We start from the raw sequence: 54,895 nt of genomic DNA on the forward strand, positions 1-54,895 counted from the left end.
GCCGGCGTTCCCGACTCCCAGCGGCCGGTCTGCTCCGGACCCATGGTGTGCTCCCCTCCCTCTCGCCCCCGTGGTCGTGCGTGCCGGTGGTGCCGTGTGCTGCCGCGCGTTCGTGGCGGTGCGGTTCCGGTTCCCGGCGGTGCGGCGGCGCTCGTCGGCCGGGCGGGTGCGGCTCGCGGTGCTCGCCGCGCCCGCCGGTGGCCGCTCGTGCGCCGGCGCCGCGCGCCGCGGCCGGCCCGCCGTGTGCCGTGCGGACCGGTGGTGCCGCCGGTGCGCGGCGGCCGCGCCCGGCCGGTGCGCGGCGTGTGCCGCGCGCCCTTGCCCTGTGCGCGTTCGGTCCCAGCACATCACATAACGCACGCGCTCCGTCACCGTTCGTTTCGAATTGACCGAAAGCGGAAGCAGATACTCCGGACGGTGTGCTGGTCCGGGGCCCCGGGCGGGTCTCAGCCGACTCGTCCGGGCGGCTCCGACCGGCTCATACGAGACGCACCGGCTTCTCGGGGCGTATCCCCAGCCGGGCCAGCCAGCCCTTCAGGGCGGTCGGGTCGCCGTCCTCGATCAGGGTCAGGACGCCGGTGCCCAGGCCGGTGGCGCGTTCGCCGTCGACGAGGAGGGAGGGGCCGTCGAGCCAGTCGAGGCCGGGTGCCGCGCCCGCGGTGTCCATGGCCGCGCAGCAGACCATCGCCGTGACGTGGTCGGCGAGGAGCTCGCGGGCGGTGCGCAGGGGCTGGAGGGGGAAGAGCGGGAGGGTGTGGTCGTCCCACACGGCGCTGTCGGCGGCGGTGGTGGGGTAGCCCGTGGCGCCGGGGACGGGCGGGGTGCCCGCCGCGGCGGTGGGGGCGGTGGCCGAGGCGTCGGCGGCGCCGGTGGCGGCCGCCTCCTCCCTGGCCAGTTCGGCGCTGAGCCGGGCGGCGAGGGCGGCGCCGCGGGCGGTGGTGCGGGAGAGGTCCTCGTCGTCGTCCGGCGGCGGCTCCCCGATCCGGGCGGCGCCCTCGGGCGGGGCCGGTTCGGTCAGGTGGTCGAGGACGCGGGCCAGGGTGGGGGCCTCGGCGCGCCCGGCCGGGTCCGCGGGGGCGGGGCGTACGCCCATCGCGTCCAGGACGCGGTGCAGCCGGGCCGCGTCCGTGCGCCACTTGCGGTCCACGACCTCCTCCGGGTACGCGCTCCAGTCGACCGGGGACCAGTCGGGGCCGGGCTCGGCGGGCCCGCCGTGGAAGAGGCGGGCGGCGAGGAGGGACGCCGCCTCGTCCACCGCCCCGGGCTCTTCGAGCAGGTCGCAGGCGGGGCGCTCGCCCAGCCGGGAGGCGAAGCCCTCGGCCAGGCGGTCGCGGCGGGAGAGTTCGGTGAGGGCGGCCACCACGCCGGCGTCCAGCCGGGAGGGCCAGCGGCCCATCCGCCAGGCGGGCAGCGCGACCCGGGTGAGGAGGCGGTCCCAGCCGGCGTACGCCAGGCCGACCTGCTCCTGGGCGACGATCCGCAGGCCGTAGTCCACCGCCTGCGCCCGCTCGGCGGCCGCGGCCGCGACACCGCGCTCCATCTCGGCGGCGTGGCCGCGGCAACCGCGCAGCAGCAGCCGGGCGACCCAGCCGACGCCCGCCAGCGCCGCGCGGGGCACGGGCCCGCGGCGGGGTACCGCGGTCACGGCCACCGCGGCGTCCAGCCCCCGGACGAAGCGCCGGGCGGCGGCTATGTCCGGGTGGGCCGACGGTCCCGTGCCGGCGACGACCGGGGCGAGGACCGCCCGCAGCTCGCCGACCCGCATCCACCACAGGAACGGGGAGCCGATGACGAGCACGGGGGCGGCGGGGGCGCGGCGGTGCGCGTGGCTCTCCGGGCCCCGCGGGACGCCGTCCCCCCCGGACCCGGCCGGGCGGGACCGGGAGTCCGGCGGCGGGCCGTGGGCCCGGTGGGTGCGGTCCTCCAGCCAGCTGTCGCAGTCCGGGGTCAGCGCTATCGCGGACGGGGCCGGGACGTCGAGGCGGTCGGCGAGGTCGCGCACCATCCGGTAGAGGTCGGGGGCCGCCTCCTCGGCGATCGGGACCGTGGGGCTCATGGCGGGGCGGGCGCGGGCCACCACCAGGGCGACGGCGCCGGCGGCGAGCAGCACGAGGAGCGCGAGCGGCGTCACGATCCGGCGCGCGGCGCCCCAGCCCGGCCCGGCGAGATGGCCGGTGGACGCGCCGGCGAGCAGGACGACGGCGACGGCGGCCGGCAGCAGGGCGACGGCCAGTGCCCTGCCGCGGATCCGCAGCACGGCCAGCGCGCGGGAGCGCGCCGCCCGCACGCCCGCTTCTCCACCCGTTCCGATCACGGCCCGACCTCACCCCCTCCCGGCTGACCCGACGTCGTCCTGGTGTTGCTCACTCCCCCACTGTGGCACCCGTCACTGACATCGCAATGCCGATGGGCCATGTGCCGGAAACCTTGCGCCGCACCCTAGTTGCGGCCCCCGCCCCCGTCAGCCGGATGGGGCATCGGTCACTCGATGGAATGGCTTTGGGGAAAGGTGGATGACGCACAGCACACTCAAGGCCCCGGATTCTCAGACGAATCCGGGGCCTTGGAGGTTCATCGGGGGGGGCCGGCCGTTCAGTGGCCCCGCGCCGCCTTCGCCGCGATGTCCGTGCGGTGCTGGGAGCCGTCGAGGCGGATGCGGGAGACCGCCCGGTAGGCCCGCTCGCGGGCCTCGGTGAGGTCCTCGCCGGTGGCCGTGACGGACAGCACGCGGCCGCCCGCGCTGACGACGGCGTCGCCGTCCTGCCGGGTCCCGGCGTGCAGGACGTACGCGTGCGGCGCGTCCTGCGCGGCGACCTCGTCGAGGCCGGTGATCGGGTCGCCGGTGCGCGGGGTGCCGGGGTAGTTGTGCGAGGCGACGACGACGGTGACCGCCGCGTCGTCGCTCCAGCGCAGCGGCTCCAGGTGGGCGAGGTTCCCGGTGGCGGCGGCCATCAGGACGCCGGCCAGCGGGGTCTGCAGACGGGCCAGGACGACCTGGGTCTCGGGGTCGCCGAACCGGGCGTTGAACTCGATGACCCGCACGCCCCGGCTCGTGATGGCCAGACCGGCGTAGAGGAGACCGGAGAACGGGGTGCCGCGGCGGCGCATCTCGTCGACGGTCGGCTGGAGGACGGTCTGCAGGACCTCGTCCACCAGCTTCGGGTCGGCCCAGGGCAGCGGGGAGTAGGCGCCCATGCCGCCGGTGTTCGGGCCCTCGTCGCCGTCCAGGGCGCGCTTGAAGTCCTGCGCGGGCTGGAGCGGCAGGACGGTCTCGCCGTCGGTGACGGCGAAGAGGGAGACCTCGGGGCCGTCGAGGTACTCCTCGATGACCACGCGCTCGCAGCCTGCGGCGTGCGCCCTGGCCTCCTCCAGGTCATCGGTGACCACGACGCCCTTGCCCGCGGCGAGGCCGTCGTCCTTGACGACGTACGGCGCGCCGAAGGCGTCCAGGGCGGTGGCGACCTCCTCCGCCGTGGTGCAGACGTACGAGCGGGCCGTGGGCACCCCCGCCGCCGCCATGACGTCCTTGGCGAAGGCCTTGGAGCCCTCGATCTGCGCGGCCTCCCCGGAGGGGCCGAAGACCGGGATGCCCGCCTCGCGCACGGCGTCGGCGACCCCGGCGACCAGCGGGGCCTCCGGGCCGACCACCACGAGGTCCGCGCCGAGGCGCGTGGCCAGCGCGGACACCGCCGCGCCGTCCAGGGCGTCGACCTGGTGCAGCTCGGCGACCTCGGCGATGCCGGCGTTGCCGGGGGCGCAGTGCAGCGCGGTGACGTCGGGATCGAGGGACAGGGAGCGGCACAGGGCGTGTTCGCGGGCGCCGCTGCCGATGACGAGGACCTTCACGGGGTCAGCCTAACGGGAGAAGGGCCCGGCGCTTTGTGCGGGCCGCCGAGGGAGTGGAGGGATGGGGCTTGTGGGTTCCTCCAACGGGCGTGGTCCGGGGCCCTTCCGCCGGGCGCCCCGTGAGCGTCCGGCCGAGTCCGCCCTGGCTACCTGCGACCGCCTCGGCTGTCGCCGCCCGGAGCCGGACCGAGCCGGACCGGACCGAGCAGGACCGAGCCGGACCGGACCGGACCGAGCCGGACCGGGCGGCGGCTCGGCTGCCCGCGGGCTACTCGTTCGTGAACTCCTCGACCACCGTCGCGCCCAGCTCCCGGACGATCAGCTCCTGGCCGGAGAGGGCGGACTCGTCGAGGTCGGGGTCGTCCTCCTCGGGGATGTCGTCCTCGGGGGAGACCGGTGGCGGTGGCTCTGGGGCCGGGGGCCGGGGCGCGGGGGCGGACGCGGGGACCGGTGCGCCGGCCGCCCGGGCGGAGGCGGGCTGGGCGGGGGCCGGGCGCTGGGCGGTCGTGGTGCCGCCGTGGCCGCCGGTGGCGCCCGCGCCGCCGTGGCCACCGCCGCCCGGCGCGCCGGCGCCGTAGCCGCCGGGGGCGCCCCCTCGGGCACCCGGGAAGCCGGGGGGACCCGCGGCGGCCGGGGAGGCCCCGCCGCCGGAGGGATCGGTGATCGCCTCGATCTTCCACTGGACGTTGAACTGCTCGGCCAGCGCCTGCCGCAGGACGTCCTCGCTGCCGCTGCTCACGAAGTTGTCGCGGGCGCCCGCGTTGACGAAGCCGAGCTGGAGGGTCGTGCCGTCGAAGCCGGTCACCTGCGCGTTCTGGCTGAGCAGGATCCAGGTGAACCGGCGGCGGTTCTTGACGGCCTCCAGGATGTTCGGCCAGAGCACGCGCGGGTCGAGGCCGCCGGCCGAAGGTGCGGCCGCGGCGGGCGCGGCAGGCGGGTGCGGGGCGGCGGCCGGGGAGGGCGCCGCGGGGGTGGCGGGCCCAGGGGCCGCGCCGGGCACGGGCCCGCCCGGGCCGGGCGCGCCCTGCGCGGATCCGCCCGCCGCGGGCCCGCCGGGGGCGGCCGTGGGCCAGCCGCCGGGCCGGCGGCCGCTGCCCGCGGAGGCGGGGGTGGGCCAGGCGCCCGGGGCGGGCGCGGCGGCGGCCGGCGCCGGTCCGGCGGCCGACGGGGCGGCGGGGGCCGGGGCGCGGGGCGGCTGCGGGGCGGGCTGCTCGCCGGCGGCGGGGCCGGGAGGCACCGGGGCGGCGGGCGCGGCGGCGGCCGGCGCCGGTCCGGCGGGGACACCCGGCGCCGGCGGGGCCGCGGCGGGGGCCGCCCCCGGCGCCGCACCGCCGTCGTGGCCCGCTCCGGGACCGCGGACGGCCGCGCGGGCGGCGGCGGGGCCGCCGCCCGGCGGAATCGGTGCGGGGGCCGCTCCCGCGTGCGCCTCCGGCCCGGGCACGTACCCCAGGGCGGGCATCCCGGCCGCCGGCGCCGCGAACCCGGCCGCGGGCGCCGCGAAGCTCACGCCGCGCTCCAGACGGTCCAGGCGGGCCATGACCGCCCGCTCGTCGCCGTACGTGGCGGGCAGCAGCACGCGCGCGCAGATCAGCTCGAGCTGGAGGCGCGGCGAGGTGGCGCCGCGCATCTCGGTCAGTCCCTCGTTGACCAGGTCGGCGGCCCGGCTCAGCTCGGCCGCGCCGAAGGTGCCGGCCTGGGCCTGCATCCGCTCGATGACGTCGGCCGGGGCGTCGATCAGCCCCTTCTCGGCGGCGTCGGGCACCGCGGCGAGGATGACCAGGTCGCGCAGCCGCTCCAGCAGGTCGGCGACGAACCGCCGCGGGTCGTTGCCGCCCTCGATCACGCGGTCGACGACCTCGAAGGCCGCGGCCCCGTCCCCGGTCGCGAAGGCCTCGACGACGGAGTCCAGGAGCGACCCGTCGGTGTACCCGAGCAGGGAGGTGGCCATGGCGTACGTCACACCGTCCGCGCCGGCGCCGGCGAGCAGCTGGTCCATGACGGACATCGAGTCACGCACGGATCCGCCGCCGGCCCGCACGACGAGCGGCAGCACCCCGTCCTCGACGGGGATCTTCTCCTTCTGGCACACCTCGCCGAGGTATTCCCGGAGGGTCCCCGGCGGCACGAGCCGGAACGGGTAGTGGTGGGTGCGCGACCGGATGGTCCCGATGACCTTCTCGGGCTCGGTGGTCGCGAAGATGAACTTGAGGTGCTCCGGGGGCTCCTCGACGACCTTCAGCAGCGCGTTGAAACCGGCCGACGTGACCATGTGGGCCTCGTCGATGATGTAGATCTTGTACCGGCTGCGCGCGGGTCCGAAGAACGCCTTCTCCCGCAGGTCACGGGCGTCGTCCACACCACCGTGCGAGGCCGCGTCGATCTCGATGACGTCGATCGAACCGGGTCCGGTGCGGGCCAGGTCCTGGCAGGACTGGCAGGTGCCGCACGGGGTCGGTGTGGGTCCCTCCTCGCAGTTCAGGCACCGGGCGAGGATCCGCGCGCTGGTCGTCTTGCCGCAGCCGCGCGGACCGCTGAACAGGTACGCGTGATTGACCCGGTTGTTCCGCAGCGCCTGCTGCAGCGGGTCGGTGACATGCTCCTGCCCGATGACCTCGGCGAACGACTCCGGGCGATAGCGGCGGTACAGCGCGAGAGACGACACGCTTACGAGGTTATAGGCGCGGACTGACATCGGGTCCCGCCCGCGGAGGCGGGGGCGGACGGCCGCACCGGGGGCCCGCGCGCGAAAGACAACCGGAGCCGGACGGTCACCGGCGAACGTCGGCCGATGCACGCAAGCGCCCCCCACGCACCCGCCAGAGCCGACCTACCCTTGCTGCCTTCCGGCCCTGGGGGAGTTCAGTCAGATAGCGCCGCGTGAGGGGCTTCGCACAGGTTACCTGATGTCGGGGGTGAGGAACGAGTTCGCGAGCACTGCTCTCGGTCATGTAATGTTTCCGACGGAGGATTCGCCTAGAGGCCTAGGGCGCACGCTTGGAAAGCGTGTTGGGGGCAACCCCTCACGAGTTCGAATCTCGTATCCTCCGCCAGTGCCTCACCGGGCACGATGTCGAAGGGCCCCCTGGAAACAGGGGGCCCTTCGACGTTGTCTCTACGCCTCGTTGTCCTGGTCTTTGTCCACAGCGAGGTTTTCTGGGGCTCCCCAGATGGCGCGCTCGATCTTCCGGGCCGCCTCCTTGAGCATGGGATCGGTCACGTGCAGGTACCGCGCCCGCATCCGGGCTGCGCCGCCCGGCTCCCAACCCATGATCTGGTCAATGACTCGGTCCGGGACCCCGAGCAGCATCAGCACGGTGCCCGCAGTGTGCCGCGCATCGTGTAGGCGCCCGTCCCGGACGCCGGCGTCTTCCAGCAGCCGCTTCCAGTCGTGGTAGTCCGTGTTCGGGCTGAGCGGTCCGCCCAACGGCTTGGTGAACACGTACTCGGACTCGGTCCACAGATTCCCGGCCGCCGCGCGCTCCCGGGCCTGCGCCTCCCTGTGAGAGCGGAGCATCACGACCAGCGGGCCCGGGAGGGGCACGGCGCGGCGTCCGGCCCGTGATTTCGTGTTCTTCGTCTCGCGTCGCACCTGCACCCGGGCCGGGCAGTAGCCGGCCTTCCGCCCGCAGGGCGCTGCCTCGCCGCACCCATGCTCGTACTTCGGTCGCAGCCGGTTCCTGCGCAGCTTCAGGTACTCGTTGTCCAGGTCTACGTCAGACCACCGCAGACCGAGCGTCTCGCCCTGTCGCAGTCCGAGGGCCAGGGCCAGCATCCAGCGGGCACTGTTGCGGCGCTTGTTCACCTCAAGCAAGAGGCTCTGCACCTCGTCCACGGAGTAGGGCTCTACCTCCGTCTCGTCCTCTTCCATCCGGGGAGGCTTCGCCAGCGCGGCGGCGTTCTTCGCTGCGTGGCCGCGCCGGACCGCTTCCCCTAATGCCGTACGTGCCGTCCGGTGAGCCTGGTGCGCGGTGCCTGCCTTGCTGCCGGCGCTCTGCATCCGGCGGTACAGACTCTCCAGGTGTTCGGGCTCCAGGCGGTCGATGCGATGCCGACCGATTCCCGGCACCAGGTGCACCCGGACTGCCACCTCGTAGCCGGCGTACGTGTTCTCGCTCACTACGGGCCGGGCAATGTTCTCGACCCAGTGCTCAAGCCACTTCGCCACCGTCCACGGCTTGCCGGGCTGGCGCGCGGAACCTTCGTCCCGCTGCTTCTCCAGGCGCCGGACTTCGTCCACCAGCTCTTTGCGCGTGGGGCGCGTCAGGTGGCGGCGGTAGGGCGTTCCGTCGTCCTTGTAGCCCATGGGTACACGGGCGTGCCAGCGTCCGTCCTTGCCCAGGTAGATGGCCGATTCGCCGTTGGCTCGGCGTGTGCGCTTTTTCTCCTCTGCCATTGGCAGTTCCTCCGGTCGGTGCAAGGTAGACAGACCGGAGCGCCGCCCGTATATCGGGCGGCGCTCCGAGGGGGGCGAGATCAGGCGGCGCGCTGCTCGGCGCGGCGGCGGGCGAGGTAGGCGGCCGGGGCGTCGGCGGGGACGCGTCGGAGTCCGCCGATGGTCAGGGACTCCAGCTCTCCGGCGCGGATGAGGGCGTAGCAGGTGGTGCGGCCGATGCGGAGGCAGCGGGCCGCCTCTTCGACGGTCAGGAGAACGGGGGCCGGGTCGCCAGCCTCGGCCAGCGGGGCGATGTCCACGGTGGTGATGCTCACGGGAAGCTCCTTTGGGACTCTCCGTCGGGGGTGGCGGGTGTCTGTAGCGGGAGTTCGTGTCTGTCCGAGGTGCGGATTTCTGCGTCACCTGCGTCACCTGCGTCATTCACCGCTCTGACCTGCGATTTCGCGGTGACGCAGCACGATGGGGGTGCGTCACCGGTGACACAGACCTGCGTCATCGGGTGACGCAGGTGACGCGGGGTGACGCAGAGACCGGCTGTCTGCGTCACCGGCCTTTGGGCAGGTCACCGGCCGTTTTCGAGGTGCGGGTGACGCAGGTGACGCAGCGTCTTCCTACTTCGGACAAAGAGGGGTGGTGTCTGTTGTGGTGCGCGTCTCAGGACGTGAAGAAGGAGCCGCTTCGCGGCGCGTCCTTCGAGGGCGGCGCCGCCGCCGAACAGCAAGAGGAGCACGCGGTGCGGCGCCGGGTGCTCCTCTTGCTTGTCCGGGCCGGGTGTGGTGCCGGGGCGGTCAGAAGGCCGCTTCCTGCTCCGGCGAGGGCGGCGCGGCGGGGGGCCGGGCGATCTCGATATAGCGGGACGCGTTGGTGCGTCCCCAGTCGATGAGGACGCCCCGGGCCGCGAGGGTGGGCTGGAGGCGCTTAAGTCGGTCGGAGAGCACCTTGCCGGTGGTCGGCCACCCTTTGGGCAGGGGGCGGAAGTCCTCGCCCGTGTAGAGGCCCGTGAGGGCGTGCAGCCATTCGGCCGAGGTCATCCGCTGCTCGGTGCCCGGGTCGATGCCGGCGGCGTGCTTGAGCACGGTCTGTGCCAGCAGGTCGCCCTCGATGACGTCGTCGTTGAGGTCGTCCAGGCTGGCCCGGTAGGCGGCGAGCGCCCCCAGACCGGTGGCCGCGTCGAGCTGCGCGCACAGGTGCGCGAAGTCGGCCATGCGCAGGTCGGTCGGAATGTCCGCCTGCGCCGCCCGCACCTGCACCGTGAGGTCCAGCAGCGAGCCGAGGATGACGGGCAGCACCTCGGCGAAGTCGGACCACAGTTCCGCCTCGGTGCGCCGCACCCGGGGGCGTTCCAGGCGGAGCGGCAGCAGCCGTTCGGCGAGGTCGGGCCGGATCACTCCCACGTCGATGCCGGTCAGCAGCAGGGGGCGGCGGTAGCCGATGCGGAACACGTCCCCGTCGGTGAACAGCGCGCGCTTGACGTTCTCCGCCCCCGTGACGATGCAGCACATGGCGTCGGACAGTTCCGGGGTCATGTGGGAGAGGTTGTCCAGGGCGGTGACCCAGCCGGCCGCCACCGCCGTGATCAGGTTCTCCTCGTCCTTCGGGGCCCGGCGCAGGTCCCCGGTCATGCCCTCGATGATCCGCACGAGCATCCGCCCGCCGGTGGACTTGCCGGCGCCCTGCGGGCCGGTGAGGAACGGGGCCGGGACGGGCACGTCCGGCCCGAGACAGCCGATGAGCCAGGCGATGGCCAGGCACTCGGTCTCGGCGGTGGCGAAGTTGCACAACCGCATCAGCAGGTCGATGCCCTTGCCGTCGGTGTCCTTGACCGGCAGGGGCAGCTCCCCGGTGAGCTGGGTGCGCCGCCAGCAGACCTCCCGCGGGTCCGGGGTGCGGATGTCCCAGCCGGTGGGGTGGATGCGCACGGACTGTCCGTCGCTGCGTCCCAGGTCCAGCCAGGTGGCCCCGTCGAATCCGGGGGCGACGCGGATGTGCACGGGCTGCACGTCCTCGGTCAGCGCCAACGCTTCGATCAGGTCGAGCGCCTCCTTCATGGCAGTGCCGTTGAACACGCCGATGCCGTCCTTGAACAGCCCGACCATGAGTTCCTGCCGGTGGCTGCCGGTCGTGCCCTGGGAGCGGATCGGGCGGGCCACGGGGTGGCCGTTGCGCTGCGCGTACACGGTGCCGTCGGCGGTGCGGAAGTACCGGAAGTGGGATTGCGCGTAGTCGGTGATGATCTCGCGGGCGGGTGTCTTCTCGTCCTTGGACATGGTCACAGTCCCAACGTGGTGCGGGCGTTGGTCCACGCGTCCGTGCAGTGCCGGGCCGTCTCGCCCTTGCGCTGCGCGGCGGTGAACAGCCGGTTGACGTGGGTGTCGGTGAGGCAGCCGCACCGGCCGTGCCGGGACAGCACGGCCAGGAAGGTGCGGTACACGGTCGCGTGGACTCCGCTGGACGCCTCGGTGATGCACTGCTCGGCCATGGCGATGCCACGAGCGAGGTAGGCAGGCGTGCGGTGCGGGCACTCCCCGCCCCCGGCCCCCGTGGGCACGGCCACGGGGGCCGGCCGGACCGGGGAGGGCGCCTTGACGGCCAGCGCCCGCACGGCGTCCGGCAGGTCGGCCATCGCGCCGGTGCCGGGCCCGAGGTAACGGGCTTAGGCCATCGTGGACTTGATGTCCACGCCGGGCCGCACCGCGTTGCGGGAGGCCATGGCGCCCCGGTAGATCCAGTGCTCACCGCGCGTCGTCGACACCGTGCGCGTGGCGGGCAGGACGGTGCGGGCCCAGGCGATGGCGTCCGCGTCGTCCAGGTCCACCACGGTCAGCCCGACGCCGCCGGGGTGGTAGCCGACACACACCGCCCGCCGCCACGCCGCCGCCCACGCGGGCGAGGCGATGACGGCCGGGTCGGTGGTGGCGGCGGCCCAGGCGTGGCAGACCCCGGGGCACCGGCAGGGCCCGGCGGTCTTCATGTTCGGCCGGCCGCCGCACGCGTTGCCCGCGCACGCCGTGCAGTTGCCGAACGGCACCTTGCCCCGACGCAGGGGCAGCACCGGCACACCAGACGCAGCGAGGCTCAGCGCGGTGCGCTGGATGGAGGGCGTCTCGCTCACGCCGCCACCCCCAGCCCGATCGTGGCGAGGAACACGGCGCCGATGTGCTCGGTGTAGGCCGGGGGGATGGCCTCGGTCAGTTCCTCGCGCACGTCGGTCCAGTCGATGCCCATAGCCGCCTGCAGCTCGGGGATGCTGGGCTTGCCGCCGCCGTTGCCGTAGGCGGCCACGTACGGGCCGTCGAAGTACTGGCCGTGCCGGTAGCCGCGCACCCGGCCCCGGTGCCGGACGTGCGCCGGCTGCTCGATGCTCCAGCCGCCCACCTCGAAGTTGCGGTGTCGGATGACTCCGAGGCCGAACATCTCGCCGCACAGGGTGAGGTCTTTGCGAATCTTCGCGCGGCCGTTGGGCTGCTCGATCACGTACGGCAGGCCCGACGCGTCCAGCAGCTCACGGGTGGGCGCGACGAGGTCGACGTGCGCGCGGCCCCAGCCCTGCGAGGCGTTCGTGCCCACCGTGAGCGCGCAGCCGTGCTGGCAGGGCGGGGAGGCGTGCACGAACGCGTACCGGCGGATCTCACCCGTCTCGATCAGGTGGGCGAGGTAGGCCAGCGCGTCGTCCCGGTGGTAGGCGAAGGGGTAGTTGGGTCGGTCGGCGATGTCGCAGCCGTCGACGGCGAAACCGGCGCGGGCGTAGCCCACGGCGGCGCCGCCGGCGCAGCAGAACAGATCCAGCAGGCGCGGCCGAGTCTCGCGCACTCGCCGGATGGTGGTGGGTTGCGTCATGCTGGGAGACCTCCAACAGGTCTGTAGTGGGCTGGTTGGGCAAGGGCGGCCCCGGTGTTCTTGGCGGAATCGGGGGCCGCCCTTGGCGTAGCGGTGAGCGGGTAATTGCTGAACCATGACGGGGCGTCAGCGGGCGAGTGGTGAGGCTTCTACCGTGCTGGGGCACCGACACCGGTTCGTGCGGTGGCTTGTGGTGCTGGCCTACGTGGGTGCCGTGTTCGGGCTCGGTGCGGTGGTGTGGCACTGGGTGAGGGGCAAGTCGTGGGACGACTCGTTCTCGTTCGCGCTGACGGTGACCGTGAGCGTGGTGGTCGGCCAGTGGTTGGCCGCTCTCATCCGGCGGAGAGCCGGACGTGGCGACGGCTGAGCCTCAGCCGTGGAAGTGGTTGCGCTTGAAGACGGCCCGGCGGATGTTCACCGTGGTGCCGCCCTTGTGACCGCTCGCACTGAGCACCTGGACGGCGATCCAGCCGCCGAAGATGACGGCGGCGAGGGTGATGAGCTGGGTGATGAACGCGGTCAGGGCGGCGATGAACGAGGTGAGCAGCAGCAGCCCGCCGCACACCGCGAGGAAGCCGACGCCTCTGAGGGCGATGTTCACCGCCGTCCGCGAGACGGCCGGCTTGGCGGTGACCGGCTCGGGGCGGGCGTGGTCGATGGCGTAGCCGGTGACGACGCGGCCGTCGGGCAGGACGATGCTCGCCACCGTCGGGACCGTACCCGGCTGGACGGGGACGATTGGCGCTGGCACCACGGCGGCGGGCGGGAGCGGGGTGGGCTGGTGGACTTCCACGGCCCGTTCGGTGGGCGGTCGGTGGATGTGGCCGGGGTACATGCGGAATCCCTTCCGAACGTGGGTCAGGGAGGCAGGGGCACCCCCTGCCGGGGGCGCTGTGGAGGGGTGTTTCGGGGGTCTGACCTGCGTGCCTCCCTGCCTCCCTGGACGATCATTTGCGCAGGTCAGAGCGAGGGAGGCGGGGCAGGGAGGCGGTCAGGGAGTTCTCCCTGCCTCCCTGGCCCGCCGGGGGTGCGCTCCCTGCCCTCATTCGGCGGAAGCGGAACCCTCCGCGTCGCGTTCGGCGAGGGCGCGGGCGACGCGGTCGCGGCCGACGACCATGCGGCCGTCGGACTTGTACGGCTCCGCGCCGGCGGCGTCCAGCACCCGCTTGAGGTCGATGAACGACCACCCGGCGTAGGCGTCCGTGTTCAGTGCGGCGAGCCGAGTGATGACCTCCTGCGTGCGCACCCGGGGCGCGTCGCCGATGACGGCGGCGATGTCGGCGAGCGGGTCGCGTTCCTCGCCGCGGTCGATGCTGTGCAGGGTGGTGACGCCGTCGCGCAGGGCCTTGGCCCGCTCGGTGATGGCCACGGCGGCTTCGTCGTCGATGTAGTGCGTGCGCACTGTGAGGGACGCCTGCCCGGCCGGGATCTCGATCCCGTCCGAGGCGACGACCAGCGTGCCCTTGTCCAGGCCCTGCCGCAGCAGGTGCGGGGCGGCGCCGCCGTCCACGGCCTTGTCCCCGAGGGCCATGCGGGCCTGCGACTCGGTGCCCAGCGCGAGCGAGGCGCGGGTGTGGGCGCCCTCGCGCACGAGCTTGGGGAGGTTCTGGTCGGTGGGGTCCTGCGTGCCCTCCCACAGCAGCACGTCGACCACCCGGCCCTGGTTGTGGACCTTGCGCACCGCCATGAAGTACCGGGATACGGCCTTGGAGCCGCCGTAAGGGCGGCCGTCCTCGTCCTTGACCGGGCACATGAACGCCACCTGAGCCTCGTCCACGATCCCGATCAGCGGCGGGAACACCGCGCCGGGGTCGCGGCGGCGGACCTCGATGCGCCGGTTCATCTCCTCGACCAGGCCCTCGACCATCTCGGTGGCCTCGATCACCTGCTCATCGGCCGGGCCCTGGATCAGGACGGTGGCGAGGCCGTCGAACATGGCCCAGTCGCCGGCGCCCTTGAGGTCGGCGATCCGGAACTCCACCCGGCGGTCCAGGCAGGCCCACAGGGCCAGCGCCCGCAGCGCGGCCGTCTTGCCCTGGTTCGACAGACCCGTGATCAACAGATGGCGCTGGTACAGGCTGAGTGCGGCGGCGTCCCCGCGCAGATCCTGCCCCCACGGCGCCTTGCCCTTGGCGTAGTCGGCGGTCAGCGTCTCGTCGGTGACCAGCGGGGACGGGCCGATCGGCTCGTCCAGCGCCCCCGAGTCGGCGATCCACAGCCGCACCGTCCGCGCGGCCTGCGGGATGGTGATGAACACTTCGTGCTCGTGCCGGGTCAGGTTCTCGGCGAGCTTGCGCCGCCGGTTCTGCACCTCGACCGTCGACACCCCGGACGGGAGGGTCACGTCGACCTCGACGCCGCATCCGGCGATCCGGATCGGTCCGAGCATGCTCGCGCCGGCGTCGCCCATCTCCTTGATGGCTCGCGCCAGGGCGGGCACCCCGAGGTCGCGCAGGGCCTTGACCACGATGGACGGCGTGATCGGCTCCCCCTCGCCCGACCGCACGTTGGCGGGCAGGGCCCAGTTCGGTGCGGCCTGCTGGTTGCGGCCGACCGCCCACAGGGCCAGCAGCGCCAGGAACGGGCCGATCGAGATCAGCGGCCCCCAGACGATCTGCACGATGCGGATGAGCAGGGCGATGAAGTCGATCGTCGCCGACAGCGGCGTGATCACGTCCCCGGCCTGGCCCGAGTTGATGGCCATGACGATGCCGAGGGCGACCAGGACGCCGATGCTCATGCCGGCGCCGACGGCGACGCCCTTGGCGGCCTCCACGGGCGAGTGGAGCAGGTCCATGCGGCGGTGGTGGCGGGCGGCGCGGAAGCGCGTCAGCCGCTCCTCCCACTCCTCGGCCGCCTCCAGGTTCCCCGCCGCCTCGGCGGCGCGGATCATCCGCTCGTACCGGGCGCCGGTGCGGCCGTCCCACGTGCGGCGGGCCACGATCCGGCCGCCGTTGACGGTGTAGAGGCCGTGCCGGGCCGTCGCCCGGACGACCGTCTTCGCCCGCTCGTGCGTGGCGACGCTCTTCACGGCGCGACCGGAGCGCACCCACAGTGGCACCGGCCGCGTGGGCGGCGCGTCGGGCACGACGGTGAGGACGGTGGGGGCCGTGTCGGGGGTCGGGGGGTCGGTGGGCTTGTGGAGGTGGACGACGTTCTCAGACATGCTGGGGGTTCTCCTGAACTGCCCCGACAGGGGCGGGAGTAGGGAGAGAGCCGGGGTGGCCGGGGCCGTGGAAAGCGCGGCCACCCCGGTGCGAGGGTTGGCTGGTCAGAACCAGCCGGACGACTTCTTGGCGGCCTTGGCGCGGGCGGCCTCGGTCAGCAGCCGCTGCCGCTCGGCGTGCAGGGCGGTCAGTTCCGCGTTCAGGCGCATCTCCGCGCTGTTGCCGGTGGCGTCCATGCGCTGCTCTTCACGGCCGGCGCTGCGGCCCCGGGCGACCTTGTAGGCGCCGCCGGCCAGGGCGCGGGCCATCGCCCGGCGCTCGCTGCCGTTCAGCGGCCACCACTCGCCCCGGCGGACCGCTTCCAGCTTCTTCGTGGTCGCCTGGATCTCGCGGTCCAGGCGGCGTATGTCGGCGTTACGCATGCTCAGGCACTCCTCGGAGAGTCGGAAGGTTCGGGGAAGGCGCAGGTCACGCAGGTGCCGAGCGAGGCGGGGATGACGTATCCGGCATCCCGCTGGCAGGTGGGGCAGGTGCGGCGGGCCCGGTTCGCGGCGGCGAGCGCCGTCCACCGGGCCGGGGTCATCGGCCGGACCGGTTTGGCCAGGTCGACGCGGTAGAGGTAGGCAACCAGCGGCGGGCGCCGGCGGCGGGGTCGTTCGAGCTGTGCGGCCACGTCCTGGCCGCCGGGCCGCAGACCGCGCGCCCTCAGCTGGCGGCGGGTGGCGTAGCCGTCGGGGGCCAGGTGCCAGCGGTAGGTGGGCAGGGTGGTCATGCGGCGCCCCGGCGTCCGGGGCGCCGTCCGGCGACGCCGGCGAGCAGGCGACCGAGACCGGCACGGCGGACGCGGCCGGGGCCGCGCTTGGCCGCGTACATGGCCTCGTCCGCCCTGCGCAGCAGCCCCGACAGGTCCTCTGCCGGATGGTCACCGCGCCGCACCCAGCCCAGCGACACCGTGGTGTGCACCTCGGGTGCCGCGTCGACGGGACGGGCCAGGACGCGGGCGAGGACGGCGAACCGGTCGGCGGCACTGCCCTCGCGGTCGATGAGGACGGCGGCGAACTCGTCACCCCCGAGCCTGCCGACCACACCGGCGCGGCCCACGGCATGGGAGAGCCGGGCCGCCGTGGCGGCGAGCAGAGCGTCACCGGCAGCGTGCCCGTGGGTGTCGTTGACCTGCTTGAAGCGGTCCACGTCCGCCAGCACCACCACCGCGTGCGGGTTGCGCAGCAGACGGCGGGCCCGGCGGGTGAACGCCTCCCGCGTCCACAGCCCGGTCAACGGGTCACGGCGAGCAATCCGCAGCCGCCGGGACATCCACCACCCGTGGACACCCCACACCAGCGCCACACCGACCGCGATCAGGACGAACACCGGTGTGCTCACCCGGCCACCCCCGCCCCGGCACGCTCGGCGAGCAACGTGTCCCGCAGCATCCGGGCGTTCGCCGGCGACGTACGCACCACCCGGCGGATGCCCTCCGCGGTCACCCTCGCGTCCGGCCAATCGGCCGTCACCTCGCGCGCCTCGGCCAGCAGCTCGGCCGGGGTGCGCTTGGGCCGGGGCGACTTCGCCACCTCCGGGACACGGCCGGTGGCGCGGCGCGGCCTACTCGACTCGGCCGCCACCGCGCGCCGCTCGATCGGCTTGACCGGGGCCGGGGCGATCGAAGGGAGCGGCTTGGTGGGGAGAGTCGACTTGCCCAGGTCGACGGCGACCGGATCGGGCAGGGGCAGCCGGGTCAGGGTCACCACCGGGTCCGGGGTCGATACCGCGAGGTCAGCCATAGACCGTTTCGCGGGTTTCTCGGTGGATTCCTCCGCATACGTGTCCGGAGCGGGGTCGAGGGTGGTGGCGCCGAACATCGAGGCAAGGGCGGCGTCCGCGCCGGCGGTGACGCGGTCGCGCTGCACGTCCAGCAGCCTCGATCCGAGCGCGACATCCCCGACCCCGACCCTGCGGGCCAGCCGCCACGACGCCCTATCCGACCGCTTGCGCACCCGGTCGCTGGGGTGCTGGGTGGCGCGGGCCCGGTGGTAGGCCAGGGCCTGCACCAGATCGGCGGTGCGGCGCTCGTTCTCCGCGTCGCGGCCGTCGGTGTGCACCACGATCCGCCGGGCCAGGAACGCCATGCCCTCGGCCGAGACGGACATCCCCATCGGGGTCAGCGCGTAGATCACCGTGCGACCCGGGTCGGGGGCGGCCATCGCGCCCATGACGGCGGCGGCGGCCGGCAGCGCCCACAGCCCGAGCCGGACGATGCGCGGGGAGGACTGGCCCAGCATGGTCAGCCCGAGCAGGACCAGGGCGAGCACGGCCGTGGCGCCCTCACCGGCGGCGAGCGCACCGAGCGCGGTGCCCTTGCCGTAGGCGTGGCCGATGTTGCTGTACGTGCCGATACCACCGAACACGCCGGTGGCCAGCATCGGCACGAACGCGGCCGTCAGCACCCCGACTTGTACGCGGGTCAGCTTCGCGCCGGTCATCGGGCACCCCCGGCGGTGAGCAGGGCGGCGAGGATGAGCAGGGCGCCGCCGGTCATGGTCAGGTCGACCGCGCGTCGCAGGCAGGTGAACTTCTTGACCGCGAGCCGGGAGAGTCCGGCGATGTCGGCGGCCAGGTCCGAGGTGACGGCGGCGCCGATCTGTTCGGCGGTGAGGGTGGCCCACAGGGGGAAGCCGTGCCGGCCGCTCAGGTTCGGGCGGACCGAGCGCAGCAGCAGCCCGGCCGCACCGACCAGCAGTGCCAGACCGATGCCGCCCGCGATGTAGGCGGGGAGGTTCAGGGGCAGGTCGCGGGCGACCGACCACGTGCCGGCGAGGACCGCGCCGACGAACGCCAGCAGCAGCGCCGTCTTCGTGTCCGTCCGCGCGATCTCCGCCTTGACCTCGGCGTGCGCGGCGGTCAGATTCCGGTTGGTGGCGCTCACGCGGCACCCCCGGGAAGGCTCACGCCGGCCGCGCGATTGAGGAGCGTGACGCGGGCGGCGAGCGCGCGGCGGCGGGCCCGGCGGATGCGGCGGGCGTCCAGCTCGGTCGGCGTGCGGTCCAGCGTGACGATGTGCGCGTCCAGCAGGTCGATGTCCGCCAGGATGACGGGCATCTCCCGCTCGATCGCGTCCAGCTCCGCGTCCGTCGGCTCCATGAAGTCCGCGAACGCCGTAACAGCGTCCTGAACAGTGACGATGTGGTCCATTGGGTCGTGGTCCTCTCACAGGGTGGAACGGCCCGAACAGCGCCCCCGGAGCTGCAACTCCGGGGGCGCGCGCCGTTGAAGTCGGAACATCCGGCTCCCCTCAGCGCTGCACGTACGAGACGTGCAGCGGAGGCAACCGGCCGCAGCGGCGAGCGCTGCGGAGGGGTTGAACGTGTCGCTGTCTCCTCCGGGAACACGAGCTCCCGTTTCAGGCGTATGGAGACGTGACCTTTCGGTCTAAGCCCTCCCGAATGCCCAGGGTCGGGTGCGCCCTCGGCCCGCTCTGTCCCGGGCCCCTTGAGGCCGCGTCCGGTGGACGTGGCCCCCATTGGTCGTGCTTCGGTGCCACACACCCGCCATGCGTGGTGTGTATTACCTACCACTCACGTTGGCAGAAGGATTCCGCGCCGTCAACCCGTGGCTTTCGACTCGGTTCCGCCGGCCTGTTCCGTGCGGTGGTGATTCAACTGTCCTCACCCGGCGGGCAGTTCGGGAGCGAGTACTTGGGGGTGCACTCGTGCACTCCTAGGTGCGAACCCTCTGCACACCCGGCCTGACCTGCGTAGAGTGACGATGAGTCAAGCTGGTACTACGGCCGCACTCTGGGGGTCCCATGGCAGACCGGAACGCCAGACTGGCCGCGCTCATGCAGGACGGCGACTTCTCGCACAAGTCCCTTGCTCGCGCGGTGGTCGCCGCTGCCGCTCGGTCAGGTGAAGACATCACCTGCGATCACACGTACGTCTCACGGTGGCTCAAGGGGGCAGTCCCACGCGGCAACATGCCGCAGTTCATCGCGGATGCCATCGGCCAGAAGGTAGGGCGCCGGCTCACCCTGGACGACATCGGCATGGGTGACGCGGCCGTGTCTTCCGTACAGCCTGACCTCGGGCTTGAGTTCGCAGACAGGCCCGAGACGACGGCCAAGACCGTCGCAGACCTCTGGCGTGCCGACCTTGCTGAGGCTGAGGTACTGGTCAAGGCGCAGCCGGACTCGGCCGCCTGGAACGCGGCGTCCCTGCGCTGGATCGTCGCCCCGCCGGACGGGGAGCTGACGCGCGCGGGCAACCGCGCGATCGGCGCGGTGGACGTGGAGATGATCCGTTCCACTGCCGACGCGTTCAGCATGCTCGATGGCAAGTTCGGCGGTGGCCACGCCCGACGCGCGCTGATCCAGTACCTGCATACGGACGTCCGGCCGATGCTGGACGGCAAGTACTCCGACGACGTGGGCAAACAGCTCTACTCGGCCGTGGCGGAAGCGCTCTTGCTCGCCGGGTGGATGTCGTACGACAGCGGGCTTCATGGCATCGCTCAGCGGTACTTCATTCAGGCCCTGCGCATGACACAAGCGGCAGGGGACCGGCTTCTTGGCGGCAGCATCCTTTCCGCGATGAGCCACCAGGCCACGTTCCTCGGGCGCTACCAGGACGCTGCCACCCTTGCTCGGGCGGCCTACACGGGACCGGCCGGAGTGCTGGGCCCCACGATGTCCGCGCAGTTCCGCGCGATGGAGGCGCGGGCCCTGGCCCGCCTCGGCGACGAACGGGGATGCGACCTCGCTTTGGTAGAGGCAGAGCGCAAGCTCAGTCAGCGGACCCCGGACAGCGATCCGCCGTACATCGCGTATTTCGATGAAGTGGAACTTGCAGCCGAGATCGGCCACTGCTTCCGAGATTTGGGCCGGTCCGCAGAAGCGGCAGAACGAGGCGCGGGGTCAATCTTCGGCGACGGTCTGAACAATCGAAGCGACTTCTTCGCGACGATGGTGCAGGCCGAAGCACATATAAACCAGGGTGAAATTGGGCGCGGCTGCGAAATCGCCAAGACTGCACTACAACTCGGTGAGGGGTTAAAGTCGGCGCGCTGCGTCCAGTACGTTCGAGAATTCCGCGAACGCGTTTCCCCTGGGATGCGTGACGCTGTGGAATTCCGCGCCTTCATGGAAGAAGCGCGGACCTACCGCCTGTGGCAGAAATGCGGCTTGACTCCTTAAAAGGGCGCCCAATCTCGGCGTGATCCTCCGGACCGGAGAGTTGCCACCCGCTTCTCGACCTCGTCAGCGGCCCGGGGGTTCGCGCCCGCGTTCTGCGAGAGCCACGTGACCATCAGCAGTTCTCGCACGCTCCGGAGAACGGCGTATCCGGACCATCCGCGCACGTCGAAACCGTAGCCCGCCACGAAATCCGCATATTCCGCTTCCGTATGCCATCCAAAGCTGTCGTAATACATGGCTGTTTGCATCAGGTCCCACTCGCGGGGGCCTGCAGCAAACCCATCCAGGTCAATTACGCGCGGATGGCCAGACGCATCGTGCAGGACGTTACCCACGTTGAAGTCACCGTGCAGATGTCCCGAGGGGAGCGAGAATTCAAGGCGCTCATACTCGACCTCCAAATCCCTCGCCATAGAGCGCAGGAATGATCGGGTACTCGCCGGAATTGAGGCACGCTCCAAGCGGCTCGCGACCTTTTCGAACGGCTGGAGTCGCGGCAGCGAAAAGGGCGGCAGCTCCAGTTCATGGAGCCGCCGCAATAGCACGCCCATTTCCGCCGTACTCGCGTACGTGTCGCCGTCTGCGAGCCCTTCCCAGAAGGTGACCGGGTGGTCCTCAATCACGATCGGCTGTTCGGCGTCCGTGACGAGACGAGCAGCCGGGTATCCCTGGTCAGCGAGCCACCGGGCCACCGCTACCTCTCGCCGCACCGAGGCAAGCCGGTCAGCTCCCCGCCCCACCCGCGAGATGATCCGGCCGCCGTCGACACGGAACACGGCATGGTCGCCTAGCCGAAGGATCTCGATGCCGTCCGGCTCCAGGTCGGCGACCGCGCATGCCCGGCGCAGGATGGCCTCTGCCGCGTCCGCGTCGAACTCCGTGCTTTCCGCCGTCGTCATGCCGTCTGCGTCTCCCGTCCGGTCGGCAGCGTGAGGACTTCCCGCCCTCGCCCTGCCCCCTTGCCGATCAACCCTTGACCCTCCATCTGCGCGATGGCGGAGCGCACGGCAGTCCGGGACGCTCCGAACCGCTCGCACAGCTCCCTCTCGGTAGGGAAGCGGTCACCCACCTTCACCTCCCCGCCGCGCAACAGGTCGGTCACCCGCTCGACCAACGGCCGGCGGTCGCCGGTCCCCACCACGAACCATCCCGCGCCCTGTACCGACTCGATCACACCATCGGCCTTGAGCGCGGCAAGCGCCCGCTCGATGGTGCTGCGGCTCACGCCGTACTCGCTCACGAGCGCCGACTGAGACGGCAGCGCTTCTGTGATCTCGCCGTCCCTGATCTTCTCGCGGAGGGATTCCGAGACCTCCAGGTACGTACCTCGCGGACTGCCCTGCGGCACGTGGGCTCCCCTCCCTAGTTTTCGCCGGCGATCTGACAGCACCTCATCGTCCCCAGCTTCCCATGTCCCGTACCCCGGATCACCGGTGTCCGGCACGGTCCCCAACTGCGGGCTTTCACGCACCCCTTCCAATGTCAGTGTTTGCCGCTATCGTGAGTTCACTCTGATCACCTGTAGTGACGCTCGTGTCACACGGAACAGTGGGGGGCATCGTGGGACAGTCGGCTATGACATGGCTGGACGATTTGACCAGTCTCTACACGCCAACTGCAACGCAGTTCGATGCAGCACGGCGCCACCGCGGCTCTATCGAAACGCGCCTTGACGCTTATTTGGGTCTGCGCGAGATGTTCGAAATTGGTTCCCTCCGGCACGGAACTGGCGTATGGCAGTACAGTGACGCAGATTTTTTGGCATCACTCAAGGGAATTCAGCCAGGCTCCCCTTGGACGATGCTAAACAGAGTGAAGGACACTCTTCAGGACCGCTTCCCGTCAACGACTATTGTAATTCGTCGCCCAGCGGTGGTATGCAGATTTTCAGACGGGCACGTGGAAGTCGTACCTGCTTACCCGGACACCTCCGGCTACTGGATCGCCAATCCTTCGGATGGATGGATGAAAACATACCCGAAGGATCACAACCAGTACGTAAACGACATCAACAAGAAGCACAATGGGGCTGCTAAACGGCTCGCCCGTCAGCTCAAAATTTGGAAGTATCTGCGTAACGTACCAGTGTCCTCTTGCTATCTGGAGATGCGTTCGGCCAAGCATCTCGATGGCGAGACAACATATTCCGCGCTCTGGGACCTATATCTCACGCTCAGCAAGATGCATGATGCTGGTCTTGCAGCGATGAACGACCCGACAGGACTGGGGTCACGATTCGGCTCATGCTCTTCGGAATCGAATCGTCAAGACGCGCTGTCGAAACTTAACACCGCCGTCACTCGCGCACGAAAGGCCAAAGACTTCTACCACAGCGGCGACAACGAGAAGGCTATCGAACAGCTCAAGTTGCTTTTCAACCGATAGATCAATCCGCACAGACGCAACGAGAGACGGTTGCCCACATGAGCCCAGCCCCTCAGGCAGACTACGAACCGCCGTCTAGCACACATATGGCTGCTCGCCAAAACGAAACCGATGCGCTGCGGCTACTCATTGCGCAACGCCGACTTTATTCTCAAGCAAAGAGGTGGCTGGCACTTCGCTGGTTCGGCATGCTGGTTATCGGACTCGGCGCGCCCGTCGTTTCCGTGGTATTGCCGGACCTTGCCGTTGTCTCCGGGGCGATTGCAGGACTGTGGCTCTTTTTGGGGCAGAGCGTCCTGATCAATGCTCAGTCCACTACGGTCGCCAGGGCCGCAGCAGTCCAAGAGCAGTTTGACTTTTACGTTTTCGGGATGCCGGGCAGCGTCGAAAGGTCAACCCTGCCAGCGATGGAGGAGATCGCTGTCGTCGCTGGTCCCGATTCGGAACTCAGGCGTATCGCTGATGATGAAAAGCTCCTGGACTGGTATCCGATCGATGCGAGCACCCCAGGGGTCATCACAGTGGCTATCTCGCAGCGGGCCAACGCGGCGTATTCGGATAGGCTCTTGCGTTCCACGGCGATCACCTGGACGACGGTAACCGTATTTTGGGTATTGGCGCTAATCACAGCAAGCGTTTGGGTGAGGCTATCACTCACTACGTTCCTAGTCGGTGTCCTACTTCCGGTCTTGCCATCATTCCTTGATGTCCTTCGATATATCTTCGGGATTCGACGTGCGGCACGCGATCGAGGCGATCTGACTCGTTCAATCGAGAGTCGAATGCGCGCCACCGGCGAATCGATCGATGGGAACGATCTGCTCGTCTGGCAAGAGAGTTTGTACGATCTCCGCCGCTCAACACCCCTTGTCCCGGACGCTATTTACAAGTTGCGGCGTGCCGTTAATGAGCGCGCGATGAAGACAGCCGCGTCACAGCTCCGTCAACAGGCAAGAAGATCCGAGAACGACACCTGAGGGTAGGAAACACAGTCCGGGCACGCGATGCCCACGTCGTCGGCGTCGTCCCCCACACGTGAGGTGCGACCTCGGCAACAGCGCTGTTTGTCCTGGTCTTCGTCCAGTGCGCCGACGGCCGCCACCGTTCGCCGACGTGCGTGCACCCCACCTGACCTGCCACGTGAACCCCCACGGACGTCCCGGCAGGGTCACGCGGACAGTTGGCCGGCGTGCCTGCCGAGGTATGTGACATCCGCGGGTTGGTCTGATGACCCCCGTCGGGGTGCTGCACCCCGGCAGCATGGGTGCAGCAATGGCCGCGCGGGCCCGGCTCGGCGGCGCTGAAGTCGTGTGGTGCCCTGCGGGTCGCAGCGCTGCGACTCACGACCGAGCCACGCGGTACGGGCTCGCCGCAACAAGTGGGATGCGCCACCGAACACCACTGAAGCGCTCGCCCTGCTGCTCCCGGTACCGGACGACGAACCGGTCTAGCCCAGCATCGATCTCCCAAAATGCCCCTTCACAACTCAAGCGCTCCTATGATCGGTTCGCGCGATCAATGCGGAGTCGTAGTGGGGGGCCATGACACAGCCAGCAGCCGAAAGGGCGATCGAGAGACTCCTCGACCACGACAGGAAGATCCTCGATCTTCGGCATGAGATCCGTAAAGCCCGCCTTAAGCGGTTCTTGTTGGTTTCGACCTATTCCTCCGCACCCGCACTGCTGTTACTCCTCTTCATCGGGAACATCGCGGCATGGGGCCGCGTCGACCTCGCCCGCGTCAATCTGGCCTGCATCCCGCTTCTCGTCGCCCTCTTGGTCCTGTGTGTGATCGTCCGCGAGAGCAGCACCGAGCGTGTCGGCATACGTACAGTCCTCTCGGACACGTGGGCGTCGGGGTACGCGGCGACGAAGAAGATCGACCTTGAGCTGGCCATAGAGCGAAGGCGCCTTTCCGCCGTATCTACCAACCTGCCAACAGAGACCCGCCGCCACATCTACCGAGAGACCGTGCCAGGAGCCATCGAGCAGTACCGCTCCGACGGACTTCGCTACAGGCGGGTTCACAACCTCTTCCAAAGTGTCATCATCATCGGCTCGCTGGCGACGTCGACGGCAGCGAGCCTCGCGGAAACCCCACCGCCCTACAAGTGGATCACCGTTGGCACGAGCTTCTCAGTTGGTCTCGCGGCAGGCTTCACCGGCTACTTCAAGTTCCGCGAGCGCAGCTTCTACCTCCAGCAGACGGCCGACGCCATCGAGGAGGAGTACGACGCCGTCAACCTGAAGGTGGGCCGGTACAAGGGCAGCACAGACGACGCAGCGGCTCTGCTGGAGTTCACCGAACGCGTTGAGACCCTCAAGAACGACCAGCGCAAGCGCCAACAGCAACTCGACCAGCCGACAGAGACGCCCGAGGGCTGACGTCATTGTCCTGATCATTGTCCAGTTCGCTGACGGACGTCACGGTCCACTGTCGTACGCGCACCCCCTCCGACCAGCAGCGCGAACGCCCATGAACGGCCCCGGACGATCACGCGCACAGTTGGAAAGCGTGTTGGGGGCAACCCCTCACGAGTTCGAATCTCGTATCCTCCGCCAGTGCCTCACCGGGCACGTTGTCGAAGGGCCCCACCGCTTGCGGTGGGGCCCTTCGACGTTGCCGGTCGCGGCCCGCGCCCCCGATGCCCGTCGGTCTGGTCCCCGGCGCGCGCGGGTAGCCGCTTCCCATGGGCGACATCCTCGTGGGCACGTGTTCGTGGACGGACCGGGCACTGGTGGCCAGCGGCTGGTACCCGGTGGGGCGGCGGGACGCCGAGGGGCGGCTGCGGCACTACGCCGAGCGGTTCCCGGTCGTGGAGGTGGACGCGACGTACTACGCGCTGCCCGGTGAGCGGAACAGCCGGCTGTGGGCGGAGCGGACCCCCGACGGGTTCGTGTTCGACGTGAAGGCCTTCTCGCTGCTCACCGGGCACCCGACGCGGGACTCGGCGCTGCCGGCCGGGCTGCGGGCCGGGGACCCGGGGGTGCTGGACGAGGTGTGGGCGCGGTTCGCCGCGGGGATCGCGCCGTTGCGGCGGGCCGGGCGGCTGGGCAGTGTGCTGTTCCAGTTCCCGCCGTGGTTCCGGCCCGGGGAGCGGGCCGAGCGGTTCCTCGCCGACTGCGCGCGGCGGACGGACGGGTGGCCGGTCTCCGTGGAGTTCCGGCACCCCGCGTGGTGGGAGCCGGGGCGGGCCGAGGAGACGCGCGCGGTGCTCGCGCGGTACGGCATGGCCGCCGTCGCCGTCGACATGGTGCAGACGCTGCCCGCCTCCATCCCGCCGGTCACGCCCGTGACCTCGGCCCGGCTGTCCGTCGTGCGGTTCCACGGGCGCAGCACCGCGTGGGGCACCGGCAGCAAGGAGGACCGGTTCCGGTACGGCTACCGCGACGACGAACTCGCCGAGTGGGTGCCCCGGCTGCGGCGGCTGGCCGAGCGGACCGAGCAGGTCCACGTCCTGTTCAACAACTGCTGCGGCGACGCGGCCGTGCGCGCCGCCGAGTCCATGGCCCGGCTGCTCGGGCAGCCCGCCGGGGCCGCTACGCGATCCGCACCCGCCGCGTCACACTCACCTGGTCCAGCTCGGACACCCTGACCGTCGCCTTCATCGTCCAGGTGCCCGGCATCGGCAGGGTGAGGTCGTTCGTGGCCCAGTAGCCGCCCCGGTCGGTGAGCCGCGCGTCGATCGGGCCGATCTCGCGGGCGGGCAGCGTGAAGGACAGGCGCAGCTCGGGGACGGTGGTCAGTCCGCCGTCGGGGCCGAGCAGCACGGCCTGGACGCCGTTGTCGCCGGTGCGCCCCGGGTCCAGGGTGATCTGCACCGTGCCCCGGCCGCCCGGGGTGCCGACGTCGAAGGGGACCGTGGCGACGACGGCCCCGGGCAGCCCGGACGGCGCGGCGGCCCGGGCCGCCTCGGCCTCCGCGCGGCCCGGCGGGGTGCCGGTCAGCGCGGTCGTGGCCACCAGCACCACCGCGCCGACGGCCGCCTCGGCGAGCACGGAGCGGCGCAGGGAGCGGCGCAGGGAGTGGCGTGCATCGTGGTCCGGGGGGTTCCGGGGGTCCTTCGGGACCTCCGCGTCCTTCGGGTTCTCCGCGTCCTTCGGGTCCTGCGGGTCCTCCGGTTTCCGCGGGTCCGGCGTTCGGGGGGCTTCCGCCGGCTGTCCGTGCGCCCCCGCCCGCGCGCCGTCCACAGGCTGTGGACCCCGGCCCCCCACCGGCTCCGGCACCCGGGCCCGTGCGACCGCGGCCTCCACGTCCGACGTCTCCGCGACCGCCGTCTCCGCGACCGCCGTCTCCGCGACCGCCGTCTCCGCGACCGCGGGCGCCGCCGCCTCCCGCACCGCCCGGCCCGTCCACCGCCGCGAGGCGCTCGCCGCCAGCAGCAGGGCGACCACCGCCGCCAGTTTCAGGAGCAGGATCCTGCCGTACGGCGTTGCGGTGAGGGCCGGCCAGGAGCCGAGGCCGCGCCAGGACTGGTAGACGCCGGTGACGACCAGGACGGTCACCGCGGCGGCGGCGACACGGGAGAAGCGGGCGACCGTGGCCGGGGGCGGGGCGGAGCGGCGCAGGAGGGCCAGCAGGGCGACCAAGCCGCCGAGCCACACCGCCATCGCCAGCAGGTGCAGCACCGACGACGCGATCGCCGGCGGCACCTGGATGCCGGCGGAGGCGTGTTCGGCGGTGGCCCAGGTCAGGGCCAGGCCGACGGCCAGGGCGCCGCCCGTCGCGAGGGCGGCCCGGGGCGGCGCGGCCGGGTCGGTCCGCCTGCGGGCCAGGCACAGGAGGAAGCCCGCCGTCACCAGCAGCAGGACGAGCCGGGCCAGGAGGGCGAGGCCGGGGCGGCCGGTCAGGGTGCGGCCCAGGGCCGCGGGGTCCAGGGCGGCGGCCGGGCCGGTGCCGGCCTCGTACGGGGCGCGCAGGAGCACCAGGGCCGCCGTGGTCGCCAGCAGCGTCCACCAGCCGGTCAGCAGCGGCAGCCGCAGCGGGGCCGGGTCCGGGGGGCGGCACAGGGCCGCGAACGCCGCCGTGCCGATGAGCAGGGCCGCGGCGAGGTAGGCGAGGAGGCGGGCCGTGTCGTGCAGGGCGCCGGTGACGGGGTGCTCGGCCGGGGCCGCGGGCACGGCGGCCGGGGCGGGGGACGGCGCGCCGACGGAGAAGGTGAAGGCGCCGGAGACCGGGTGGCTGTCCGCCGACACCACCCGCCAGGCCACCGTGAAGGTGCCCTCGGCGAGCCCGGCGGGCAGGGTGGCGCGGGCGGTGTCGGAGCGGCCGTCCGCGTGCCGCGGCTCGCCCGTGCGCACGCGCCGGCCGTCGGGGCCGTAGACGCGGAAGGAGTCGTCGAGCAGGCCGACGGACTCGGTGAAGGTCAGGGTGAGGGCGCGGGGGGCCGACGGGAGGACGGCGCGGTCGCCGGGGTCGGTGCTCCGGAGGGCGGAGTGGGCGCTCGCCGGTCCGGTGCCGCCGAGGAGGAACAGGACCAGCACGGTGCCCAGCAGCACCAGCCCCTGAAGTCGCCGACGCCGTCGGCCTGCGTTGCGGGCACGGTCACACCTCACGTCACGTCTCCGTCGTCGGACTCGCCGTCTCACGGATACGTACGCACGGGAGGCGTCCGCCGCTCAGCGTCCCGCGGTCGCGTGCGGGCGGGAGGCGTCCCCCGCCCGGCGCCGCGCGGAGAGGCACGGCGCCCGCCGCCTCAGGGCCGGCACAGCTCCCTGATCCGTGCCGCCCGGTCGGGGTGACGCTCCGTCAGCTCGGCGGCGTCGCCGTGCTCGTAGCCCTCGTACGTGAAGCCGGGTGCCATCGTGCAGCCGAACAGCGTCCACGCGCCGCCCGCCGCCACCCGCCCGCCCATCCAGGTGCCGGCGGGGACGGTCAGCTGCACGTGCTGGCCGCCGAGGACGTCCGGCCCCAGCACGGCGGTCCGCGAGGTGCCGTCCGGGGCGAGGAGCAGCAGCTCCAGCGGGTCGCCGAGGTAGAAGTGCCAGATCTCGTCGGAGGGCAGCCGGTGCAGGGCGGAGAAGTCGTCCGGGCCGGCGGTCAGCAGGGCGACGACGGCCGTGCCCTCGGGCCGGCCGTCGGCCCGCTCCGGCCCGGCCCAGGTCTGCCGGAACCGCCCGCCCTCACGGGGGATCGGCTCCAGTCCGTAGTGCGCGACGAGCTCCTCGGGAGTCACACCGGGAAGGCTACCTCCCGCCTGAGGAAGGCGAGTTGCGCCTTCTTCTCCGGCAGGTACACGTCCGGCAGGTCGATCTCGGGCAGCACGACGACCGGGCCCGCCGTGAAGCCCTGCCGCAGGAAACGGGCGATCGCCTTGTCGTTGCGCACGTCCGGGTCGACCACGATCCGCCGGCGGTCCAGGCCGGCCAGGACGTACGCCGTGACGGCGGCCAGCAGGCGCGAGGTCCAGCCGGGCCGCGCGCCCTGCGGGTCCGGGGGCGCGAGCAGCAGGTGGACGCCGATGTCGCCGGGCTCGACGGGGTAGCACTCGCCGACGCGGTCGGCGTCCGGCTCGTAGGTCTGCAGGAGCGCCGCCGCCTCGCCATCCCGCACCACCAGGAAGGCGTGGTGGGTGTCGAGCGTGTCCATGTGGGCGTAGACCTCGGCCACCTGGTCCTCGGTGAGGCCGGTCATGCCCCAGAAGGCGGCCCGGTCCTCGCTCACCCAGCGGTGGATCACGGGGGCGTCGGTCCGGGCGTCCAGCGGCAGGACGCGGACGGTGCCGAAGCCGTCGACCACCTGTTCGTGGACGGCCGTGCGGGAGGCGTACGGGTCAGACATCGGTCTCCTTCTCGAGCAGGTCCCAGTCGGTGACGACCGGGACGAGGTCCCCCTTGAGCCACAAGGGGAGCTGGTCGCGGTGGTGGGGCGAGCCGGGGACGCCGCAGGCGCCGAAGGGCACCACCCAGCGGCTGTCCTCGCGGCGGGCCAGGTCCCAGACGTACCGGGCGGCCGGGCCGCGCGCGGCGAGGTCGGTGAGGCCGGGCACGGCGGAGGTGCACAGCACGCAGTCGTGGTCGCCGGACAGGCCGGGTTCGTCGTACGGCGTGCCGGGCGGCAGCGCCCGCCAGGCGGCGAGCCGGTGGGTGTCCCCCCACGTGGCCTCCGGTGCGGCTTCCGGGCCGGCCCCGGGACCGGCCTGCGCGGTGCCGGCGGCGGCCCGCTGCCGTGCGGCCGCCTCCTCCAGGCCCGCGCGGACCGCCGCCGGGCGGTCGATGCCGTACAGCTCGTCGGCGGTCAGCAGGTGTTCCAGGGCGTAGCCGACGCGCGGGAGCAGCGCCAGCCAGGGCAGGAACACCTCCGGGTAGGCCGGCGGCACGGCCAGCGCGGCGAACGCGGGCTGCGCCGCCAGGTGGCGTACGACCGCGCCGCGCACCGCCGCGTAGGAGGCCGCGTCGGCGCTGTCGGCGTCCATGTGGCGGTCCCAGCGCAGGAGCCGGTCCCGCAGCCGGGCCGCCTCGGGGGACAGGCCGTCCAGGCCCTCGGCGAGCTCCAGCAGCGGCGCGGCCGAGGCGAGGTGGGTGTCCGTGTGGATCGCGGCCATGTCGGCGGCGCACCAGCGCTCCTCGCGGGCGAGCAGGGCGGCGATGCGCTCGGCGCGGTGCGGCGGGGCGAACTCGACGCCGAGCGGGGCGGCCGGGCCGCGCTGGTTGGCCATCACGGCGACGCCGTCGGTCAGCCCGGCGCGGGGCATCTCGTGCCAGCCCCGCCACGCGTGGCCGGGCTCCCAGGCGGGCACGATCCGGACCCGGTTGGCCGCGGCGCGCACCGGCACCCGGCCCGCGACCCGGTGCAGCAGGCCGCCCTCGGTGTCGGCGGCCTGCACCACGTTGACGGGCTCGGCCCACAGGTCGGCGGCCCGGTCCACGTCGGCGACCCGGCGGGCGCGCAGCAGCGGCAGCAGGGCGCCGAAGCCCAGGTCGCCGGTGACGCGGGGCGGGTAGCGCAGGGCGATCGCGACGGGCGGCCCGCCGGACTCGGGCACCCCGTCGTCCAGGCCCTCCGGGCCGCCGGCGACGACCGGCCCCCGGTCGGTCTCGATCACCTCGACCTCGACGGGCTCCTCGCCCGCCACCTCGACGACCTCGGTGTGCCGGGCGGCGCGGTGCCACCCGCCGTCCGGGCCGAGGGCCTCCACGCCGGCGCCGGTGCGCCGCAGCCGCTCCCGGTACAGGTCCTGGTAGTCGGCCATGGCGTTGGTGATGGCCCAGGCGACCGTGCCGGTGTGCCCGAAGTGGGCGATGCCGGGGACGCCGGGGACGGCGAGGCCGACGACGTCGAACTCGGGGCAGGACAGGTGGATCTGCTGGTAGACGCCCGGGTCCTCGATGAAGCGGTGCGGGTCGCCCGCGACGATGGCCTGCCCGGTGGTGGTGCGCGCCCCGCTCACCAGCCAGCCGTTGCTGCCGGAGGTGCCGGGCCCGTCGGTGGCGAACAGGCCGACGGCGTCCGGGCCGAGGTGGGCGGCGACCTGCTCGCGCCAGAGCTTGGCGGGGAAGCCCGCGAAGAGGATGTGCGTGCCGAGCCAGACGCCGAGCGGGCTCCAGGGCTCCCAGCGGCCGGGGACGAGGCCGGTGCGGGCGAACTCGGGGGCGGTGGTGTCCGCCAGCCCCTCGTTCACCCCGTCGACGTACGCCCGCACCCAGTCGGCCGTCTCCGGGTCCCGGCTCTCCAGCCGCGCCCAGCAGCGGCGGGCCGTGTCGTCGAGCCGGGCGCGGCGCGCGAAGCGGTCCCAGGCCAGCGCCTCGCGGCCGAGGAAGGCGGCCGAGGTGCCCTGGGCGCGGTGCCGCTCGACCTCCAGCTGCCAGGCCCGGTCCCGGGCGGTGACGCGGCCCTGGGCGCGGGCGAGTTCGGCCGCGCTGCCCGCGCGCAGATGCGGGATGCCCCAGGCATCGCGGTAGATCTCGATCGCCACCCTGTGCCCTGCTTTCCTTTAGGTTAGGCTCGCCTAAGTCAATGGTGCCGGAATCGTACGCGAAGGGTGAAGAAGCCATGGGGCAGGGGCGGGGTTGGGAGGGCACGGTCCTCAAGCTGCTGCGGGCGAAGGACTTCGTGTGCACCGTGACGGAGGCCGAGGACGTCACCGCGCACTACCGGCGGCTGCGGTTCACCGACGGCGGCCTGCTCGCGGCGACCGGCGTCCACCCGACGATGTGGGTCCGGCTGTGGTTCGACAACGCGGGCCGGCCCCACCAGCGGGCCTACACCCTGGTCGACCCCGACCCGGCGGCCGGCACCTTCGCCCTGGAGTTCGCCCTGCACGAGGGGTGCGCCAGCGACTGGGCCCGCGCGGCGCGGCCCGGCGACACCGTCGAGGCCACCGTGCAGGGCACCGGCTTCACCCATCCGGACCCGGCCCCCTCGCACGTCTTCGCCGTCGGCGACCCGGCCTCCCTCCCGGCGATCAACTCCCTGCTCGGCGCCCTGGGTTCCGCCCCGGCGACCGTCTGGTTCGAGGGCGCCCTGGACGGCCTGCCCTGGCACGCCGACCCGGCCCGCCACGAGGTCCGCGAGGTGCCGCGGCAGGGCTCCCGGCTGGCCGACGAGGTCCGGTCGGCCCTGCCCGGCCTGCTGCGGAGCACCCCCGACCCGTACGTCTGGATCGCCTGCGACGCCGCCACGACCCGGACGCTCTCGTCGTACGTCCGCAAGGAACTCGGCGTGCCCCGGCAGCGGATGCACGCGCTGGGGTACTGGCGGGCGGAGTGACCGCGCCGCCCCCCGCCCCGCTCCGCACGCGCCCCGCGGGGCGGCGGGAGGCCGCCGGGCGGTAGCCGTCAGCCGGGTGGCCCGCCCCGGCTGGCGGGCCGCGCGCGGCCGGTCCCAGCATGGAGCATGACCGAGCCACCCAGCGGCTCCCCCTGGGACCCCGAGCACGGCACCCCCCGCCGGCCGGGCACCGCCCACGGCCCCGGCCCGCGCTCCGCGCCGGCCGGACCCCGCGGCTCCGTCCCGGGAGCCCCGCCCGACGGCCCCGCCCCGCGCGACCCGTACGACCACTCCCCCACCGACCCGCACGGGCCGTACGGAGCCCACGGCCCGTCCGCCGCGCCGGGCGGGCGCGAGCCGGAACCGCCCTTCCAGGGACCCCTGACCCTGCTGTCCCGCGCCGCCTGGCAGGCCGTCCTGGTCACCGGCGTCTGCTCCCTGGTCCTGGGGGTCCTGGTCCTGGTGTGGCCGGGCGCCTCGCTGTTCGCCGCCGGGGTGCTGTTCGGCCTCTACCTCCTCCTCAGCGGCGTCCTCCAGCTGGCCTCCGCCTTCGGCACCCACCGCACCACCTCGCTGCGGGTCCTCGCCTTCGTCAGCGGCGCCCTGTCGATCCTGCTGGGCCTGTTCTGCTTCCGCGGCCCGCTGCAGTCGATCCTGCTGCTGGGGCTGTGGATCGGCATCGGCTGGCTGTTCCGCGGGATCGCGCAGGCCCTGGCCGCCGCCCACGACCCGGCGATGCCCGCCCGCGGCTGGCAGCTCTTCCTCGGGCTGCTCACGGCCGTCGCCGGGGTCGTCCTGGTCGTCGCCCCCGTGGAGTCCGTGGCCGTCCTGACCGTGGTCGCCGGCTGCTGGCTCCTCGCGGTCGGCGCCGTCGAGATCGTCACGGCCCTGCGGATCCGGGCCCGCCGTGCGCCGAGCGGGCGGATCTCGCAGCCGGCCGGGTGACCGACGTGCGCGGCCCGGGCGGTGACGTCCCGTGAGCACCGCGGCGCCTTCCCCGTGCGCCATACGCCGGAGCGCCCGGCTGCGGGTGCTCGCCCTGCTGCTCGCCCTGCTCGTCGCGGGCGCGGGCGCCGAGGCCCGGGCCGCGCCGGCCGGCGAGCACGGCGGCACGGCCGTCGAGTACGACGTCCCGGACACCGCCCCGCGCCCCGCGCCGCCCGCCCGGCGGCCCGCCGGAGCACCGCCCCGCCACCGCCGCCCGGCCGCCCGTCCCCCGTGCGCCGTGCCGTGCCCCGCGCCGGCGGCGCCGCGTTCCCCGTACGCCCCGCGCCCGTCGCGCTGTGTCGTCCTGCGCTGCTGACCGGACCGGTCACGGTCCCCTCACCCAGCCAGGTCCCCGCACAGAAGGAGAGGCACAGCCATGCACGACCCCTACGCGGTGATGCGCGCCCTGCTGCGCGCCGAGGCGGCCCGCAGCACCCCCAAGCCGGAGCCCAAGCCCGATCACCAGCAACGGCAGAGCCGGGAGAAGGAGCGAGAACGCGCCTGACCGGCGGCGCCGGACGGCGGAGGCGGGCCGCAGGGCCGCCGCCTCCGCCCCGGCGCGCCGTGCCGCACCGGACGGCGCGCACGGTCCCGCACCCGCCCACCCCGGGCCGCGGTTCCCCTTTGCCCGTATTTCCGATGTCTTTTTCAGCGTCGCACTACGTCGCCATGGCTGCGCCCGGAACGTCTCGACCGGTAGGCTTTCCGTGTGATCTTCAAGCGCATCGGAAACGGCCGGCCGTACCCCGACCACGGCCGGGAAAGCACCCGGCAGTGGGCGGACGTCGCACCGCGCCCGGTCCGCCTCGATCAGCTCGTGACGACCAAGCAGCAGCTCGACCTGGAGACCCTCCTCGCCGAGGACTCCACCTTCTACGGCGACCTGTTCGCGCACGTCGTGAAGTGGCAGGGCGACCTGTACCTGGAGGACGGCCTGCACCGCGCGGTCCGCGCGGCCCTCCAGCAGCGCCAGGTGCTGCACGCCCGGGTCCTCGAACTCGACTGACCGGGCCGCACCCCGCCCTTGGCCCTTTCGGGTTGGACCGCGGCGTCGAATGATCATCTAGTAGGCATCGCCGCCCGGGAGCACTACGCTGCGCCCATGAGCATGCTGACTCCCCCTGGCATGGGCGGCCAGTACCGGATCACGGGGGACAAGTACCCGCGGATGCGCCGGCCCCGGCGACGCGGCAGGCTCGTGTTCCTCGGCGCCGCCTCCGTGGCCGCGCTGGGCCTGGTCGGCTGGGGCACGGTGCAGCTCATCGACGTGTTCACCGGCAGCGGCGGACACGCCTCCACGGTCGGCACCAAGGCGGGCTGCGCCGCCGGACCGAGCCCCTCGCCCAGCGCCAGGCCGCTGCCCGAGCCCCGCGGCATCACCGTCAACGTGCTCAACGCCACCACCCGCGGCGGCCTCGCCAAGAAGACCGCGGACGAGCTGCGCAAGCGCGGGTTCAGGATCGGCGACGTGGGCAACGCCAGCAAGGAGTACGACAAGAAGGTCAAGGGCACCGGCGTCCTGCTCGGCCCCGCCGCCGCCCTGGACACCTCGCTGCCCGTCCTCGCCACCCAGCTGCCCGGCGCCGAGCGCCGCACCGACGCGGCCCGCAAGGGCGCCGCCGTCGACCTGATCATCGGCGACGGCTTCAAGGCGCTCACGACGAAGGCGGACGCCGACCGGGCCCTGACCGCGCTGACCGAGCCGAAGCCGGCGGCCACCCCGAAGAAGGGCTGCTGAGCGACCCGCCGGGAACGGGCCGAACGGCCTCGGGAGGCGGCCGGGGGAGCCCGAGGAGGACCGCGGTCGCCCGGAACACCGCTGGGCGGCGGCCCGGACGAGACCGGGAGCCGCCCGGTGCGGAAAGAGCGGGGACGGAGAAGGAACCGGGACGGAAAGAAGGGGCCGCCCGGCGACGACGCGCCGGGCGGCCCCGTGGCAGCCGGACCTACTCGGCCGCCCCGTACATCCGGTCGCCCGCGTCGCCGAGGCCCGGCACGATGTAGCCGTGCTCGTTGAGGCGCTCGTCGACCGACGCCGTCACCACCGTCACCGGGGTGCCGGCCAGCTCGCGCTCCATGACCTCGACGCCCTCCGGCGCGGCCAGCAGCACCACGGCGGTCACGTCGTCCGCGCCGCGCTTGATGAGCTCCTGGATCGCGGCGACCAGCGTGCCGCCGGTGGCGAGCATCGGGTCCAGCACGTACACCTGACGGCCGGACAGGTCCTCCGGCATGCGCGTGGCGTACGTCGACGCCTGGAGCGTCTCCTCGTTGCGGATCATGCCGAGGAAGCCCACCTCGGCGGTCGGCAGCAGCCGGACCATGCCGTCGAGCATGCCCAGGCCGGCCCGCAGGATCGGCACCACCAGCGGGCGCGGGTGGGAGAGCTTGACGCCCGTGGTCCTGGCGACCGGCGTCTGGAGGTCGACCTGTTCGGTGCGCACGTCGCGCGTGGCCTCGTAGGCGAGCAGGGTGACCAGCTCGTCGGCGAGACGGCGGAAGGTCGCGGAGTCGGTGCGCTGGTCGCGCAGCGTGGTGAGCTTGTGGGCGACCAGGGGGTGGTCGACGACGTGGAGACGCATGTCCCCCACAGTAACCGGGCCGGATGGGCCCGGCGTCCCCGCGCGGGGCACGGGCGCCGGCCCGCCGCCACCCTTTCACTGGCGTCAAACCGCTCGTCCGGGGGAAGGTGGAGGGACGGAACTGGGGTGGTGAGCCGATGTCCGAGCGGGATTCCCGAGACGATCCGCCGCGGCGCGCGCGGCCCGGGGCGGCCGAGACGGACGCCGAACGCCGTCGGCGCCGGGCCGAGTTCCTGCGGGACCTCGCCGAGGCCCGTGCCCTGCGGGCCCGTGTCCAGCCGCGCCGCGCCAAGACGGCACGCCTGAGGCACGCGATGCGCATGCGCACGTTCCGCTGGTAGGAGGCCCGCCGCGCCGGGCGCGTCCGGCGGGAAGATCGGGCGGCTTTCGGGCGTTGCCCCGACGGGCGTGCGTGGCCGGCGGGGAAAGCCGCGTACGATCCGCAGGTGGCGGCAACGAGTGCGCCGGTGAGTCCTGCACGGACGGGCTCGCGGACCTCCTCGGGGACGCGCGGTCGAAACTGCCGGACACAGGGAGCCGAAGACGTCCCCTGAGCGCCTTGTTTCTGCCACGATTTCCGAGTGGGCGGGGCTCGGAGCAGCACTCCCCGCCCGCAACCTCCGCCGGGGGGAATCCCAACCGGCACGCCTATGACCAGTGGGAGAGTCACGGTGTACTTCGCCGCACTGCTCGCGCGCACCGAAGACGGGTGGGAAGCGAGCGACACGGAGCTCGACGATGTGGAGACCCTGTCGGATCTGGCCGACCTGGCCCGGGAAGCCTCTCCCGACGAGGACACGGTGCTCGTGCTGATCGAGCAGGAGGACGCGTGGTTCGGCGTCGTCCGGGTGGACGGCGAGGAGGACCCTCGTATCTACGTCTCGGACGCCGCCGCGGCCGCGCGCAGCAGCTACGGCGAGATCCTGCTCACCGACGAGCTGCTCGGCCGGGAGCCCGGCGACGACGGCCCCGACCTGGACGCCCTCGACCTCGACGGCACCGAGGACGGTGAACCCGGCGAGGACGCGGACGACGCCGACGAGGGCGGCGCGGCCGCCGGCTCCGCCGAGTCCGTGCCGCACGGCCCGGTCGGCGACGCCCGGGTCCTGGACGACCTGGGCGTGAGCGAGAAGGAACTGCGCTCGCTGACCTCGGACGCGGTCACCGAGATCGCCGAGGCCCTGGGCGCCTCGGAGACCCTGGAGGCCGTCCGCTGACCGACGAGACCACGGCGGTCCCCCCGGACCCGGTGCGCGACCCCTGGCGTGCCCCGATGCGGCTCGCCCTGGACGAGGCCCACCGGGCCGCCCGGGGCGGGGACGTCCCCGTCGGCGCCGTCGTGCTGGCCCCGGACGGCACCACCGTGCTCGGGGCCGGTCACAACGAACGCGAGGCCACCGGCGACCCGACGGCCCACGCGGAGGTCCTCGCCGTCCGGCGGGCCGCCGCGGAGCTCGGCGAGTGGCGGCTGACCGGGTGCACCCTGGTGGTCACGCTGGAACCCTGCACGATGTGCGCGGGCGCCCTCGTGCAGTCCCGGGTGGACCGGGTCGTCTACGGCGCCCGCGACGACAAGGCGGGCGCGGCCGGCTCCCTGTGGGACGTCGTGCGCGACCGCCGGCTCAACCACCGGCCCGAGGTGATCGAGGGCGTGCTCGCCGGGGAGTGCGCCCGGCTGCTCACCGACTTCTTCCGGGAACGCTGAACGCCTGGGGCGCCGCCTACCGATTTCAACCCAGCGCCCACCTTGTTGTAGGGTCTCCCTCGGTAGCGTGTCCGAGCGGCCGAAGGAGCTCGCCTCGAAAGCGAGTGTGGCGCAAGTCACCGAGGGTTCAAATCCCTCCGCTACCGCTTCGGAAGGGCCCCGTCGAAAGACGGGGCCCTTCGTGCGATCATGAGCCCGCTCGGCGCACACCGGTGACAGGAGTGACAGGGGGAGACCGCGATGGCGGTGAACGCAAAGAAGATCGCCGTCTACGTCCTCGCGGTCTTCGTGCTGTACGTGATCATCACGGACCCGGCCAAGGCCGCCGACTACGTCCAGATAGGGTTCGAGGGCATCTCGGACGCCGCCAAGGCCCTCGGCGACTTCGCGACCTGGGTCGCCAACGGAGGAAAGTGATGATCCGCCACCTGGTCCTGTTCAAGCTGAACGAGGGCGTCGACCGCGACGACCCGCGCGTGGCGGAGGGCGTCGAGGCCTTCCGCGCGCTGGACGGCCAGATCCCCGAGATCCGCTTCTGGGAGCTCGGCTGGAACGTCAGCGACCGGCCCGTCGCCCACGACTTCGCGATCAACTCCGCCTTCGACGACGCCGACGCGCTGCGCCGCTACGTGGAGCACCCCGCGCACCAGGCGGGTGTCGCCCTGTGGCGCGAGTTCGCCACCTGGGTGATCGCCGACTACCCGTTCTGAGACACCGCCCCGCCACGCCCTCCGCCGGTACGACGGAGGGCTTTTCCGCACTCGATGCCCCAACTTGTCCCTCAACACGGCGTTATGCGGTGCTTGCACACAGTGGACATGTCTTGTGATGCTATGACCGCTTTTCACGGATGGATTGACGGATGAGTTGACGGATGAAGAGGTGGCGTTGACCGTGTCGGCCAGTACTGCGCCGCCCCAGGACGAGGTTCCCGCCCAGGCCCCGGCGCCGGACGAGCCCGAGGCCCCGGCCCCGGCGAAACGCCGCGGCGCCGACACCCGGGCGCTGACCCAGGTGCTCTTCGCCCAGCTCAAGGAGCTCCGGCCGGGCACCCCGGAGCACCACCGGGTGCGCGGGGCGCTCATCGAGGCCAACCTCCCGCTGGTGCGCTACGCCGCCGCCCGCTTCCGCTCCCGCAACGAGCCGATGGAGGACGTCGTCCAGGTCGGCACCATCGGCCTGATCAACGCCATCGACCGCTTCGACCCGGACCGGGGCGTGCAGTTCCCGACCTTCGCGATGCCGACCGTGGTGGGCGAGATCAAGCGGTACTTCCGCGACAACGTCCGCACGGTGCACGTCCCGCGCCGGCTGCACGAGTTGTGGGTGCAGGTCAACAGCGCGACCGAGGACCTGACGACCACCCTGGGGCGCTCCCCCAGCACCGCCGAGATCGCCGAGCGGCTGCGCATCACCGAGGAGGAGGTGCTGTCCTGCATCGAGGCGGGGCGCTCTTACCATGCCACCTCGCTGGAGGCCGCGCAGGAGGGCGACGGGCTGCCCGGGCTGCTCGACCGGCTCGGCTACGAGGATCCCGCCCTGGACGGCGTGGAGCACCGCGACCTGGTCCGGCACCTGCTCGTCCAACTCCCCGAGCGGGAACAGCGGATCCTGCTGCTGCGCTACTACAGCAACCTCACCCAGTCGCAGATCAGCGCGGAGCTCGGCGTCTCCCAGATGCACGTCTCGCGGCTGCTCGCGCGCAGCTTCCAGCGGCTGCGGTCCGCGAACCGGATCGACGCGTAACCGAATACGCGATCGAAGCATCACCGGGGCGAGCGAATCGCCCAGCGGGGTTCTTCCGGGCCGATCCGGGCCGAAACACCGTCAGACCCCTTGTTTGCAGGGCCGTTTCGCATCTCGCATGTCGACATGTCACTACAGCGTGTTGCCGACATGTGACATTCTGCGTGAAGCGCGTTTGCCGGAGCTCCGGCTCCGGTATTCAGGTGAAGGCTGCGTTCCTGATGTGGGAGCGTGAGCCGCGACCGTCCCGCGACCCAAAGGGGGTGGCATGTCCGCAGAACAGGGCAGCTCGAAGGTGCTCACGCTCGCGGAGAGCGACCAAGCGCCCCATGCGCTCGCCGCGCTCGGCCCCATCGACGACGTCCCGGCCCTCCAGGCCTCGCCGGCCCCGGTCCTCCCGGCCGTGCCGGCCCCGGCCCTGCCGGCCACGGAGGACATCGACACCCGCACCCTGTCCCGCTCCCTGTTCCTGCGGCTCGCCGCGCTCGACGAGAACAGCCCCGAGCGCGCCTACGTCCGGGACACCCTGATCGAGCTCAACCTCCCGCTGGTGCGCTACGCCGCCGCCCGCTTCCGCTCCCGCAACGAGCCGATGGAGGACATCGTCCAGGTCGGCACCATCGGCCTGATCAAGGCGATCGACCGCTTCGACTGCGAGCGCGGCGTCGAGTTCCCGACGTTCGCGATGCCCACCGTCGTCGGCGAGATCAAGCGGTTCTTCCGCGACACGTCGTGGTCGGTGCGGGTGCCGCGCCGGCTCCAGGAGCTGCGCCTGGCGCTCACCAAGGCCAGCGACGAGCTCTCCCAGAAGCTCGACCGCTCCCCGACGGTCACCGAACTCGCCGCCGTGCTGGGCGTGTCCGAGGAGGACGTCGTCGACGGGCTCGCGGTCGGCAACGCGTACACGGCCTCCTCGCTGGACTCACCGGCCCCCGAGGACGACGGCGGCGAGGGGTCGCTGGCGGACCGCCTCGGCTACGAGGACACGGCCCTGGAGGGCGTGGAGTACCGCGAGTCGCTCAAGCCGCTGCTGGCCAAGCTCCCGCCCCGCGAGCGGCGGATCATCATGCTGCGCTTCTTCGCCAACATGACCCAGTCGCAGATCGGCGAGGAGGTCGGCATCTCGCAGATGCACGTCTCCCGGCTGCTGACCCGGACGCTGGCGCAGCTGCGGGACGGACTCATCTCCGACTGACGGTCCCGGCTCGGTCCACGGCCATCGCCGCCGTGACGCTCGTGGTGAGCGTCGCGGCGGCCGTCGTGTGTCGTGACCCTTCCGGGAGGCGCGGGCGGCGCCGTCCCGGCCGGGCGGTGCCTCCTACTTCAGCGCCAGCCACGCCACCGCCGCCACGATCGCCACCGCGGCGACGATCCCGATGATCAGGCCGATGCGCGGGCCGGCCGGAGCGGCGGCCTGGCGGGACTGCGGGGCGGCCTCGTCGACGAACGCGCGGAACATCTGGGTGCTGCCGGCGGGGTCGTAATTGCCCTGGGGGCCCTGGTTGTTAGCCATGGCCCGAGACCCTAGCGAATGAGCGGTGGCGGCCCAAGCGCGGGGCGCCCCGGGCCGCCGGCCGCCCTCACCTGGACGTTTACTGTCGCAATACTTGCCTTTGCCAAGTTTTTGTCCCGCAGTCGCCCTTTTTATTTGCCTGTAGCAACCAACGGCTTCTATGGTTGCCCTAAGCAACGATCACGGGAGGCGCGATGGCCGGGAGGGCGCAGTACGAGGAGCTGATCCGTCAGTTCAGCGCCTTCGGCGCGGTGAAGCGGGAGCTGGGCCGCCTGATGCCGGCCGACTGCCCCAGCGGCTCCGCGGCCGTGCTGACGCTGCTCGACCGCCACGGCGCCATGCGCACGAGCAAGCTCGCGGAGCTGCTCGCGGTGGACATGTCCGTCACCAGCCGCCACGTCACCCATCTGGCCGAACGCGGCTGGATCGAGCGCTCCCCCGACCCCGCGGACAAGCGCTCCCGCATCCTGCGCCTCACCCCCGCCGGCCGGGCCCAGCTCGACGACCTGTCCCTGCGGGTCACGCAGGTCCTGGCCGAGCGCCTGAGCGACTGGTCCGACGAGGACGTCGGCCGGCTCACCCGGCTGATGGCCCGGCTGCGGGACAGCTTCGGCGACTGCCGGGCCGCGCCCCGGACGGCACCGCCGCCCCCGTCTCCCGTACTCGAACGGACCACCCGTACACCCGCAAGCACGTAAGAGAAGGAAGTCCATGGCAACGACCACACCAGCCGGTGTGCGGGCTCATGCCAAGCACGGGGGAGGCTCCTCCGGCGGCCACGCTCCGATGACGCACCGGCAGATCATGGAGGCGCTGTCCGGGCTGCTGCTCGGCATGTTCGCCGCCATCCTGTCCTCCACGATCGTCTCGAACGCGCTGCCCGAGATCATCCAGGACCTCGGCGGCGGCCAGAGCGCGTACACCTGGGTCGTCACCGCCGCGCTGCTGTCGATGACCGCCTCGACCCCCCTGTGGGGCAAGCTCGCCGACCTGGTCAGCAAGAAGGCGCTGGTCCAGATAGCGCTGTGCGTCTACATCGTCGGCTCGGTGATCGCCGGCCTGTCGCAGAACTCCGGCATGCTGATCGGCGCCCGGGTCGTCCAGGGCCTCGGCGCCGGCGGTCTGACCGCGCTGGCGCAGATCATCATGGCCGCGATGATCTCCCCGCGGGAGCGCGGCCGGTACTCCGGCTACCTGGGCGCGACCTTCGCCGTCGCCACCGTCGGCGGCCCGCTGGTCGGCGGCGTGATCACCGACACCGACTGGCTCGGCTGGCGCTGGTGCCTGTACGTCGGGGTGCCCTTCGCGCTGATCGCGCTGTTCGTGCTCCAGAAGACGCTGCACCTCCCGGAGACCAGGCGCCGGGTCAAGGTCGACTGGGCCGGTGCCTTCTTCGTCACCGCGGCCGTCTGCCTGCTGCTGATCTGGGTCACCTTCGCGGACGACAAGTACGCCTGGCTGTCCTGGCAGACGTACGCGATGGTGGGCGGCGCGCTCCTGCTCACGCTGGTCTTCCTCCTCGTCGAGACCCGGGCCGCCGAGCCGATCATCCCGCTGCACCTGTTCCGCAACCGCACCATCACGCTGGCCTCGCTCGCGTCGCTGCTCGTCGGCATCGCGATGTTCGCCGGGACCGTCTTCTTCAGCCAGTACTTCCAGCTCGCCCGGGACAAGTCCCCGACGATGTCGGGCGTCATGACGATCCCGATGATCGCCGGCCTGTTCGTGTCGTCGACCGTCTCCGGCCAGATCATCACCAAGACCGGCAAGTGGAAGTCCTGGCTGGTCGTCGGCGGTGTGCTGCTGACCGCGGGCCTCGGCCTGCTGGGCACCATGCGCTACGACACCGACTACTGGAAGATCGGCGCCTACATGGCGCTCATGGGCCTCGGCGTCGGCATGATGATGCAGAACCTGGTGCTGTCCACGCAGAACCAGGTCGCCCCGCACGAGCTCGGCGCCGCCAGCTCGGTGGTCACCTTCTTCCGGTCGCTCGGCGGCGCGGTGGGCGTCTCCGCCCTCGGCTCCGTGATGTCGACCCGGATCGCGCACTACGCCGAGGACACCATCGGCACGCTCGCCCCGCAGGAGCGAACGGCCGCCGGCAAGGCGATGGGCAGCGGCCGGCTGCCCGACATGGACGCGCTGCCCGCGCCCGTCCGCACCTGGCTGGAGAGCGCCTACGGGCACGGCATCGCCGACATCTTCCTGTACGTCACGCCGATCGCCGCGCTGGCCTTCCTGGTGACGCTGTTCATCAAGGAGGTCCCGCTGCGGACCACGGGCGCGCTGGCCCAGGCGGCCGAGGCCGCCGCTCCGGCGGGAGCCCCCGCCGCGGCCGCCGCGGCCCCCGCGCCGCAGCAGGACCCGGCCCGGTCCGTCGCGGACGCCGGGGTCCTCGGCGAGGACGCGGCCGCCCAGCGGCTCGCGGCCGTCGCCACGGCCGTCCGCCCCGGGGAGCCGTCCGGCCCGGCGGGCGGCGGCGTCCCGGTGCGCGGCGCGGTGCGCGGCGCCGAGTCCGCCCCCGTGCCGCAGGCCGCCGTCACGCTGATCTCGCTCTCCGGCCGCCAGCTGGGCCGCGCCGTGGCGCAGGCCGACGGCTCGTACGCGCTTCACGCTCCGGGCGCCGGGTCGTACGTCCTGATCGCCTCCGCCGACGGCTACCAGCCGCAGGCCTCCACCGTCGTGGTGAACGGCGAGCCGGTCGCCTACGACATCCTGCTCAGCGGCACCAGCGGGCTGACCGGCCTGGTGCGGGCCGCCGGGAGCGGGCTGCCGGTGAAGGACGCGATGGTGATCGTCACCGACGTGCGCGGCGACCTGCTGGCCACCCAGGCCACCGGTGAGCAGGGCGGCTTCTCCTTCACGGAGCTGGTGCCGGGCACGGTGACCGTCGCGGTGAACGCCGCCGGGTTCCGGCCGCGCGCCCTGCCCGTCGAGGTGGGCGGCACCGGCGTCACCCGCGTCGAGGTCGACCTGGAGGCGGGCGCCCGGCTCCAGGGCGTGGTCCGGGCCCCGCACGGCCCGCTGGCCGACGCCCGGGTGACGCTGGTCGACGCGGCGGGCAACGTGGTCGGCTCGGCCACCACCGGCGCGGACGGGGCGTACGCCTTCACGGACCTGGACGGCGGCGAGTACACCGTCATCGCCACGGGCTACCCGCCGGTGGCGACCGCCCTGACGGTGACCGGCCCCGGCGTCGACGACCACGACATCACGCTCGCCCACCCCGGCGAGTAGCCACGCCCCGGCCCGCGGCGGGCGAGCGCGCTCCGAGCGGAGGCGCGCCCCGCCGCGGGCCGGTTCCTTACGACCGATTTCTGCTGGTTCGGCAAAGTTCGAGTGTGCGGAGGCGCGGTGCGCCTCCACGAGGGAGAAGAACGGGATGGGACTGACCGCGAGGATCCGCACCCGGGACGGATGGGCCGTGTCGCACGCGGTCGTCACGGTGACCGACATGACCGGCGCGCAGGTGCTGCGCGCCGAGGCGGACGCCGAGGGGGCCGTGCGGGACGCGGCCCCGCTCGCGCCGGGCGCGTACACCGTGATCGTCACGGCCGTCGGCTACGCGCCCGCCGCCGCGAGCGCGATCGTCACCGCGAGCGGGCGGGCCGAGGTGGGCACGGTGACCCTGGCCCGGCAGGGCGGCACCGAGCTGCCGCCGCCGGGGCCGTGGACCGTCGACCCGGCGCACTCCAGCGTGGCGGCCGTGGCGCAGCACCTGGGCATCTCCAGCGTGCACGGCCGGTTCACGGAGTTCTCCGGGGCGATCGAGATCGCCCCCGACGACGTCGCGAAGTCCCGGGTGGAGGCGGTGATCCGGGCCGCGTCCATCGACACCGGCAACGGCATGCGCGACACCCACCTGCGGTCCGCGGACTTCCTGGACGTCGAGCGGCACCCGGAGATCACCTACCGCTCCACGGGCCTGACCGTGGCCGGCTCCGACCGCTGGACGGTCCACGGCGAGCTGGGCCTGCACGGTGTGGTGCGGCCCGTCGACCTGGACCTGGCGTACCTGGGCACGGGACCGGACCCGTGGGGCGGGGTGCGGGCGGCGTTCCGCGCCACCGCCGAACTGCGGCGCGAGGACTTCGCGATGAACTACAACCAGGTGCTCCAGGCGGGCATCGCCGCCATCGGCACCACGCTGCGGGTGGAGCTGGACATCCAGGCGGTGCAGGGCGCCTCACTGCCGGCGGCGTGACGGCGCGCCGGCCTCCTCGGTGACTCTCTCCACCAGACGGGCGCACAGGTCGCGGAGCTTGACGTTGCGGTCCTGCGAGACGCGGCGCAGCCGTTCCAGCGCGATGCGGGCGTCGATCCGCTCGCGGGCCATGAGGATGCCGATCGCCTGGTCGATGACGCTGCGGGAGAGCAGGGCGGTGCGGACGTCGGCGACCGAGGCGCGGGTGCGCTCGACGCGCAGGGCCACGTCGATGGCGTCCGTGGCCCGGGCGGCGAAGGCCCGGGCCGCCTCCCGCCCGGCCTCCAGCGCGCCGGGCCGGACGCCGTAGCAGTTGAGGGCGGCGCCCTTGTCGCCCTCGACCTTCAGCGGCACCGCCAGCACGGAGCACACGCCGGCGGACAGCGCGTACCGCGTGTACTCCGGCCAGCGGGTCTCCTCGGCCAGGTCGGGGGCGTACTGCTCGGTGCCGCTCTCGGCGGCGTCGACGCAGGGCCCCGAGCCGTTCTCGTACTGGCGCTGGTCCAGGCCGCTGGGCAGGCCCCGGCTGCCGGCGAGGGTGAGCAGCCGGTCGGCGCGGCGCACCGTGATGCTGCACGCGGCGGCGCCCGGCACCTCCTGCACCGCCCGGTCGGTCAGATCGCGCAGCAGCGTGTCCAGCCCGCCGCTGCGCACCATCGCCGTCTCCAGCGCGTCGGACGTCTCGGAGCTCATGACCGTACGGGTATCCCGTCACGGAGCGTTGACGCCGGGTCGCCGTTCACCGTTTCGTCACACCTCGTCGTGCGCTCCCACGATCCGGCGGGCCAGGTCGCGCAGCTTGACGTTCTCCCGCTGCGAGGCCCGCACCAGGGACTCGAACGCCCCGGCCGCGTCGATGTCCATGCGCTCCATGAGGATCCCGGTGGCCTGCCCGATCAGGTCCCGGGTCTGCATCGCCTCGGTGAGCTGCTCGCGCACGGTCGCCGAGTCCAGGGCGATGCTGACGTGCGCGGTGAACAGCCGGCCGATCCTCGTCGCGTCCTCGTCGAAGGCGCCGGGCTTGCGGGCGTACGCCGTGAGCACGGTCAGCCGGCGGCGGTCGGCGCGCAGCCGCAGGGACAGCGCCGAGCGCAGCCCCAGGCCGGACAGCACGTCACCGCCGTCGTCGGCCTCGCTGTCCTCCATCCGCACCACGGGGTGGGCCCACAGCCGGTCCCAGTACGGCTGCTCCCCGCGGTCGGTGTCCAGGGTCTCGGCGGAGCGCACGATCTCGTCGGTCCAGGCGATGGTGCGGCGCTGGTTGCCGCGTTCGATGACGGAGACCCCGGCGTGCTCGGCACCGGGCATGAGGTGCACCGCCAGGCGGACCGCGGCGCGCAGCGTGCTGTGCGGCGTGGGCGTCTCGTGCAGTTGCCGAGCCGCCACCGTCAGCGCTTCGGCCAACTCAAAGGCAGCCGGAAACCGGGGCAAATCAGAAAACTCGGACGCAGCCACCACGAACCTCTTCGGCGTGCACGGTCCGCAAACCGTGCGCAGGAGAGCTCCGCAGCACATTCCCGACTGCGAGCACAGGACGGACAGCACTTTAGCTGCTCGGTTGCGACGAGGTGACGTCCGGCCGACGGGCGGCCGGTAGCGCTATCGCGGGCCCCCTCCGCCGTGGTGCAATGGGCGGACAGGTCAGGAAGCGGCCTCCCGAAACCCAGACGCACGTCTGTCAGGTGAGTGCCGTGACCTTCCTTCCGCCTCCCACCGAGCCGCGCGACCATCCCGGTCGCGTCCTGCTCGCCCTACCGCACGAGATCGACGCCTGCAACGCCACCGAGCTCCTCGCGCTCATCATGTCCGCGGCCCGGGCCCGTGCCGAGCGGCTGCGCGTCCTGGTCCTGGACTTCTCCACGACCTCCTTCATGGACTCCCAGGGGGTCCGCCTCGTCAACGACGTCCGCACGCTGCTGTACCCGGGCGCCCGGGTCCTGGTCGTGGCGGAGGCCGACGGCGTGCCCAGCCGGGTGCTGGAGCTGACCGGACTGCGCAGGGACGTGCCGGTGTACGACAACCTTCCCGAGGCCCTGGCGGCCTAGGCTGACCCCATGGCACCCCACATCGCGACCAACACCCGCGTCGGACTGGACGAGCTGCTCGACTTCGTACGCCCTCGGCACCGGGCGGTCCTGCTGACCCGGCGGGCCGGCGGCGGCCCTCAGGGGTCACCGCTGACCTGCGGGGTCGACGACTCGGGCCGGATCGTGGTGTCCACGTACCCGGAGCGTGCCAAGACCCGCAACGCCAAGCGGGACCCGCGGGTCAGCCTGATCGTCCTCAGCGACGACTGGAACGGCCCGTGGGTGCAGATCGACGGCTCGGCCGAGGTGATCGACGCACCGGACTCCGTGGAGCCGCTCGTCGAGTACTACCGCAACATCGCCGGGGAGCACCCCGACTGGGACGAGTACCGCGCGGCCATGCTGAAGCAGGGCAAGTCGATCATCCGGATCACCCCGGAGAAGTGGGGCCCCGTGGCCACCGGGGGCTTCCCGGCGCGGCTGGCCGAGGAGGGGTGAGCCGCCGGGCGGGCGCCCGCCCGCCGGAGGGGCGTCTCAGCCGCGGGCGACCATCGCCTCGATGCCCGCGACCAGCAGGTCCAGGGCGAACTCGAAGTCGCGTTCCATCATCTCCTGGACCGTGTCGCCGCCGCGGGCCGTCATGATCCTGCGGGACTCCTGGATGACCTCGGCGGCCTGCGGGGCCCCGGTGACCGTGCTCAGGGCGTGCCGGAAGTAGTCGTCCGGAGCCATGCCGGTGGCGGCGGCCCGGGCGAGGAAGTGGCCCTCCAGCGTGCCGTAGCCGTACACGAACTGGAAGACCGCCGAGATCGCGCTGGTCACCCGGTGCTCGGGCAGCCCGGTGCGGCGGATCACGCGCTGCACGGTGTGCGAGAAGGCCAGGTAGTTCGGGCCGATGTTGAGGTAGGTGCCGGCCAGCGGCGACAGCCAGGGGTGGCCCACCAGCAGGCCGCGGTACTCCCGGGCCAGGGCGCGCAGCTGGTCGCGCCAGTCCTCGCCGGCCTCCGGGTCGGGCAGCGCGAGCTCGCCCATGACCGCGTCCATGGCGAGTTCGAGGAGGTCGTCCTTGGTGTCCACGTACCAGTAGACGGACATCGCCGTGACGTTGAGCTCCGCCGCGAGGCGGCGCATGGAGAACCCGGCCAGGCCCTCGGCGTCCAGCAGCCGCACGGTGACCGCGACGATCCGCTCCCGGTCCAGCCCCGACGGCTGCCCCCCGCCGCGCCCGCCCCGGCGGGGTTTGCCCTCCAGCCAGACACTGGTCCGCACCGCCCCCTGGGCTGCCTTGGCCATGGCGCACCTTCCTCGACTCTCGCTGCCGGTCATGCTAGGTGCCCCCGAGAGGGGCCCGGGAACCGCGCGATCGACCGCCCGCGACCCGCAGCCGCACGACTACCCAGCCGATCGGGCTCTCAGGCACCCGCCGCCTCCCGGCCGGCCCGCTCCGCCCTGCGCAGCAGACCCGCGGCCACCAGCCCGCCGAGCAGCACGGCCACCGCGCCGACCAGCTGACTGGTCGCCAGCCCGGAGGAGAACGCGTCCACCACCCGGTCCCGTTCGGCCGCGCCGTCCGCCCCCGCCAGCGCCGCGGGCAGCGAGCCCGCCGCGAAGGGCACCAGGGCCGCGAAGCGCGAGGTGAGGACCGCGCCCAGCACCGCGACCCCCAGGCCGTTGCCGAACTCCGCCAGCGTGCCGTTGATCCCGGCGCCCACGCCCGCCTTCTCCCGGGGGATCGCGCTCATGATGGCGTGCGCCATGGCCGGGTTGGCGATCGCGCAGCCCACCCCGATGAGCAGCAGGCCGAGGAGCGTGCCGGCGTACCCGCCGGAGGCGAGGGTGGCGATGGAGACCAGTCCGCCCGACATCAGCACCATGCCGAGGGCGATGGAGACGGGCGTGCCCAGCTTCGCCGTCCACTTCGCCGACAGGCCGGAGAAGTTGAGCACGACCACGGCCAGGGCCAGCGGGGCGGTCCGCAGTCCGGCCTCCAGGGGGCCGTAGCCGAGCACGAACTGCAGGTGCTGGGTGAGCAGGAACAGCGCGCCGCCCATGCCGAAGGTGATCAGCACCGCGCCGGCCACCGCGCCCGTGAACCGGCGGTCCCGGAAGAAGTGCAGGTCCAGCATGGGGTACGGGATCCGGCTCTCCCAGTACGCGAAGGCGCCGAGGACCACCGCCGCGACGCCCGCCGTGAGCAGGACGCGGCCGGAGGTCCAGCCGTGCTCGGGACCCGAGATGATCGCGTACACCAGGGAGGCCATGCCGACGGTGGACAGCAGCGCGCCGAGCAGGTCCGGGCGGTCGCCCTGGGGGTTCTTGGACTCCGGGACCAGGACCACGACGGCGAGCAGGCCGAGGGCCACCACCGGCAGGTTGATCAGGAAGATGGCGCCCCACCAGAAGTGGTCGAGCATGAAGCCGCCGATCAGCGGGCCGGTGGCGAAGCCGAGGGCGTTGACCGCGCTCCAGACGCCGATCGCCTTGGGCTGCTCCTCGGGCGCGAAGATCTGCATCGCCACGGCGAGGGTGGTGGTGAGCAGCAGCGCGCCGCCCACGCCCATGCCGGCCCGGGCGGCGATCAACTGGCCGGTCGTGTCGGCGAGTCCGGCCACCAGCGAGCCGGCGCCGAACAGGGCCAGGCCCGCGAACAGCATCCGCTTGCGGCCGTAGCGGTCGGCGGCGCTGCCCGCGGTGAGCAGCAGCCCGGACTGCACGAGCGAGTACGCGTTGATCATCCACTGGATGTCGGAGGTCGTCGCGTCCATCTCGCGGGTGAGCGAGGGGATGGCGACGTTGAGCACGGTGTTGTCGAGCAGCACGGTCAGCTGGGCCAGGCAGATGACACCGAGGATCAGCCAGCGCTGCGGGTGTCCCTCGGGCCGTGCCGGTGTCCGGTCCTGGCGCGGGGCCTGTTCCTGGGGGGACGTCGTCATGCTGTACACCGTAGAACAGGTCTCGTACGGCGTACCGCGGAAAAGAGGGAGGGGGCGGTGGTCCTGCCACCGCCCCCCTTGCCGGCCACCGCCCCCTTGCTCAGTCCCCGGTCGGCCGGGTGAGGTCGTAGAAGGTGGCCGAGCCCGCCGTGACCTGCTCGAAGGTGGCCTCGACCCACGCGGTGATCTGCGCGGCCGTGCCGTCGTCGCCGCCGCCCGGGCCGCCGCCCGTGCCGCTCGCCACGAAGTAGTGGATCTTTCCGGCCGCCACGTACTCCTTGAACCGGGCCAGTGTCGGGGACGGGTCGGTGCCGTTGAAGCCGCCGATCGCCATCACCGGCTCGCCGGTGGCCAGCTGGTAGCTCGCCGCGTTCTGCGCGCCGATCGCCGCGGCGGCCCAGGTGTACCGGTCCGCACCGGTCTCCAGCAGCTTCCTGGCCTCCGCGCCGACGCTCGCGCCGTCGAGCAGACCGCCCATGCCGCCGCCCGTGCCGCCGCGCTCGCCCGTCCGCCCGCCGGGCACGCCGCCCTGCCGGTTCCACCCGGGCGTGCCGCCGGGGAAGCCGGTGCCCGGCCGGCCCTGGCCCTGCGCGGTCCCGTTCCCGTTCTGCTGGTTCGGGCCGCCGCCGGGGAAGCCCCCGGGACCGCCGCCGGGGAAGCCCCCGCCGCCCGGGCCGCCGCGTCCGCCCGCGACCGAGGGGCCGGCTGTGACGATCGAGCCGGTGTGGCCCTCGCTCAGCGTGGTGAGGGTGTACGCCGTCGGACCGGCCAGCGCGGCCGCCAGGCCCAGTCCGGCCACGCCCACGGCCAGGGGCCGGCCCAGCCGGCCGGCGAAGACCAGGCCCAGGGCGGCCGTCAGCCCGCCGGTCAGCACCAGCCACTTCAGCCAGGGCAGGTAGTCGGAGGAGCGGTCGAGCAGGACGTACCCCCAGGCCGCGGTGGCCGTCATGGCGCCCGCCAGGGTCAGCGAGGCCCAGGCCCCGGCGCGCTCCCGCCACAGCGTGACCGCGCCCATGCCGATCAGCGGGGCGATGTAGGGGGCCAGGGCCACGGTGTAGTACTCGTGGAAGATGCCCTGCATGTAGCTGAAGACCGCCATGGTGATCAGCAGCGCGCCGCCCCACACCAGGAACGCCCCGCGGGCCGCCGAGGCACGGCGGGCCTTCCGGGTCGCCACCAGGCCCGCGGCCAGCAGGATCAGCGCGGCCGGGATCAGCCAGGAGACCTGGCCGCCGATGTTCGCGCCGAACAGCCGGTCCCAGCCGGTCTCGCCCCAGCCGCCGCCCCCGCCGCCGACGCTGCCGGTCTCCTCGCCGTTGAGCCGGCCCAGACCGTTGTAGCCGAAGGTCAGCTCCAGGAAGCTGTTGTTCTGCGAGCCGCCGATGTACGGGCGGGAGGACGCCGGCCACAGCTCGACGACCGCCACCCACCAGCCCGCCGAGACGACCAGGGAGAGCGTGCCCAGGGCCAGCTGCCCGAAGCGCTTCGCCAGCGGCACCGGCGCGCACACCGCGTACACCAGCGCCAGCACCGGCAGGATCAGGAACGCCTGGAGGGTCTTGGCGAGGAACGCCAGGCCAATCACGGCACCGGCCCACACCAGCCACTTCGTCCGGCCGTCCTCCAGCGCCCGGAGCAGCAGGGAGCAGGCGACGGCCATCAGCAGGGCCAGCATCGCGTCCGGGTTGTTGAACCGGAACATCAGCGCCGCGACCGGGGTGAGCGCGAGGACCGCGCCCGCGATCAGGCCCGCCGCGGGTCCGAAGCGGCGGCGCACGGCCGCGTGCACCACGGCGACCGTGCCGACGGCCATCAGCACCTCGGGGACGAGGATCGACCAGGAGCTGAGGCCGAACAGCCGCACCGACAGCGCCATCGGCCACAGCGCGGCCGGGGGCTTGTCGACCGTGATGGCGTTGGCGGCGTCCAGCGAACCGAAGAAGAACGCCTTCCAGGACCGGCTGCCCGCCTGGACGGCCGCCGAGTAGAAGGAGTTGGCGTAGCCGGAGGCGCTGAGGTCGTACAGGTAGAGCAGGCCGGTGGCGAGCAGCAGCGCCAGGAGGGCCGGGCGCGCCCAGCGGGGGTCCTCGGGGCGGCCGCGCCACAGTCGGCGCGGGAAGGACCGCCGGGGGGCCGCGGCCCGCGCGGGGGCGGCCGGGGGCGGACCCCAGGTGGCGGGGTCCGCGCCCGCCGCCGTCCCGCCGGCGTCTGCCCGGTCCCCGGTCGTCGTGGTGCCGGTCGTCGTGGTGCCGGCCGTCGTGGTGCCGGCCGGCCGGTCGTGGTGTGTCGTCATCGGGCGTCCCCGGGGTCGGTGTCGGCCGGGCGCACCGGCTGGAGCTGGAGGGTGGCGTCCTGCCAGGCGCGGTCCGCCGTCCCGCCGGTGTGCGGCAGGGTCGTCCCGTACGGGCGGCGCTGCGGGAGCGGGCCGTACGACGGGGGCTGCGCGGCGGGGTGGGCGGGGCCGGACGGGTGGTGCCCGGTCACCACCGCCGAGGGCGTCCGCTCGTCGCGCCGGTCGGGGAACACCCACGCCCGGAAGAGCAGGAACCGCAGCACGGTGGCCGCGAGGTTGGCGGCGACGAGGACCGCCAGCTCGGTGGAGTGCGCCGGGTCGGAGCTCGCCGCGCCGAGGGCGGCGAGCGAGCCGCTGGTGAGGGCGAGGCCGATGCCGAAGACGACCAGGCCCTGCGCCTGGTGCCGGACGGCGCCGCCGCGGCCGCGCACCCCGAAGGTGAGCCGCCGGTTGGCGGCGGTGTTGGCGACCGCCGAGACCAGCAGGGCCAGCGCGTTGGCGGCCTGCGAGCCGGCGGCCTGCCGGAAGACGGTGTAGAGCAGCAGGTAGAAGAGGGTGGACAGGGCGCCGACCACGCAGAAACCGACCAACTGGCGGGCCAGGCCCCCGGGCACGTCCGGCAGTTCGCGGTCGCGCGGGTCGTCGCCGAACGGCCGGGCGAGCCGGTCCAGCGGCAGCGAGCCGGTGGCCAGGGCCCTGCCGACCCGCCACACGCCCTTGAGGTCGTCGGTCGCGGTCTTCACGATGTGGACGGTGGAGTCCGGGTCGTCGACCCAGTCGACCGGCACCTCGTGGATCCGCAGCCCGGCGCGTTCGGCCAGCACCAGCATCTCGGTGTCGAAGAACCAGCCGGTGTCCTCCACCAGCGGCAGCAGCACCTGGGCGACGTCGCGGCGGATCGCCTTGAAGCCGCACTGGGCGTCGGAGAAGCGGGCGTGCAGCGAGCCGCGCAGGATCAGGTTGTAGGAGCGGGAGATGAACTCCCGCTTGGCGCCCCGCACCACCCTGCTGCTGCGGCTCAGGCGGGAGCCGATCGCGAGGTCCGAGTGGCCGGAGATCAGCGGCGCCACCAGCGGCAGCAGGGCGTTGAGGTCGGTGGACAGGTCCACGTCCATGTAGGCGAGGACCGGGGCGTCGGACGCCGACCAGACGGCCCGCAGCGCCCGGCCGCGCCCCTTCTGCTCCAGGCGGAAGGACCTCACCTCCGCGATCTCCGCCTCCAGTCGCGCGGCCACCTGCGGGGTGGTGTCCGTCGACGCGTTGTCCGCGATCGTGATGCGGAACGCGTACGGGAAGGTCCGCGCGAGGTGCCCGTGCAGTCTGCGGACGCACGGCTGGAGGTCCTTCTCCTCGTTGTAGACGGGGATCACTACGTCCAGGACAGGCGTACCGGCTGAGGCGGCCGGGAGGTGCTCCCGCGCCGGCAGGGTGCCGGGAGAAGAGTCGGTTCGCATGGAGCCGACTCTCGTCAGACGCCCTGTCGTGCCCGTGTGGTGGTGCTGTGCCGTGCCTGTGAGTACGGGTGCCGGTCCGTGCCGGACCACGACTGCGGCTGCGACTGCGACAGCGGCTGCGGGGCGAGGGCCGGCAGGTGCACCGTGAACACGGTCCGTCCGGGCGCGCTGTCGACGGTCACGGCACCGCCGTGCGCGGTCGCCACGGCCTGCACGATGGCCAGGCCCAGGCCCGTCGAGCCGGTGGCGCGGGACCGCGCGGAGTCGCCGCGCGCGAACCGTTCGAAGACGTGCGGGAGGAGCGCGGCCGGGATGCCCTGGCCGTTGTCCTCGACGTCCACGCACAGCCACGGGCCGCGCCGCTGCACGCGCGCGGTGACGGTCGTGCCCGGCGGGGTGTGGGTGCGGGCGTTGCCGAGGAGGTTGACGAGGACCTGCTGGAGGCGGGCCGCGTCCGCGGAGACCAGGGCCGGTTCGTCGGGCAGGTCGAGCCGCCAGGTGTGGTCCATGCCGGCCGCGCGGGCGTCGCTGACGGTGTCCACGACGAGCGGGACGAGGTCGGTCTGCTCGAACTGGAGCGGCCGTCCGGCGTCGAGGCGCGCGAGCAGCAGCAGGTCCTCCACGAGCAGGGTCATCCGGCCCGCCTCGGACTCGATGCGGCCGAGCGCGTGCCGGGTGTCGGGGCCGACCTGTTCCCGGCCGCGCCGGGTGAGTTCGGCGTAGCCGCGGATGGAGGCGAGCGGGGTGCGCAGCTCGTGGCTGGCGTCCGCGACGAACTGCCGTACCCGCGTCTCGCTCTCCTGGCGGGCGTGCAGGGCGCCGTGCACGTGGTCGAGCATCCGGTTGAGCGCGGCGCCGACCCGGCCGACCTCGGTGTGCGGGTCGCACTCGGACTCCGGGACGCGCTCGCCGAGGTGCACCTCG

General features: G+C 72.9%; 55 protein-coding genes, 2 tRNA genes, 1 other RNA gene and 1 pseudogene (2 of these 59 only partly in view). 26 read left to right on the plus strand and 33 right to left on the minus strand.

Features of this window, described 5'->3' with window-relative positions; genetic code table 11:
- The 5 genes from ACIF8T_RS05850 to ffs all read right to left on the minus strand — a co-directional run.
- A protein-coding gene (locus ACIF8T_RS05850; protein ID WP_400031597.1) for a N,N-dimethylformamidase beta subunit family domain-containing protein crosses the window boundary here: on the minus strand, positions 1–44 show its 5' portion. The gene continues 1,447 nt to the left of window position 1, outside the view; only the first 44 of its 1,491 coding nucleotides appear in the window; its start codon is at positions 42–44; the stop codon falls past the left edge of the window.
- Between the two features lie 434 nt (positions 45–478).
- A complete protein-coding gene (locus ACIF8T_RS05855) occupies positions 479–2,314 on the minus strand; it encodes a hypothetical protein (RefSeq protein ID WP_400031599.1) in 1,836 nt (611 codons plus the stop codon).
- A gap of 278 nt (positions 2,315–2,592) precedes the next feature.
- A complete protein-coding gene (purD, locus tag ACIF8T_RS05860) occupies positions 2,593–3,846 on the minus strand; it encodes a phosphoribosylamine--glycine ligase (RefSeq protein ID WP_400031601.1) in 1,254 nt (417 codons plus the stop codon).
- A 268-nt stretch (positions 3,847–4,114) separates the two neighbouring features.
- Positions 4,115–6,508, minus strand: a complete 2,394-nt coding sequence (locus ACIF8T_RS05865; RefSeq protein WP_400031603.1) for a DNA polymerase III subunit gamma and tau — start codon at positions 6,506–6,508, stop codon at positions 4,115–4,117.
- A gap of 129 nt (positions 6,509–6,637) precedes the next feature.
- Positions 6,638–6,736, minus strand: an RNA gene (gene ffs, locus ACIF8T_RS05870) — signal recognition particle sRNA small type.
- A 72-nt stretch (positions 6,737–6,808) separates the two neighbouring features.
- Between ffs and ACIF8T_RS05875 the strand changes: the two genes are divergently transcribed.
- A tRNA-Ser gene (locus ACIF8T_RS05875) sits at positions 6,809–6,896 on the plus strand.
- A 62-nt stretch (positions 6,897–6,958) separates the two neighbouring features.
- Here ACIF8T_RS05875 and ACIF8T_RS05880 read toward each other — a convergent pair.
- From ACIF8T_RS05880 to ACIF8T_RS05900, 5 genes and pseudogenes are all read right to left on the minus strand, one after another.
- Positions 6,959–8,239 carry a tyrosine-type recombinase/integrase gene (locus ACIF8T_RS05880; RefSeq protein ID WP_400031605.1) on the minus strand — a complete coding sequence of 427 codons (1,281 nt, stop codon included), beginning with the start codon at positions 8,237–8,239 and terminating at the stop codon, positions 6,959–6,961.
- An 80-nt stretch (positions 8,240–8,319) separates the two neighbouring features.
- Positions 8,320–8,553, minus strand: coding sequence for a helix-turn-helix domain-containing protein (locus ACIF8T_RS05885; protein ID WP_400031607.1), 234 nt, complete (start codon positions 8,551–8,553; stop codon positions 8,320–8,322).
- A 474-nt stretch (positions 8,554–9,027) separates the two neighbouring features.
- Positions 9,028–10,506: an ATP-binding protein gene (locus ACIF8T_RS05890; protein ID WP_400032339.1), complete on the minus strand. Its 1,479-nt coding sequence runs from the start codon at positions 10,504–10,506 to the stop codon at positions 9,028–9,030.
- A 2-nt stretch (positions 10,507–10,508) separates the two neighbouring features.
- Positions 10,509–11,351 (minus strand): annotated as a pseudogene (locus tag ACIF8T_RS05895) (bifunctional DNA primase/polymerase).
- Entirely contained in the window at positions 11,348–12,076 is a 729-nt protein-coding gene (locus tag ACIF8T_RS05900; RefSeq protein ID WP_400031609.1) for a DNA methylase, read from the minus strand. The pseudogene ACIF8T_RS05895 and the gene ACIF8T_RS05900 overlap by 4 nt, the downstream one beginning before the upstream one ends.
- 154 nt (positions 12,077–12,230) lie before the next feature.
- On the opposite strand from ACIF8T_RS05900, the gene ACIF8T_RS05905 reads away from it, so the two are divergent.
- Positions 12,231–12,443: a hypothetical protein gene (locus ACIF8T_RS05905; RefSeq protein WP_400031611.1), complete on the plus strand. Its 213-nt coding sequence runs from the start codon at positions 12,231–12,233 to the stop codon at positions 12,441–12,443.
- Positions 12,444–12,446: 3 nt separating this feature from the next.
- On the opposite strand, the gene ACIF8T_RS05910 is transcribed toward ACIF8T_RS05905, so the two are convergent.
- From ACIF8T_RS05910 to ACIF8T_RS05945, 8 genes are all read right to left on the minus strand, one after another.
- Positions 12,447–12,911 (minus strand): hypothetical protein, encoded by a 465-nt coding sequence (locus ACIF8T_RS05910; RefSeq protein ID WP_400031613.1) that lies wholly within the window; start codon positions 12,909–12,911, stop codon positions 12,447–12,449.
- A 207-nt stretch (positions 12,912–13,118) separates the two neighbouring features.
- Positions 13,119–15,242: an FtsK/SpoIIIE domain-containing protein gene (locus ACIF8T_RS05915; RefSeq protein WP_400031615.1), complete on the minus strand. Its 2,124-nt coding sequence runs from the start codon at positions 15,240–15,242 to the stop codon at positions 13,119–13,121.
- Between the two features lie 105 nt (positions 15,243–15,347).
- Positions 15,348–15,665: a hypothetical protein gene (locus tag ACIF8T_RS05920; protein WP_400031617.1), complete on the minus strand. Its 318-nt coding sequence runs from the start codon at positions 15,663–15,665 to the stop codon at positions 15,348–15,350.
- A 2-nt stretch (positions 15,666–15,667) separates the two neighbouring features.
- On the minus strand, positions 15,668–16,015 hold the full coding sequence (locus ACIF8T_RS05925; protein WP_400031619.1) for an RRQRL motif-containing zinc-binding protein: 348 nt from the start codon (positions 16,013–16,015) through the stop codon (positions 15,668–15,670).
- Positions 16,012–16,626 (minus strand): GGDEF domain-containing protein, encoded by a 615-nt coding sequence (locus tag ACIF8T_RS05930; protein WP_400031621.1) that lies wholly within the window; start codon positions 16,624–16,626, stop codon positions 16,012–16,014. The genes ACIF8T_RS05925 and ACIF8T_RS05930 overlap by 4 nt, the downstream gene beginning before the upstream one ends.
- Complete coding sequence (locus tag ACIF8T_RS05935; protein WP_400031623.1) at positions 16,623–17,726, minus strand: conjugal transfer protein; 1,104 nt, start codon at positions 17,724–17,726, stop codon at positions 16,623–16,625. Before ACIF8T_RS05935 ends, ACIF8T_RS05930 begins: the two co-directional genes overlap by 4 nt.
- Entirely contained in the window at positions 17,723–18,169 is a 447-nt protein-coding gene (locus ACIF8T_RS05940; RefSeq protein ID WP_400031625.1) for a Pycsar system effector family protein, read from the minus strand. The genes ACIF8T_RS05935 and ACIF8T_RS05940 overlap by 4 nt, the downstream gene beginning before the upstream one ends.
- The gene (locus tag ACIF8T_RS05945; protein ID WP_400031627.1) at positions 18,166–18,435 is read right to left on the minus strand and encodes a DUF6284 family protein; all 270 of its coding nucleotides are present in this window, start codon (positions 18,433–18,435) and stop codon (positions 18,166–18,168) included. The genes ACIF8T_RS05940 and ACIF8T_RS05945 overlap by 4 nt, the downstream gene beginning before the upstream one ends.
- Positions 18,436–19,048: 613 nt before the next feature.
- Here ACIF8T_RS05945 and ACIF8T_RS05950 point away from each other — a divergent pair.
- Entirely contained in the window at positions 19,049–20,431 is a 1,383-nt protein-coding gene (locus ACIF8T_RS05950) for a hypothetical protein (RefSeq protein ID WP_400031629.1), read from the plus strand.
- On the opposite strand, the gene ACIF8T_RS05955 is transcribed toward ACIF8T_RS05950, so the two are convergent.
- Positions 20,428–21,330 (minus strand): phosphotransferase family protein, encoded by a 903-nt coding sequence (locus ACIF8T_RS05955; protein ID WP_400031631.1) that lies wholly within the window; start codon positions 21,328–21,330, stop codon positions 20,428–20,430. The two genes, ACIF8T_RS05950 and ACIF8T_RS05955, sit on opposite strands and share 4 nt — an antisense overlap.
- Positions 21,327–21,779 (minus strand): GntR family transcriptional regulator, encoded by a 453-nt coding sequence (locus ACIF8T_RS05960; protein WP_400031633.1) that lies wholly within the window; start codon positions 21,777–21,779, stop codon positions 21,327–21,329. The genes ACIF8T_RS05955 and ACIF8T_RS05960 overlap by 4 nt, the downstream gene beginning before the upstream one ends.
- A gap of 227 nt (positions 21,780–22,006) precedes the next feature.
- On the opposite strand from ACIF8T_RS05960, the gene ACIF8T_RS05965 reads away from it, so the two are divergent.
- The 4 genes from ACIF8T_RS05965 to ACIF8T_RS05980 all read left to right on the plus strand — a co-directional run bounded on the left by ACIF8T_RS05965 (position 22,007) and on the right by ACIF8T_RS05980 (position 26,411).
- Positions 22,007–22,816 (plus strand): nucleotidyltransferase, encoded by an 810-nt coding sequence (locus ACIF8T_RS05965; RefSeq protein WP_400031635.1) that lies wholly within the window; start codon positions 22,007–22,009, stop codon positions 22,814–22,816.
- Positions 22,817–22,854: 38 nt separating this feature from the next.
- On the plus strand, positions 22,855–23,793 hold the full coding sequence (locus ACIF8T_RS05970) for an S-4TM family putative pore-forming effector (protein WP_400031637.1): 939 nt from the start codon (positions 22,855–22,857) through the stop codon (positions 23,791–23,793).
- A gap of 564 nt (positions 23,794–24,357) precedes the next feature.
- Entirely contained in the window at positions 24,358–25,200 is an 843-nt protein-coding gene (locus ACIF8T_RS05975; protein WP_400031639.1) for an SLATT domain-containing protein, read from the plus strand.
- A 305-nt stretch (positions 25,201–25,505) separates the two neighbouring features.
- Positions 25,506–26,411: a DUF72 domain-containing protein gene (locus ACIF8T_RS05980; protein ID WP_400031641.1), complete on the plus strand. Its 906-nt coding sequence runs from the start codon at positions 25,506–25,508 to the stop codon at positions 26,409–26,411.
- Here ACIF8T_RS05980 and ACIF8T_RS05985 read toward each other — a convergent pair.
- From ACIF8T_RS05985 to ACIF8T_RS06000, 4 genes are all read right to left on the minus strand, one after another.
- Positions 26,356–28,314: a copper resistance protein CopC gene (locus ACIF8T_RS05985; RefSeq protein WP_400031643.1), complete on the minus strand. Its 1,959-nt coding sequence runs from the start codon at positions 28,312–28,314 to the stop codon at positions 26,356–26,358. The genes ACIF8T_RS05980 and ACIF8T_RS05985 overlap by 56 nt on opposite strands.
- A 197-nt stretch (positions 28,315–28,511) precedes the next feature.
- Positions 28,512–28,991: a cupin domain-containing protein gene (locus ACIF8T_RS05990; protein WP_400031645.1), complete on the minus strand. Its 480-nt coding sequence runs from the start codon at positions 28,989–28,991 to the stop codon at positions 28,512–28,514.
- On the minus strand, positions 28,988–29,596 hold the full coding sequence (locus tag ACIF8T_RS05995) for a GNAT family N-acetyltransferase (protein WP_400031647.1): 609 nt from the start codon (positions 29,594–29,596) through the stop codon (positions 28,988–28,990). Before ACIF8T_RS05995 ends, ACIF8T_RS05990 begins: the two co-directional genes overlap by 4 nt.
- Positions 29,589–31,730, minus strand: coding sequence for a penicillin acylase family protein (locus tag ACIF8T_RS06000; protein ID WP_400031649.1), 2,142 nt, complete (start codon positions 31,728–31,730; stop codon positions 29,589–29,591). Before ACIF8T_RS06000 ends, ACIF8T_RS05995 begins: the two co-directional genes overlap by 8 nt.
- 77 nt (positions 31,731–31,807) lie before the next feature.
- Here ACIF8T_RS06000 and ACIF8T_RS06005 point away from each other — a divergent pair, with 77 nt between their 5' ends.
- The 6 genes from ACIF8T_RS06005 to ACIF8T_RS06030 all read left to right on the plus strand — a co-directional run bounded on the left by ACIF8T_RS06005 (position 31,808) and on the right by ACIF8T_RS06030 (position 35,249).
- Entirely contained in the window at positions 31,808–32,524 is a 717-nt protein-coding gene (locus tag ACIF8T_RS06005; protein WP_400031651.1) for a siderophore-interacting protein, read from the plus strand.
- A gap of 126 nt (positions 32,525–32,650) precedes the next feature.
- On the plus strand, positions 32,651–33,469 hold the full coding sequence (locus ACIF8T_RS06010; protein ID WP_400031653.1) for a DUF308 domain-containing protein: 819 nt from the start codon (positions 32,651–32,653) through the stop codon (positions 33,467–33,469).
- A gap of 31 nt (positions 33,470–33,500) precedes the next feature.
- Entirely contained in the window at positions 33,501–33,827 is a 327-nt protein-coding gene (locus ACIF8T_RS06015) for a hypothetical protein (RefSeq protein WP_400031655.1), read from the plus strand.
- A 60-nt stretch (positions 33,828–33,887) separates the two neighbouring features.
- Positions 33,888–34,016, plus strand: a complete 129-nt coding sequence (locus ACIF8T_RS06020) for a hypothetical protein (protein ID WP_400031657.1) — start codon at positions 33,888–33,890, stop codon at positions 34,014–34,016.
- Positions 34,017–34,220: 204 nt separating this feature from the next.
- Positions 34,221–34,517 (plus strand): type II toxin-antitoxin system VapB family antitoxin, encoded by a 297-nt coding sequence (locus tag ACIF8T_RS06025; RefSeq protein ID WP_004943146.1) that lies wholly within the window; start codon positions 34,221–34,223, stop codon positions 34,515–34,517.
- A gap of 120 nt (positions 34,518–34,637) precedes the next feature.
- Positions 34,638–35,249 (plus strand): LytR C-terminal domain-containing protein, encoded by a 612-nt coding sequence (locus ACIF8T_RS06030; protein WP_400032341.1) that lies wholly within the window; start codon positions 34,638–34,640, stop codon positions 35,247–35,249.
- Between the two features lie 208 nt (positions 35,250–35,457).
- On the opposite strand, the gene upp is transcribed toward ACIF8T_RS06030, so the two are convergent.
- Positions 35,458–36,093 carry a uracil phosphoribosyltransferase gene (gene upp, locus ACIF8T_RS06035; RefSeq protein WP_400031659.1) on the minus strand — a complete coding sequence of 212 codons (636 nt, stop codon included), beginning with the start codon at positions 36,091–36,093 and terminating at the stop codon, positions 35,458–35,460.
- 137 nt (positions 36,094–36,230) lie between these two features.
- Between upp and ACIF8T_RS06040 the strand changes: the two genes are divergently transcribed.
- The 8 genes from ACIF8T_RS06040 (at position 36,231) to ACIF8T_RS06075 (ending at position 40,739) form a co-directional block, all read left to right on the plus strand.
- The gene (locus tag ACIF8T_RS06040) at positions 36,231–36,434 is read left to right on the plus strand and encodes a hypothetical protein (RefSeq protein WP_400031661.1); all 204 of its coding nucleotides are present in this window, start codon (positions 36,231–36,233) and stop codon (positions 36,432–36,434) included.
- Positions 36,435–36,764: 330 nt separating this feature from the next.
- Positions 36,765–37,310: a hypothetical protein gene (locus ACIF8T_RS06045; protein ID WP_400032343.1), complete on the plus strand. Its 546-nt coding sequence runs from the start codon at positions 36,765–36,767 to the stop codon at positions 37,308–37,310.
- Positions 37,311–37,366: 56 nt separating this feature from the next.
- Entirely contained in the window at positions 37,367–37,798 is a 432-nt protein-coding gene (tadA, locus tag ACIF8T_RS06050) for a tRNA adenosine(34) deaminase TadA (RefSeq protein WP_400031663.1), read from the plus strand.
- Between the two features lie 61 nt (positions 37,799–37,859).
- Positions 37,860–37,944: transfer RNA gene (locus ACIF8T_RS06055), tRNA-Ser, on the plus strand.
- Between the two features lie 94 nt (positions 37,945–38,038).
- Positions 38,039–38,215 (plus strand): hypothetical protein, encoded by a 177-nt coding sequence (locus tag ACIF8T_RS06060; RefSeq protein WP_400031665.1) that lies wholly within the window; start codon positions 38,039–38,041, stop codon positions 38,213–38,215.
- Positions 38,215–38,508, plus strand: coding sequence for a Dabb family protein (locus ACIF8T_RS06065; protein WP_400031667.1), 294 nt, complete (start codon positions 38,215–38,217; stop codon positions 38,506–38,508). Before ACIF8T_RS06060 ends, ACIF8T_RS06065 begins: the two co-directional genes overlap by 1 nt.
- Positions 38,509–38,653: 145 nt before the next feature.
- Entirely contained in the window at positions 38,654–39,544 is an 891-nt protein-coding gene (locus ACIF8T_RS06070) for an RNA polymerase sigma factor SigF (RefSeq protein WP_400031669.1), read from the plus strand.
- Between the two features lie 268 nt (positions 39,545–39,812).
- Entirely contained in the window at positions 39,813–40,739 is a 927-nt protein-coding gene (locus ACIF8T_RS06075; protein ID WP_400031671.1) for an RNA polymerase sigma factor SigF, read from the plus strand.
- A 123-nt stretch (positions 40,740–40,862) separates the two neighbouring features.
- On the opposite strand, the gene ACIF8T_RS06080 is transcribed toward ACIF8T_RS06075, so the two are convergent.
- Positions 40,863–41,057, minus strand: coding sequence for a hypothetical protein (locus ACIF8T_RS06080; RefSeq protein ID WP_400031673.1), 195 nt, complete (start codon positions 41,055–41,057; stop codon positions 40,863–40,865).
- A 194-nt stretch (positions 41,058–41,251) separates the two neighbouring features.
- On the opposite strand from ACIF8T_RS06080, the gene ACIF8T_RS06085 reads away from it, so the two are divergent.
- The 3 genes from ACIF8T_RS06085 (at position 41,252) to ACIF8T_RS06095 (ending at position 45,264) form a co-directional block, all read left to right on the plus strand.
- Positions 41,252–41,755, plus strand: coding sequence for a MarR family winged helix-turn-helix transcriptional regulator (locus ACIF8T_RS06085; protein ID WP_400031675.1), 504 nt, complete (start codon positions 41,252–41,254; stop codon positions 41,753–41,755).
- Positions 41,756–41,768: 13 nt separating this feature from the next.
- Positions 41,769–44,297 carry an MFS transporter gene (locus ACIF8T_RS06090; RefSeq protein ID WP_400031677.1) on the plus strand — a complete coding sequence of 843 codons (2,529 nt, stop codon included), beginning with the start codon at positions 41,769–41,771 and terminating at the stop codon, positions 44,295–44,297.
- Between the two features lie 145 nt (positions 44,298–44,442).
- Positions 44,443–45,264, plus strand: a complete 822-nt coding sequence (locus tag ACIF8T_RS06095) for a YceI family protein (protein WP_400031679.1) — start codon at positions 44,443–44,445, stop codon at positions 45,262–45,264.
- Here the strand turns inward: ACIF8T_RS06095 and ACIF8T_RS06100 are convergent.
- Together ACIF8T_RS06100 and ACIF8T_RS06105 are read right to left on the minus strand one after the other, a co-directional pair.
- Positions 45,247–45,957 (minus strand): ANTAR domain-containing protein, encoded by a 711-nt coding sequence (locus ACIF8T_RS06100; protein ID WP_400031681.1) that lies wholly within the window; start codon positions 45,955–45,957, stop codon positions 45,247–45,249. The genes ACIF8T_RS06095 and ACIF8T_RS06100 overlap by 18 nt on opposite strands.
- 57 nt (positions 45,958–46,014) lie before the next feature.
- The gene (locus tag ACIF8T_RS06105; RefSeq protein ID WP_400032345.1) at positions 46,015–46,779 is read right to left on the minus strand and encodes an ANTAR domain-containing protein; all 765 of its coding nucleotides are present in this window, start codon (positions 46,777–46,779) and stop codon (positions 46,015–46,017) included.
- 176 nt (positions 46,780–46,955) lie between these two features.
- Here ACIF8T_RS06105 and ACIF8T_RS06110 point away from each other — a divergent pair, with 176 nt between their 5' ends.
- Together ACIF8T_RS06110 and ACIF8T_RS06115 are read left to right on the plus strand one after the other, a co-directional pair.
- Positions 46,956–47,309 carry an STAS domain-containing protein gene (locus ACIF8T_RS06110; protein WP_400031683.1) on the plus strand — a complete coding sequence of 118 codons (354 nt, stop codon included), beginning with the start codon at positions 46,956–46,958 and terminating at the stop codon, positions 47,307–47,309.
- A gap of 9 nt (positions 47,310–47,318) precedes the next feature.
- Positions 47,319–47,789, plus strand: coding sequence for a PPOX class F420-dependent oxidoreductase (locus ACIF8T_RS06115; protein WP_400031685.1), 471 nt, complete (start codon positions 47,319–47,321; stop codon positions 47,787–47,789).
- A 36-nt stretch (positions 47,790–47,825) separates the two neighbouring features.
- Here the strand turns inward: ACIF8T_RS06115 and ACIF8T_RS06120 are convergent, their stop codons facing one another.
- The 5 genes from ACIF8T_RS06120 to ACIF8T_RS06140 all read right to left on the minus strand — a co-directional run.
- Positions 47,826–48,584: a TetR/AcrR family transcriptional regulator gene (locus ACIF8T_RS06120; RefSeq protein ID WP_400031687.1), complete on the minus strand. Its 759-nt coding sequence runs from the start codon at positions 48,582–48,584 to the stop codon at positions 47,826–47,828.
- 119 nt (positions 48,585–48,703) lie between these two features.
- Complete coding sequence (locus ACIF8T_RS06125) at positions 48,704–50,224, minus strand: MFS transporter (protein ID WP_400031689.1); 1,521 nt, start codon at positions 50,222–50,224, stop codon at positions 48,704–48,706.
- A 100-nt stretch (positions 50,225–50,324) separates the two neighbouring features.
- Positions 50,325–52,517: an ArnT family glycosyltransferase gene (locus ACIF8T_RS06130; RefSeq protein WP_400031691.1), complete on the minus strand. Its 2,193-nt coding sequence runs from the start codon at positions 52,515–52,517 to the stop codon at positions 50,325–50,327.
- Positions 52,514–53,971: a glycosyltransferase gene (locus ACIF8T_RS06135; RefSeq protein WP_400031693.1), complete on the minus strand. Its 1,458-nt coding sequence runs from the start codon at positions 53,969–53,971 to the stop codon at positions 52,514–52,516. The genes ACIF8T_RS06130 and ACIF8T_RS06135 overlap by 4 nt, the downstream gene beginning before the upstream one ends.
- A 14-nt stretch (positions 53,972–53,985) precedes the next feature.
- Positions 53,986–54,895: the 3' portion of an ATP-binding protein gene (locus ACIF8T_RS06140; RefSeq protein ID WP_400031695.1), read on the minus strand. It continues 785 nt past the right edge of the window; the window shows 910 of its 1,695 coding nt (coding positions 786–1,695); the start codon falls outside the window, past its right edge — the gene reads right to left on this strand; it ends in the stop codon at positions 53,986–53,988.

Origin of the sequence: Streptomyces sp. NPDC085946 (genome assembly GCF_044540485.1) — a bacterium.
In the GTDB taxonomy this organism is placed as follows: domain Bacteria; phylum Actinomycetota; class Actinomycetes; order Streptomycetales; family Streptomycetaceae; genus Streptomyces.

Bases quoted from the DNA above. Each gene is read 5' to 3' on its own strand.
- ACIF8T_RS05880 (WP_400031605.1), bottom strand. From the start codon at position 8,239: ATGGCAGAGGAGAAAAAGCGCACACGCCGAGCCAACGGCGAATCGGCC.
- ACIF8T_RS05890 (WP_400032339.1), bottom strand. From the start codon at position 10,506: ATGTCCAAGGACGAGAAGACACCCGCCCGCGAGATCATCACCGACTAC.
- ACIF8T_RS05900 (WP_400031609.1), bottom strand. From the start codon at position 12,076: ATGACGCAACCCACCACCATCCGGCGAGTGCGCGAGACTCGGCCGCGC.
- ACIF8T_RS05910 (WP_400031613.1), bottom strand. From the start codon at position 12,911: ATGTACCCCGGCCACATCCACCGACCGCCCACCGAACGGGCCGTGGAA.
- ACIF8T_RS05915 (WP_400031615.1), bottom strand. From the start codon at position 15,242: ATGTCTGAGAACGTCGTCCACCTCCACAAGCCCACCGACCCCCCGACC.
- ACIF8T_RS05920 (WP_400031617.1), bottom strand. From the start codon at position 15,665: ATGCGTAACGCCGACATACGCCGCCTGGACCGCGAGATCCAGGCGACC.
- ACIF8T_RS05925 (WP_400031619.1), bottom strand. From the start codon at position 16,015: ATGACCACCCTGCCCACCTACCGCTGGCACCTGGCCCCCGACGGCTAC.
- ACIF8T_RS05935 (WP_400031623.1), bottom strand. From the start codon at position 17,726: ATGACCGGCGCGAAGCTGACCCGCGTACAAGTCGGGGTGCTGACGGCC.
- ACIF8T_RS05945 (WP_400031627.1), bottom strand. From the start codon at position 18,435: ATGGACCACATCGTCACTGTTCAGGACGCTGTTACGGCGTTCGCGGAC.
- ACIF8T_RS05950 (WP_400031629.1), top strand. From the start codon at position 19,049: ATGGCAGACCGGAACGCCAGACTGGCCGCGCTCATGCAGGACGGCGAC.
- ACIF8T_RS05955 (WP_400031631.1), bottom strand. From the start codon at position 21,330: ATGACGACGGCGGAAAGCACGGAGTTCGACGCGGACGCGGCAGAGGCC.
- ACIF8T_RS05965 (WP_400031635.1), top strand. From the start codon at position 22,007: ATGACATGGCTGGACGATTTGACCAGTCTCTACACGCCAACTGCAACG.
- ACIF8T_RS05970 (WP_400031637.1), top strand. From the start codon at position 22,855: ATGAGCCCAGCCCCTCAGGCAGACTACGAACCGCCGTCTAGCACACAT.
- ACIF8T_RS05975 (WP_400031639.1), top strand. From the start codon at position 24,358: ATGACACAGCCAGCAGCCGAAAGGGCGATCGAGAGACTCCTCGACCAC.
- ACIF8T_RS05980 (WP_400031641.1), top strand. From the start codon at position 25,506: ATGGGCGACATCCTCGTGGGCACGTGTTCGTGGACGGACCGGGCACTG.
- ACIF8T_RS05995 (WP_400031647.1), bottom strand. From the start codon at position 29,596: ATGTCTGACCCGTACGCCTCCCGCACGGCCGTCCACGAACAGGTGGTC.
- ACIF8T_RS06005 (WP_400031651.1), top strand. From the start codon at position 31,808: ATGGGGCAGGGGCGGGGTTGGGAGGGCACGGTCCTCAAGCTGCTGCGG.
- ACIF8T_RS06010 (WP_400031653.1), top strand. From the start codon at position 32,651: ATGACCGAGCCACCCAGCGGCTCCCCCTGGGACCCCGAGCACGGCACC.
- ACIF8T_RS06020 (WP_400031657.1), top strand. From the start codon at position 33,888: ATGCACGACCCCTACGCGGTGATGCGCGCCCTGCTGCGCGCCGAGGCG.
- ACIF8T_RS06030 (WP_400032341.1), top strand. From the start codon at position 34,638: ATGGGCGGCCAGTACCGGATCACGGGGGACAAGTACCCGCGGATGCGC.
- upp (WP_400031659.1), bottom strand. From the start codon at position 36,093: ATGCGTCTCCACGTCGTCGACCACCCCCTGGTCGCCCACAAGCTCACC.
- ACIF8T_RS06040 (WP_400031661.1), top strand. From the start codon at position 36,231: ATGTCCGAGCGGGATTCCCGAGACGATCCGCCGCGGCGCGCGCGGCCC.
- tadA (WP_400031663.1), top strand. From the start codon at position 37,367: ATGCGGCTCGCCCTGGACGAGGCCCACCGGGCCGCCCGGGGCGGGGAC.
- ACIF8T_RS06060 (WP_400031665.1), top strand. From the start codon at position 38,039: ATGGCGGTGAACGCAAAGAAGATCGCCGTCTACGTCCTCGCGGTCTTC.
- ACIF8T_RS06065 (WP_400031667.1), top strand. From the start codon at position 38,215: ATGATCCGCCACCTGGTCCTGTTCAAGCTGAACGAGGGCGTCGACCGC.
- ACIF8T_RS06075 (WP_400031671.1), top strand. From the start codon at position 39,813: ATGTCCGCAGAACAGGGCAGCTCGAAGGTGCTCACGCTCGCGGAGAGC.
- ACIF8T_RS06080 (WP_400031673.1), bottom strand. From the start codon at position 41,057: ATGGCTAACAACCAGGGCCCCCAGGGCAATTACGACCCCGCCGGCAGC.
- ACIF8T_RS06085 (WP_400031675.1), top strand. From the start codon at position 41,252: ATGGCCGGGAGGGCGCAGTACGAGGAGCTGATCCGTCAGTTCAGCGCC.
- ACIF8T_RS06090 (WP_400031677.1), top strand. From the start codon at position 41,769: ATGGCAACGACCACACCAGCCGGTGTGCGGGCTCATGCCAAGCACGGG.
- ACIF8T_RS06095 (WP_400031679.1), top strand. From the start codon at position 44,443: ATGGGACTGACCGCGAGGATCCGCACCCGGGACGGATGGGCCGTGTCG.
- ACIF8T_RS06100 (WP_400031681.1), bottom strand. From the start codon at position 45,957: ATGAGCTCCGAGACGTCCGACGCGCTGGAGACGGCGATGGTGCGCAGC.
- ACIF8T_RS06105 (WP_400032345.1), bottom strand. From the start codon at position 46,779: ATGTGCTGCGGAGCTCTCCTGCGCACGGTTTGCGGACCGTGCACGCCG.
- ACIF8T_RS06115 (WP_400031685.1), top strand. From the start codon at position 47,319: ATGGCACCCCACATCGCGACCAACACCCGCGTCGGACTGGACGAGCTG.
- ACIF8T_RS06120 (WP_400031687.1), bottom strand. From the start codon at position 48,584: ATGGCCAAGGCAGCCCAGGGGGCGGTGCGGACCAGTGTCTGGCTGGAG.
- ACIF8T_RS06125 (WP_400031689.1), bottom strand. From the start codon at position 50,224: ATGACGACGTCCCCCCAGGAACAGGCCCCGCGCCAGGACCGGACACCG.
- ACIF8T_RS06130 (WP_400031691.1), bottom strand. From the start codon at position 52,517: ATGACGACACACCACGACCGGCCGGCCGGCACCACGACGGCCGGCACC.
- ACIF8T_RS06135 (WP_400031693.1), bottom strand. From the start codon at position 53,971: ATGCGAACCGACTCTTCTCCCGGCACCCTGCCGGCGCGGGAGCACCTC.